56 protein-coding genes and 1 pseudogene (1 of these 57 only partly in view) are annotated in these 56,235 nt (G+C 70.9%); 31 read left to right on the forward strand and 26 right to left on the reverse strand.

The features are described from left to right. The 6 genes from IE248_RS34555 to IE248_RS38340 all read right to left on the reverse strand — a co-directional run. Window positions 1-460: fasciclin domain-containing protein (locus tag IE248_RS34555; protein ID WP_373301699.1), on the reverse strand; the 460-nt coding region annotated here is incomplete at its 3' end. Between the two features lie 87 nt (window positions 461-547). Continuing rightward, window positions 548-2,623, reverse strand: coding sequence for an MMPL family transporter (locus tag IE248_RS34560; RefSeq protein ID WP_190032791.1), 2,076 nt, complete (start codon window positions 2,621-2,623; stop codon window positions 548-550). A gap of 352 nt (window positions 2,624-2,975) precedes the next feature. Then, window positions 2,976-3,206, reverse strand: a complete 231-nt coding sequence (locus IE248_RS34565) for a chaplin (RefSeq protein WP_373301696.1) — start codon at window positions 3,204-3,206, stop codon at window positions 2,976-2,978. Window positions 3,207-4,440: 1,234 nt separating this feature from the next. Further along, window positions 4,441-4,758, reverse strand: a complete 318-nt coding sequence (locus IE248_RS34570) for a hypothetical protein (protein WP_190032793.1) — start codon at window positions 4,756-4,758, stop codon at window positions 4,441-4,443. Window positions 4,759-4,875: 117 nt separating this feature from the next. After that, window positions 4,876-5,583, reverse strand: a complete 708-nt coding sequence (locus IE248_RS34575; RefSeq protein ID WP_190032794.1) for a DUF1345 domain-containing protein — start codon at window positions 5,581-5,583, stop codon at window positions 4,876-4,878. A 19-nt stretch (window positions 5,584-5,602) separates the two neighbouring features. Next, window positions 5,603-5,728: a hypothetical protein gene (locus IE248_RS38340; RefSeq protein WP_268254118.1), complete on the reverse strand. Its 126-nt coding sequence runs from the start codon at window positions 5,726-5,728 to the stop codon at window positions 5,603-5,605. A gap of 187 nt (window positions 5,729-5,915) precedes the next feature. On the opposite strand from IE248_RS38340, the pseudogene IE248_RS37940 reads away from it, so the two are divergent. The 6 genes and pseudogenes from IE248_RS37940 to IE248_RS34605 form a co-directional block, all read left to right on the forward strand. Then, window positions 5,916-6,041, forward strand: a pseudogene (locus IE248_RS37940) (integrase core domain-containing protein); the annotation flags it as partial. A gap of 386 nt (window positions 6,042-6,427) precedes the next feature. Continuing rightward, window positions 6,428-7,597 carry an FAD-dependent oxidoreductase gene (locus tag IE248_RS34585; protein ID WP_190032796.1) on the forward strand — a complete coding sequence of 390 codons (1,170 nt, stop codon included), beginning with the start codon at window positions 6,428-6,430 and terminating at the stop codon, window positions 7,595-7,597. 359 nt (window positions 7,598-7,956) lie between these two features. Further along, entirely contained in the window at window positions 7,957-8,484 is a 528-nt protein-coding gene (locus tag IE248_RS34590) for a hypothetical protein (protein ID WP_229895741.1), read from the forward strand. Between the two features lie 158 nt (window positions 8,485-8,642). Continuing rightward, window positions 8,643-9,173: a hypothetical protein gene (locus IE248_RS34595; RefSeq protein WP_073799091.1), complete on the forward strand. Its 531-nt coding sequence runs from the start codon at window positions 8,643-8,645 to the stop codon at window positions 9,171-9,173. 2 nt (window positions 9,174-9,175) lie between these two features. After that, complete coding sequence (locus tag IE248_RS34600) at window positions 9,176-10,387, forward strand: histidine kinase (RefSeq protein ID WP_190032797.1); 1,212 nt, start codon at window positions 9,176-9,178, stop codon at window positions 10,385-10,387. Next, window positions 10,384-11,049: a response regulator gene (locus IE248_RS34605; RefSeq protein WP_190032798.1), complete on the forward strand. Its 666-nt coding sequence runs from the start codon at window positions 10,384-10,386 to the stop codon at window positions 11,047-11,049. The genes IE248_RS34600 and IE248_RS34605 overlap by 4 nt, the downstream gene beginning before the upstream one ends. Window positions 11,050-11,093: 44 nt before the next feature. Here the strand turns inward: IE248_RS34605 and IE248_RS34610 are convergent, their stop codons facing one another. Continuing rightward, window positions 11,094-11,417 (reverse strand): monooxygenase, encoded by a 324-nt coding sequence (locus tag IE248_RS34610; protein ID WP_073799094.1) that lies wholly within the window; start codon window positions 11,415-11,417, stop codon window positions 11,094-11,096. Between the two features lie 925 nt (window positions 11,418-12,342). After that, window positions 12,343-13,011: a TetR/AcrR family transcriptional regulator gene (locus tag IE248_RS34615; RefSeq protein ID WP_190032799.1), complete on the reverse strand. Its 669-nt coding sequence runs from the start codon at window positions 13,009-13,011 to the stop codon at window positions 12,343-12,345. A 57-nt stretch (window positions 13,012-13,068) separates the two neighbouring features. On the opposite strand from IE248_RS34615, the gene IE248_RS34620 reads away from it, so the two are divergent. The 4 genes from IE248_RS34620 (at window position 13,069) to IE248_RS34635 (ending at window position 16,899) form a co-directional block, all read left to right on the forward strand. Next, complete coding sequence (locus IE248_RS34620) at window positions 13,069-14,538, forward strand: MFS transporter (RefSeq protein WP_190032800.1); 1,470 nt, start codon at window positions 13,069-13,071, stop codon at window positions 14,536-14,538. Continuing rightward, window positions 14,535-14,930 carry a cupin domain-containing protein gene (locus IE248_RS34625; RefSeq protein WP_190032801.1) on the forward strand — a complete coding sequence of 132 codons (396 nt, stop codon included), beginning with the start codon at window positions 14,535-14,537 and terminating at the stop codon, window positions 14,928-14,930. The genes IE248_RS34620 and IE248_RS34625 overlap by 4 nt, the downstream gene beginning before the upstream one ends. 194 nt (window positions 14,931-15,124) lie before the next feature. Next, the gene (locus tag IE248_RS34630; protein ID WP_190032802.1) at window positions 15,125-15,940 is read left to right on the forward strand and encodes an MEDS domain-containing protein; all 816 of its coding nucleotides are present in this window, start codon (window positions 15,125-15,127) and stop codon (window positions 15,938-15,940) included. Then, the gene (locus IE248_RS34635; RefSeq protein WP_037790627.1) at window positions 15,937-16,899 is read left to right on the forward strand and encodes an anti-sigma factor RsbA family regulatory protein; all 963 of its coding nucleotides are present in this window, start codon (window positions 15,937-15,939) and stop codon (window positions 16,897-16,899) included. Before IE248_RS34630 ends, IE248_RS34635 begins: the two co-directional genes overlap by 4 nt. A 60-nt stretch (window positions 16,900-16,959) precedes the next feature. On the opposite strand, the gene IE248_RS34640 is transcribed toward IE248_RS34635, so the two are convergent. After that, on the reverse strand, window positions 16,960-17,796 hold the full coding sequence (locus IE248_RS34640; RefSeq protein WP_073779463.1) for a class II glutamine amidotransferase: 837 nt from the start codon (window positions 17,794-17,796) through the stop codon (window positions 16,960-16,962). A gap of 302 nt (window positions 17,797-18,098) precedes the next feature. Between IE248_RS34640 and IE248_RS34645 the strand changes: the two genes are divergently transcribed. Continuing rightward, a complete protein-coding gene (locus IE248_RS34645) occupies window positions 18,099-18,467 on the forward strand; it encodes a hypothetical protein (RefSeq protein ID WP_190032803.1) in 369 nt (122 codons plus the stop codon). Window positions 18,468-18,686: 219 nt separating this feature from the next. Here IE248_RS34645 and IE248_RS34650 read toward each other — a convergent pair whose 3' ends face one another. Next, on the reverse strand, window positions 18,687-19,946 hold the full coding sequence (locus IE248_RS34650; RefSeq protein ID WP_190032804.1) for a beta-ketoacyl-[acyl-carrier-protein] synthase family protein: 1,260 nt from the start codon (window positions 19,944-19,946) through the stop codon (window positions 18,687-18,689). A 66-nt stretch (window positions 19,947-20,012) separates the two neighbouring features. On the opposite strand from IE248_RS34650, the gene IE248_RS34655 reads away from it, so the two are divergent. Then, a complete protein-coding gene (locus IE248_RS34655; protein WP_190032805.1) occupies window positions 20,013-20,639 on the forward strand; it encodes a TetR/AcrR family transcriptional regulator C-terminal domain-containing protein in 627 nt (208 codons plus the stop codon). A gap of 95 nt (window positions 20,640-20,734) precedes the next feature. Next, a complete protein-coding gene (locus IE248_RS34660) occupies window positions 20,735-21,013 on the forward strand; it encodes a hypothetical protein (RefSeq protein WP_190032806.1) in 279 nt (92 codons plus the stop codon). A 112-nt stretch (window positions 21,014-21,125) separates the two neighbouring features. On the opposite strand, the gene IE248_RS34665 is transcribed toward IE248_RS34660, so the two are convergent. After that, entirely contained in the window at window positions 21,126-21,584 is a 459-nt protein-coding gene (locus tag IE248_RS34665) for a DUF6228 family protein (RefSeq protein ID WP_229895743.1), read from the reverse strand. Between the two features lie 214 nt (window positions 21,585-21,798). Here IE248_RS34665 and IE248_RS34670 point away from each other — a divergent pair, with 214 nt between their 5' ends. Both IE248_RS34670 and IE248_RS34675 read left to right on the forward strand, forming a co-directional pair. Beyond that, a complete protein-coding gene (locus IE248_RS34670; RefSeq protein WP_008736817.1) occupies window positions 21,799-22,239 on the forward strand; it encodes a hypothetical protein in 441 nt (146 codons plus the stop codon). 341 nt (window positions 22,240-22,580) lie between these two features. Beyond that, entirely contained in the window at window positions 22,581-23,768 is a 1,188-nt protein-coding gene (locus IE248_RS34675; RefSeq protein ID WP_229895744.1) for an MFS transporter, read from the forward strand. Window positions 23,769-23,900: 132 nt separating this feature from the next. On the opposite strand, the gene IE248_RS34680 is transcribed toward IE248_RS34675, so the two are convergent. Both IE248_RS34680 and IE248_RS34685 read right to left on the reverse strand, forming a co-directional pair. Then, window positions 23,901-24,734, reverse strand: a complete 834-nt coding sequence (locus tag IE248_RS34680; protein ID WP_190032808.1) for a PIG-L family deacetylase — start codon at window positions 24,732-24,734, stop codon at window positions 23,901-23,903. A gap of 232 nt (window positions 24,735-24,966) precedes the next feature. Next, entirely contained in the window at window positions 24,967-26,487 is a 1,521-nt protein-coding gene (locus IE248_RS34685) for an MFS transporter (protein ID WP_229895745.1), read from the reverse strand. 457 nt (window positions 26,488-26,944) lie between these two features. On the opposite strand from IE248_RS34685, the gene IE248_RS34690 reads away from it, so the two are divergent. Together IE248_RS34690 and IE248_RS34695 are read left to right on the forward strand one after the other, a co-directional pair. Next, the gene (locus IE248_RS34690) at window positions 26,945-28,075 is read left to right on the forward strand and encodes a hypothetical protein (protein ID WP_190032809.1); all 1,131 of its coding nucleotides are present in this window, start codon (window positions 26,945-26,947) and stop codon (window positions 28,073-28,075) included. A gap of 142 nt (window positions 28,076-28,217) precedes the next feature. Beyond that, window positions 28,218-29,327: a right-handed parallel beta-helix repeat-containing protein gene (locus IE248_RS34695; RefSeq protein WP_073799104.1), complete on the forward strand. Its 1,110-nt coding sequence runs from the start codon at window positions 28,218-28,220 to the stop codon at window positions 29,325-29,327. A 24-nt stretch (window positions 29,328-29,351) separates the two neighbouring features. Here IE248_RS34695 and IE248_RS34700 read toward each other — a convergent pair whose 3' ends face one another. Then, window positions 29,352-30,035 (reverse strand): CBS domain-containing protein, encoded by a 684-nt coding sequence (locus IE248_RS34700; protein ID WP_190032810.1) that lies wholly within the window; start codon window positions 30,033-30,035, stop codon window positions 29,352-29,354. Window positions 30,036-30,247: 212 nt separating this feature from the next. Next, window positions 30,248-31,666: an MBL fold metallo-hydrolase RNA specificity domain-containing protein gene (locus tag IE248_RS34705; protein ID WP_190032811.1), complete on the reverse strand. Its 1,419-nt coding sequence runs from the start codon at window positions 31,664-31,666 to the stop codon at window positions 30,248-30,250. Between the two features lie 175 nt (window positions 31,667-31,841). Here IE248_RS34705 and IE248_RS34710 point away from each other — a divergent pair, with 175 nt between their 5' ends. Both IE248_RS34710 and IE248_RS34715 read left to right on the forward strand, forming a co-directional pair. Beyond that, window positions 31,842-32,918 carry a zinc-dependent alcohol dehydrogenase family protein gene (locus IE248_RS34710; protein WP_100580629.1) on the forward strand — a complete coding sequence of 359 codons (1,077 nt, stop codon included), beginning with the start codon at window positions 31,842-31,844 and terminating at the stop codon, window positions 32,916-32,918. Window positions 32,919-32,923: 5 nt separating this feature from the next. Beyond that, a complete protein-coding gene (locus tag IE248_RS34715; protein ID WP_229895746.1) occupies window positions 32,924-33,610 on the forward strand; it encodes a helix-turn-helix domain-containing protein in 687 nt (228 codons plus the stop codon). A gap of 595 nt (window positions 33,611-34,205) precedes the next feature. Here the strand turns inward: IE248_RS34715 and IE248_RS34725 are convergent. The 3 genes from IE248_RS34725 to IE248_RS34730 are packed head-to-tail and all read right to left on the reverse strand — an operon-like array spanning window position 34,206 to window position 36,115. Continuing rightward, on the reverse strand, window positions 34,206-35,198 hold the full coding sequence (locus IE248_RS34725; protein WP_229895747.1) for an Acg family FMN-binding oxidoreductase: 993 nt from the start codon (window positions 35,196-35,198) through the stop codon (window positions 34,206-34,208). After that, a complete protein-coding gene (locus IE248_RS38670; protein ID WP_350876483.1) occupies window positions 35,195-35,380 on the reverse strand; it encodes a universal stress protein in 186 nt (61 codons plus the stop codon). Before IE248_RS38670 ends, IE248_RS34725 begins: the two co-directional genes overlap by 4 nt. 27 nt (window positions 35,381-35,407) lie before the next feature. Beyond that, window positions 35,408-36,115, reverse strand: coding sequence for a BON domain-containing protein (locus IE248_RS34730; protein WP_308438208.1), 708 nt, complete (start codon window positions 36,113-36,115; stop codon window positions 35,408-35,410). Between IE248_RS34730 and IE248_RS34735 the strand changes: the two genes are divergently transcribed. Both IE248_RS34735 and IE248_RS34740 read left to right on the forward strand, forming a co-directional pair. Continuing rightward, the gene (locus IE248_RS34735) at window positions 36,103-37,011 is read left to right on the forward strand and encodes a universal stress protein (protein WP_190032813.1); all 909 of its coding nucleotides are present in this window, start codon (window positions 36,103-36,105) and stop codon (window positions 37,009-37,011) included. The genes IE248_RS34730 and IE248_RS34735 overlap by 13 nt on opposite strands. A 231-nt stretch (window positions 37,012-37,242) precedes the next feature. After that, window positions 37,243-38,982: a sensor histidine kinase gene (locus IE248_RS34740; protein WP_190032814.1), complete on the forward strand. Its 1,740-nt coding sequence runs from the start codon at window positions 37,243-37,245 to the stop codon at window positions 38,980-38,982. Here IE248_RS34740 and IE248_RS34745 read toward each other — a convergent pair. The 3 genes from IE248_RS34745 to IE248_RS34755 all read right to left on the reverse strand — a co-directional run bounded on the left by IE248_RS34745 (window position 38,972) and on the right by IE248_RS34755 (window position 42,999). Continuing rightward, window positions 38,972-39,703, reverse strand: coding sequence for a response regulator (locus tag IE248_RS34745; RefSeq protein WP_100580620.1), 732 nt, complete (start codon window positions 39,701-39,703; stop codon window positions 38,972-38,974). The genes IE248_RS34740 and IE248_RS34745 overlap by 11 nt on opposite strands. A 75-nt stretch (window positions 39,704-39,778) precedes the next feature. Next, the gene (locus tag IE248_RS34750) at window positions 39,779-40,420 is read right to left on the reverse strand and encodes a CBS domain-containing protein (RefSeq protein ID WP_190032815.1); all 642 of its coding nucleotides are present in this window, start codon (window positions 40,418-40,420) and stop codon (window positions 39,779-39,781) included. Between the two features lie 149 nt (window positions 40,421-40,569). Further along, window positions 40,570-42,999: a phosphoketolase family protein gene (locus IE248_RS34755; protein WP_491591059.1), complete on the reverse strand. Its 2,430-nt coding sequence runs from the start codon at window positions 42,997-42,999 to the stop codon at window positions 40,570-40,572. Between the two features lie 189 nt (window positions 43,000-43,188). Between IE248_RS34755 and IE248_RS34760 the strand changes: the two genes are divergently transcribed. Further along, window positions 43,189-44,064, forward strand: coding sequence for a universal stress protein (locus IE248_RS34760; RefSeq protein ID WP_190032817.1), 876 nt, complete (start codon window positions 43,189-43,191; stop codon window positions 44,062-44,064). A gap of 94 nt (window positions 44,065-44,158) precedes the next feature. On the opposite strand, the gene IE248_RS34765 is transcribed toward IE248_RS34760, so the two are convergent. Next, the gene (locus tag IE248_RS34765; protein WP_100580616.1) at window positions 44,159-44,866 is read right to left on the reverse strand and encodes a response regulator; all 708 of its coding nucleotides are present in this window, start codon (window positions 44,864-44,866) and stop codon (window positions 44,159-44,161) included. 273 nt (window positions 44,867-45,139) lie between these two features. Here IE248_RS34765 and IE248_RS34770 point away from each other — a divergent pair, with 273 nt between their 5' ends. After that, window positions 45,140-45,466, forward strand: a complete 327-nt coding sequence (locus IE248_RS34770; RefSeq protein ID WP_073779421.1) for an STAS domain-containing protein — start codon at window positions 45,140-45,142, stop codon at window positions 45,464-45,466. 10 nt (window positions 45,467-45,476) lie between these two features. Beyond that, window positions 45,477-45,971 (forward strand): pyridoxamine 5'-phosphate oxidase family protein, encoded by a 495-nt coding sequence (locus IE248_RS34775; protein ID WP_229895749.1) that lies wholly within the window; start codon window positions 45,477-45,479, stop codon window positions 45,969-45,971. 17 nt (window positions 45,972-45,988) lie between these two features. On the opposite strand, the gene IE248_RS34780 is transcribed toward IE248_RS34775, so the two are convergent. Next, on the reverse strand, window positions 45,989-47,716 hold the full coding sequence (locus IE248_RS34780; protein ID WP_380961801.1) for a sensor histidine kinase: 1,728 nt from the start codon (window positions 47,714-47,716) through the stop codon (window positions 45,989-45,991). A 144-nt stretch (window positions 47,717-47,860) separates the two neighbouring features. Here IE248_RS34780 and ppk2 point away from each other — a divergent pair, with 144 nt between their 5' ends. Both ppk2 and IE248_RS34790 read left to right on the forward strand, forming a co-directional pair. Next, window positions 47,861-48,655 (forward strand): polyphosphate kinase 2, encoded by a 795-nt coding sequence (gene ppk2, locus IE248_RS34785; RefSeq protein WP_190032818.1) that lies wholly within the window; start codon window positions 47,861-47,863, stop codon window positions 48,653-48,655. Window positions 48,656-48,709: 54 nt separating this feature from the next. Beyond that, a complete protein-coding gene (locus tag IE248_RS34790) occupies window positions 48,710-50,407 on the forward strand; it encodes a SulP family inorganic anion transporter (protein ID WP_190032819.1) in 1,698 nt (565 codons plus the stop codon). 99 nt (window positions 50,408-50,506) lie between these two features. Here the strand turns inward: IE248_RS34790 and IE248_RS34795 are convergent, their stop codons facing one another. Both IE248_RS34795 and IE248_RS34800 read right to left on the reverse strand, forming a co-directional pair. Continuing rightward, a complete protein-coding gene (locus IE248_RS34795) occupies window positions 50,507-51,736 on the reverse strand; it encodes an APC family permease (RefSeq protein ID WP_229895750.1) in 1,230 nt (409 codons plus the stop codon). Between the two features lie 32 nt (window positions 51,737-51,768). Next, on the reverse strand, window positions 51,769-52,176 hold the full coding sequence (locus IE248_RS34800) for an arsenate reductase ArsC (protein WP_190032821.1): 408 nt from the start codon (window positions 52,174-52,176) through the stop codon (window positions 51,769-51,771). A gap of 93 nt (window positions 52,177-52,269) precedes the next feature. Between IE248_RS34800 and IE248_RS34805 the strand changes: the two genes are divergently transcribed. Both IE248_RS34805 and IE248_RS34810 read left to right on the forward strand, forming a co-directional pair. Then, a complete protein-coding gene (locus IE248_RS34805) occupies window positions 52,270-52,584 on the forward strand; it encodes an ArsR/SmtB family transcription factor (RefSeq protein ID WP_190032822.1) in 315 nt (104 codons plus the stop codon). A gap of 40 nt (window positions 52,585-52,624) precedes the next feature. Then, on the forward strand, window positions 52,625-53,416 hold the full coding sequence (locus IE248_RS34810) for an aquaporin (protein ID WP_190032823.1): 792 nt from the start codon (window positions 52,625-52,627) through the stop codon (window positions 53,414-53,416). Window positions 53,417-53,447: 31 nt separating this feature from the next. On the opposite strand, the gene IE248_RS34815 is transcribed toward IE248_RS34810, so the two are convergent. Continuing rightward, complete coding sequence (locus IE248_RS34815; protein ID WP_008736709.1) at window positions 53,448-53,810, reverse strand: ArsR/SmtB family transcription factor; 363 nt, start codon at window positions 53,808-53,810, stop codon at window positions 53,448-53,450. 111 nt (window positions 53,811-53,921) lie between these two features. Between IE248_RS34815 and IE248_RS34820 the strand changes: the two genes are divergently transcribed. The 3 genes from IE248_RS34820 to IE248_RS34830 all read left to right on the forward strand — a co-directional run. Continuing rightward, the gene (locus IE248_RS34820) at window positions 53,922-55,289 is read left to right on the forward strand and encodes an NAD(P)-binding domain-containing protein (protein WP_190032824.1); all 1,368 of its coding nucleotides are present in this window, start codon (window positions 53,922-53,924) and stop codon (window positions 55,287-55,289) included. A 200-nt stretch (window positions 55,290-55,489) separates the two neighbouring features. Then, window positions 55,490-56,023, forward strand: coding sequence for a hypothetical protein (locus tag IE248_RS34825; RefSeq protein ID WP_190032825.1), 534 nt, complete (start codon window positions 55,490-55,492; stop codon window positions 56,021-56,023). 27 nt (window positions 56,024-56,050) lie between these two features. Next, window positions 56,051-56,235, forward strand: the 5' portion of a protein-coding gene (locus IE248_RS34830) for a hypothetical protein (protein ID WP_190032826.1). The gene runs 127 nt beyond the window's last position; 185 of the gene's 312 nt are visible here — the first part of the coding sequence; it begins with the start codon at window positions 56,051-56,053; its stop codon lies off the right edge, out of view.

Below are 56,235 nucleotides of genomic sequence, written 5' to 3' on the forward strand. Positions count from 1 at the left end.
TGTCGTTGACCTTGTAGGCCTCACCGGAGCCCTTGGCGGTGACCATGCCCTTCTGCAGGGTTTCGAAGGAGCCGTTCTCCAGCTGCTTCGGGGTGAGCTTCTGGCCCACGACGTGGTAGGTGAGGATCTTGGTGAGCATCGCCTTGTCGGCGAGGACCTTGTCGAGGTCGGCCTTCGGGATCTTGGCGAAGGCGTCGTTGGTCGGGGCGAAGACGGTGATGTCCTTGGCGTTGTTCAGGGTGTCCACGAGGCCGGCCTTCTTCACGGCGGCGACCAGCGTCGACAGGGCGGGGTTGTTCGAGGCGGCGGTGGCGACCGGGTCCTTGGCCATCCCGTCGAAGGAGCCAGGGACGGAGGCGACAACCCTGTGCCAGCCGCTCGCTCCGTCGAGGACGGTCCGCGAGCGCACTGCGTCTCCGGCCGGCAGGTCGATGATGGCGAGCGCCGTGAACGCGGCCAGGAGTCCGGCCGTGGCGCCGAGTGCAGCGCGGAGAGGGCGCTGCAGAAGCTGCTCACACCCGCCATTCGGCGAGGCCCGACCGGCGGATTACGGCGCGGCCCTGGATGGGGAAGGACTGGCATGGCTGCCGACGGGCGGGGCGGGTACGAGTGTGCTGTCGGCGGTGAGCCGGTCGCCAGGTAGGCGCGCGGGCCACCAGGTGTGGTGTCCGAGGTCGAGGATGAGGGCGGGGACGAGGAAGAGCCGTACGAGGAGGGTGTCGATCAGGACGCCGATCGCGACGATGCAGCCGATCTGGGCCAGGTAGAGCAGGGGCATCACAGCCAGTGAGGCGAAAGTGGTGGCCAGGATGAGTCCGGCTGCGCTGATGACGCCGCTCGTGGTGGCCAGCCCCTGCCGTACCCCGGCCGTGGTGCCCCGTACGACAGCTTCGCCGCGGATCCGGTGGACGAGGAAGATGTTGTAGTCCACTCCGAGCGCGACGAGGAACACGAAGGAGAACAGCACCACGGCCGGCTCGGTGGCGGCGCTGCCGAACACCATGCGAAAGGTCACGGCAGCGGTACCGAAAGCGGTGAACAGGCTCACCCAGGCGGTCGCTACCAGTAGCAGCGGCAGAAGCAGGCAGCGGAGCAGGACGATCAGGACGGCCAGGACCACTGCCAGCACCAAAGGCATGATCAGCCTGTGGCTGCGCCGGGACGCCTCGTGAAGGTCGGCGAGCTGCGCGCTCTGGCCTCCGACCAGTGCACTGGTCCCGGCCAGCGAGGCGCGAAGCCGGGCGACGGTCTGCCGCGCCTGTGCGCTGTCTGGGGCGTCCGTCAGCGTCGCCAGGACCAGTGCTGTCCCGCCGGGCCGGGCCGGGGGCGCTGATACGGCGGCCACGCCCGCAGTTGCGGCGACCCGGCTGCGTGCCTCGGATGCCCGGGCGGTGGGGGCGACGATGACCAGAGGGCTTGCGGTGCCGGCCGGGAAGTGGCGGGCGAGGACGCGTTGCCCGACTGCGGAAGACGCCTTGGCCGGGAGGGCCTGGTGGAGCGGGATACCGGACTGCGTGAGCAGCGGCGCGGCCACCGCTCCGGCGGCGAGCAAGGTGAGGCAGGCGAGCCATACCCGTCGCGGTCGGTGCTCGACAGTACGCGTCGGCCGAGCCCACCCTCGGTGCGGTCCAGCACCAGCGTGGGGCCGCAGTGTGTGCCGGTGGCACAGCGTCAGAGCTGCCGGCAGGAAGGTCAGTGACACGGCGGCACAACAGACCATGGCGATCATCACGGCAGGGCCAAGCGCCCTCTCGGAGGGCAGGGCGCTGAATAGCAGCGTCAGCATGGCGCAGGCGATGGTAGCGGCGCTGGCCAGCACGGGCGGGGTCGTGGCCCGGACCGCCGGAGCCATCGCCCGGGCCGTGTCATGCTGTTCGCTGAGTTCTTCCCGGTATCGGGCAGCCAAAAGCAGCGCATAGTCAGTGCTGGCGCCGACGACCAGGACGAACACGATGCCCTGACTCTGGCCGTCGATCTGCAGAATGCCCGCGCGAACAAGGGCGTACAACGCGGCGCACGAGACGGCCAGGGCCACCAGCGCGCCCACCATCACCAACAGCGGCATCAACACGCTGCGGTAGACCAGCAACAGGATCAGTAGAACGCCGCCCAGAGCGAAGGCCAGCAGCGCGCCGTCGGTCGCAGCGAAGGCGCCATCGAGGTCGGCCTGCGCTGCCGCAGCACCTGCCAGGTACACGCTCGTACCGCCGACCGCGGCCGCCGCCTCACGAACGGCGGCGAGCTGGGCGGGCAACCCGGTAGGACCTGCGGCGATGACCGCGGTCAGGGCCCGGCCCTCCCGGGAGAGCACGGGAACCCCGCTGGCGCCCACCCCGGAGAAGCCGGCGCTGACCTGCCGCGCCGTCTCGAACTGGCGGCTCGTGATCTGCTCGCCCTCCGTGCGGGAGAGCCAGATCACGGCCAGAGGCAGCGGCTGGTCCGCGCCGGTGGGATTGAGGAGTCGGTCCACCCGGGCGGACTCCGCCTCACCCGGCAGTTGCAGGTTCGAGCTTGCATGGGCGGCCTCACCCAGGCGGACCGTGAAGGGGCTGGTGACCAGAGCCAGCAGCAGCCACAGCGCGAGCAGGGGGACCGACCATGCCCGGTTGAAGTTCTTCACCACGAGGTGCCTCTCATGCCGCCGGTGGTGCCCGGGCTGATCTTCAGGTGCGATTCGCTGACCTCACCGGCGATCGGGACCACCGGCAAGTCCGTTAGGGCGGCTACGAGCGGTGCACCTGAGCCAAGAGGGTGGGCAAGCAGGTATCGCGCTCCTCGCCTGGTGTGAGCGCAGAGGGCTGGAGGGTACTGCGGGTGGCTGTGTCGCCAGCCACCCGCAGCTGACCCGACCGGCGGTTCTTCCGGGGGCACGAAGGGTCCCGAGAGCCCTGTCGTGTGCCCTCCGCCGGGCGGGTCACCGGTCCGCGCCACCCCGTCGTGTCGGCGCGGACCGGAGTTCTCACCGTGGTGCCGGATCAGGTGTTGACGCAGGTGTTGCCGAAGGACGGGTTCAGTAGTCCGATGACGCTGACGGTGTTGCCGCACGCGTTGACGGGGATGTGGATGGGCACCTGGATCAGGTTGCCCGAGCCCACCCCCGGCGAGCCCGCGGCCACCCCCTGGGGCCCGGCGTCGGCCGCTGCCATCGACGCGCCGCCCACTACGACCGCACCGGCCGCCAGCGCTACCGTGAGACCTCGTCGCACACGAACCATCTGAAATACCTCCCATGGTGATGCCTGTGTCGGGCGAAGGTTCCGCCCAACCGGTGAGGAAGCCACGTAACCCTTGCGGCTCCCTCACCCGTGCCTTCGCCACCGCTGACCCGCAGGTTGGGCCGGCATCTCCGGATTCCCTCGAACGGGGTAACTGCCGGGCTACGGGTGACGAAGCGTCCTGCCATCCCATCCGCACGCCCCTCCGCTACGAAGAACTGCTGACACAACCACCTGCGCCGGCGGTGATCAGGACATCTGCACCAGCAGAACAACCAGGGTGACGATCTGATCGATGGAGGACGTCAACGACCACCCAAAAGCCGATCTTTGCCTACTTTTCGATCCCAAGCTCCTACTCCTGGGGACAGCTCAGCGTGGTGCTCGGCCTATCGCTGACCGAGGCCTCGGCTGTCGAGGCAGTCGAGCAGCGCAGCCTCCGTCCGGTGCAACCGGTCGCGGTCATCGGCGGGTAGCGATGCGAGTGCGTCGACCAGGACCCGCTCGCGAGGAACGTAGACCGTGTTGCTTGAGCAGATCCGGCATCCCGAGCACCAGGCCAAACCGATGCAGCGCTCGAAGCCGGAGGACTTGGGCGGATGGCAGTGGTACTGGTAGGAGCGGACAGGCTCGTGGCAGACAACGCAGATCCAGCGGTCACCATCGAAGACGGACCAGCCGCTCCCTCTCTTGCGCCAGGACTTCCGGCCCCCGCCCGGTGCTCCTCAAGTCGTCATGGCGGTCATTCTGACTCAGGGGACGCTCGATTGCCTCTGGCTGTCCTCGTGTTTCGAAAGGATGAACGCACGGTCGAGGTCCAGGGTCTCTGCGTTCCTTGACGGTGTGCTCTTCGCCCTGGGAGGCCTATCCCGCATCCTGCGAGCTGGCCGCTGCTTACTGGGCAAGGCCAGGTTCTGGCCAGGGGTTGGTCGGCGACCGCATGCATGAAGTGCCCGGCCAGTCGCAGTGTGATCGTCTGGCCGGTATGTCTGGTGATGATGCGGAAGACTTCGCCGTCGACCGTAGCCGTAGCAGTGCGGCGCCATCTGGGCAAGGACCGGCCGACGTGCTCCGCGCATGCTGAGCCGGCGCAGATTGTCCTTCCGCCAGCCGGGACTGGACGGTCCCCGGCAGGTGTCCGTCCAGCACGAGGGGGACGCTGCGTCGATCGGCCCGAGCCGCGAGGAGGTGGCCAACCAAGCGGCGGCATCCCGACACGGCCCCGTCATAGGTCGAGGCTGACCACCCAGTAGTCGTACTCCTCTGCGGTGACACCGCAGATACGGTCGCCGCGCGAAGAGCAGGCGATGAATTCGATGCGTCCCTGGTCATCGACGAGGCGGGATACGTCGGCCGTGTCGGTCAAGCGCACACGGACCCAGCCGACCGCAGAGCTGCCGGTCACGACCGCCGTGAGGAGGAACCTCCCGTCTCCGCCGACCACACCGGCCTGACGGGCATGGTCGAGCCACAGCTGGTGGACCCCTGAGAGCTCCCCCGTCAGGGGAAGGGACGCAATGGGCTCCACGTCGAAACCCGCCATCGCGCGCCAAGCGTGATCAGGCCGTCCTCGTTGACCAGCACGCCCCGATCATCGATGCCCAGGCCGTACCGAACCAACGGCCGTGGTGCTCTCGCTGTGCGGAGGATCGGCAGTTCGTCAGGCGAGGACGTTGACGGCTCGGGCGATGACCAGTCCCAGGATGACGAGCGAGACGATGGACTGGAGGGTCATGACGCTCTTGGCCCAGGGGGTGAGTGGCATGACGTCGGTAGGGCTGAAGGCCGTGGAATTGGTGAATCCGAGGTAGAGGTAGTCGATGTAGCGGGGACGCCAGTGCGAGGCGTTCAGTTCGGGGTTGAGGTGTTGGGGAAAGGCGAGTGCGGGAGCGGCGGGCATGTGGTGGGCCCGGGCGGCCGGCCCGCCGCTGTCCAGTTCGAAGTACAGCAGGGAGAACGTGATGACGGTGGAGGCCCAGACGCTGCCCCCGACCAGCAGGAGGGTCGTGGCCGAGTTGGTCTCGCTCCCGCCGTGGATGAGGTCGTCGATGAGCCGGACGGTTGACCAAATGGCGCCGCACGCCATCACGCTGACCAGGGCGATCGATACCCCGCGCAGGGCCGCCGAGCGCCGGCTGATCCGGATGGGGTCGCCCGAGATCAGCGCCACCAGGAGGAGACCTTCCGCGAGGGGGAGTGCCCACCGGGGTCCCAAGCGCAAGTCGTCGGGCAGGAGCAAGGTCAGAACCGCCGAGGCGACGACCGCTGCGGCCATCGGCCAGCGGGTCTCGGCGCGCACCGCGGGCTGTGGCTCCGGCTCGTGCGGATGGCTCGTACGGTTCGTAGCGGAGGAGTCGTGTCCGGTCACGGCCGTCTGCTGCCCGGGCTCAGACGGCGCAGTCCGTCACCCGACGTCCGGGGCTGTGCTCGACGGGCACCCGGTCCGCGGGGGTGTCGTGCAGCGGGAGACGCCCGGAGACCGCGGCGACGGTCGCCCTTGATGTCGCGTTCATCTGCGGCTCCTCGTAGGTGAAGGCGTGCGACCGTTCCCGCTCGCTGCGCAGGGATCTTGGACGCCAGGCTAGTCGGCGGGGAAAACGGCGGCGTGACCGACACGCTCCGCATCCGCATGCCTGGCGCCGACGTACCGCCGGCCCTGGGGAGGGAACGAGCGGCGCCGCGCACCATGCCCGCGGACGGGAGCCGCGGTCGCCCGCGCCGACCGGCAAGATCGAGCGCTTTCACAAGACGCTGCGCCGGGAGTTCTTGAACCGCGTCGCACCGTTCTCGTGCCACGAGGCAGCCCAGCAGACCGTCGACGAGTGGCCGCTGTCCTGCGGAGGACCGTCCAGCCCCGGCCGGCGGAGGAGAACCTGCGCTGGCCCAGCCCTGCCGGCGGTCTCGGCCAGCGGGGCTACCTCCACCGCTGGGGCTGCTGGATGATCTTCTGGAGCAGTTGCTGGAACTTGGGGCGGTTGAACGGCACGTCCGCGAAGTTCTTTTGCGGGGCGGAAACCTCCGTATCCGCATCCACATGCCTGCTGATCCGCGCTTCCCTGATGGCCTTGCCCGGGGCGCCCAGGGCTTGTCCGGCCGATCGGGTCCGGAGCCGGCTGTGGGTTCCGTGTCGGTGGCTTGTCGGCGAGGTCCGGCAGCCTTCGAGAGACGGCCGGCCAGAGCCCACTGGACGGCCCCGATCCCGAGGAGCCACCATGCGCGTCCCCGTCACGATCATCGGCGCAGGACTCGGCGGACTCACGCTGGCCCGCGTCCTGCACGTCCACGACATCCCGGTCACGGTCTACGAGGCGGAGTCCTCCCCGACCGTACGCACGCAGGGCGGAATGCTCGACATCCACGACTACAACGGGCAGCTCGCCCTCAAGGCAGCCGGCCTGATGGACGAGTTCCACGCCATCGTCATGAAGGGCCGCGAAGCCCTGCGGATCCTCGACCGGGACGGGACCGTCCTGCTCGACAAGGCCGACGATGGCAGGGGCGGACGCCCCGAGGTGCAGCGCGGCGAACTGCGGCAGATCCTGCTCGACTCGCTCCCGGCGGGCACCGTCCGGTGGGGGCACAAGGCCGGAAGCGCCCGCGCCCTCGGCGAGGGCCGCCACGAGGTGACGTTCGCCGACGGCAGCACCGTCGTCACCAGCCTGCTGGTCGGCGCGGACGGCGCATGGTCGCGGATCCGGCCGCTGCTCAGCACCGCCACACCCGAGTACGCCGGCACGTCGTCCGTCGAGACGTACCTGTTCGACGCCGAGACCCGGCACCCCACTGCCGCGAGGACGGTCGGCGGCGGGATGCTGATGGCGCCCGCGCCGGGCAAGGAGATCTTCGCTCACCGGGAAAGCGGCGACACCCTGCACACGTACGTGATGCTGGCCAGGCCGCAGGACTGGTTCGCCGCCATCGACTTCACCGATCCCGCAGCGGCCGCCGCGCGCATCGCGCGGGAATTCGACGGCTGGGCGCCGGAACTCACCGCCCTGATCACCGAGGGCGACACCGCGCCGGTCCTGCGCCCCCAGTACGCCCTGCCCGCCGAGCACCGATGGGACCGCGTGCCGGGGGTGACCCTGATCGGTGACGCCGCCCACCTCTCGCCCCCGAACGGCGAGGGCGCCAACCTCGCCATGCTCGACGGAGCCGAACTCGGCCAGGCCCTCGCCGCGCACCCCGACGACATCGAGGCCGCGCTCACCGCGTACGAGCAGGCCATGTTCCCTCGCAGCGCCGAAGCCGCCACTTCTGAAGGTGGCGGGGCTGTGGGGATGGACACCGAACACAACACGGCCCAGGCCCTGACCGACATGATCACCCAGAAGACCGATGAAGCCGCGCGGGCTGAAAGTCCTTCCACCGTCACCCGGTGAGCGACGCCGTACGCCGTACGCCGGCGCCCCGGCTCGCTTGCCGGTTGACCGTTGACGGTTGACGGCACCGCGTCCACTGCGATGCACTACAGGCGGGGGAGAGGCGTGTGACACCGCCGCAGCGCCTTCGCCCGCGTACGGCCCCCCACTGGTGCGGGCGCCGCCCCTCTCGATGATGATGTACAAGGCCCGGACAGGCCATTCACCGCTGTCCACCGGTCGGTTGACAGCCGGGTCCGTCGGTCGGTTGTCCCGGTCCCCGCTCCCGCTCCCTAGCGTTGAGGGTGGAAGGTGCGGGAGGGCCGTAGAGCGCCTCCGTACTCATCGAGATGAGGGGTGACTCGCCCATGAGCCCGTTCTTGACCGCATTGATCGCCAGCGGGGTGATCCTGATCATCATCCTGTCCACCGACCTGGGGACCCGCAAGATCACCAACATGCGGTTGCTGCGCTCGATCATCGCCATCGTGATCGTGATCGCGCTCTTCGTCCACACGCTCCCCCTGGGCGGGAACGACCCCTGGCTCCAGCTGGTGGGCATCGGCACGGGAGCCGTGTGCGGCCTGCTCGCCGCGGCCCTGCTGCCCGCCCACCGGGGTACCGACGGCGACATCTACACCAAGGGCGGCATCGCCTATGCGATCGTCTGGACCTTGATGTCCGCCTCCCGCGTGCTCTTCGCCTACGGTTCCGAGCACTGGTTCACCGAGGACGTCATCATGTTCAGCATCAACAACAAGCTGAGCGGCCAAGACGTCTACTCGAACGCCTTCGTCTTCATGGCCCTGGCCGCGGTCCTCGCGCGCACGGCTGTCCTGCTCGTCAAGCGCCGCCGGCTGAGCGGAGCCCAGACTCCGGCGGCTGACACCCTCGTGAGCTCCTCATGACGTCCTCGGCCGTCGTCGGGACGCGCGGACTCTGACACCGGACGCGCTCAGGTGCTGCGGCGACCCTGCCCCCTGAGCGCTCCGGCCGGCCGATCTCCACCCCCGTCTCCACCCTGGGGTCCAGGTGCCGCGAGCCGCGCCGCAGCAGTCTGGAGGGCATGACAGCAACCGAGTGGATCACCGACATCGCCCTCATCCTGATCGTCTTCCGGCAGCTGCGGGAAGGCCGGCTCGACCGCAAGACCTTCCTGCTCCCGCTGGGGATCGTGGCCTTCGTGGCGTACACATACCTGGACTCCGTCCCCACCGACGGCAACGACCTCGTCCTGATCGCGGCCCTGACCGCCGTGGGCGCCGCACTCGGCGTCGCCGGGGGCGTGTACACCCGCATCCGCGCCCTCGACGGCAACCTCCTGATCAAGGCGGGAGCCGTATCGGCGGTCCTGTGGATCGTGGGCATGGGGGCGCGCATGGGCTTCCAGACGTGGGTCGAGCACGGTGGCGGCGCCGAGCCCGTCGCCCGGTTCAGCCTCGCGCACCACATCACCAGCCAGCAGGCCTGGGTCGCGGCCTTCGTGCTGATGGCCCTCACCGAAGTCGTCACCCGGGTGGCCACGATCTACGTCCGGAGCCGCGGCCACAGGCTCGCCGTGGCCCGCCCTGCCGCCGCCCTCGGCCGTACGGCCTGACCGTGCCGTATCTTCGGCCCGTGCCCGCAGACCAGAGCGCCCCGCACCCCGGGGCGGACACCGGAGAGGCGACGGGGGAGCGTCCCGTCCCCGAGCAGGACCCGCGCGTGCAGTGGGCGGCGACGCTCGCGGTCATCGTCGCGGGAGCCCTGACGATCCGGCCCATGGGCCTCAGCGGCCAGGGTCTGGCCGTGGCCGTGCTCTTCGTGGTCAACGCCGCCTCCCTCCTGGCCCGGCGCCTGCCCGAGCACAGGGTCCCGCCGCGCCTCGCCCTCGTCTGGCTCACACTCGGCGTCTTCGCGGCGGCCGCCCTGATCGGCGTCAGCAGCAGCGGGACGAGCTACCTCTTCGCCTTCTTCCTCGCCGGCCACATCGGGTACCGGCTGGAGACCCGGCCGGCCCTGGTCCTCGCCGGGCTGTGCAGCCTGCTCTGCGGTGCCGTCCTCTACCTGAGCCTCGGGCCGGAGCAGGACCCGCTTGCGTGGACGTTCGGGCTCGCCACCGGCATCCCGGTCCTGATCGGCATCGTCAACCGGACGCAGCGCCGGGCCGTGCGGGCGGCGATCGAGGCGGCGGGGTCGGCCGAACGCGCCGCCCGCGCCGAGGCCCGTACAGCCGTACTGACCGAGCGCGGCCGGATCGCCCGGGACGTGCACGACGTACTGGCGCACTCGCTCGCCGGGATCAACATGCAGCTGGAACTGGCGGACGCGCTGATCGACACCGGCGACTTGAACAAGGTGCGAGAGGCGCACGAGAAGGCCCACGACCTGGTCAAGGAGAGTCTGAGGCAGGCGCAGTGGACCGTGCACGCGCTGCGCGAGGACACCTTGCCGCTGCCGCAGAGCCTGGCGGCGATGCTCGCGTCCTCGGGCCACCGGGACGCGCTCACCGTCACCGGGACCGAACGCCGCCTCCCGGCGAAGGTGGTCCAGAACCTGCTGCGGATCGCTCAGGAGGCCTTGACCAACGCGGCCCGGCACGCGCCCGGGGGAGCCGTCGACGTGGAGCTGACGTTCGTCGCGGCATCGACCACACTGAGGATCAGGAACCGTCCCGCCACCGGTGAGGTGCGCGCGGGCGCAGGCAGCGGGATGGGGTTGATCGGTATGCGCGAGCGCGTCGCCCTGCTGGGCGGAACGCTCACCGCGGGTCCGGTAGCCGAGGGCCCGCACCAGGGGGACTGGCAAGTGGAGGCAGTGATTCCGCAATGACCGAACCGGCAGCAGAGCAAAAGCGGTTGAGGGTGGTCGTCGCGGACGACCAGGCCGCCGTCCGCGAGCCCCTCGCCGCGGTGCTCGCCCTGGCCGAGGACCTCGACGTCGTCGCGGCCGCCGCCAACGGCACCGAGGTGCTGGCCGCCGTCGCGGCCGGTCCGGTGGACGTGGTGCTGATGGACCTGAGGATGACGGTGATGGACGGCACCGAGACGACGCGCCGACTGGCCGAGGAGCACCCAGAGGTGGCGGTGGTCGTCCTGACCACCTTCGCCGACGACGAATCCATCCTGGGCGCCCTGGGCGCGGGAGCCCGCGGCTACCTGACCAAGAACGCGGGACGCCAGGACATCGCCCGAGCGATCCGGGCCGCGGCCGCCGGCCAGTCCGTCCTCGACCGCGAGGTCCAAGACCGCCTGCTCGCCACCGTCAGGACCACGGCGCCCGCGCCCGCCCGGCCCCTGCCCGAGGACCTCACGCCCCGCGAACGCGAGGTCCTCGCACTGATCGGCCAGGGCCTGCCCAACCGGGCCATCGCGCAACGGCTCTTCGTCAGCGAGGCCACGGTCAAGACGCACATCAACAACCTGTTCGCCAAGGCGGGGATCCGCGACCGCGCGGACGCCGTCCGCCGCGCCATCGCAGCGGGCCTAGCCTGACCCGCGCCCCGCAGCCGACCCGGATGCCGCTGCCGCGTCGGCGATCAGGCGGTGGTGGGAGCGAGCGGAGCCCTGTTGATCGCCGACAGCGGACCGTTCACCGCAAAGACCCGGCCACGGATATCGGTGATGCCCCAGGACTGCAGCCGTTCGGTGTGCATGGTCAGGTACTTCTGCGCAGTGGCCTCGGATTCGAAGAGGTAGACGCCGCCCGCTTCGCCGGCCTCGCTGTTCTCGGTCCAGATCTTCCAGATCATCCCCGGCTCGTGGTTGATGCTCTCGGCCAGCTGCTGGTACTCGGTCGCCATCTGTTCCCCGAAGGGTCCGTTGCTCGGGAAGTCGACCTGGAGGAGGTACGTCGTAGCCATGTCTGTTCCTTCGTGCTGTGTCGTGCTCGTGTTCGTCAGTTCGGAACGCCGACGCAGTGCGAACAACCGCGTCGCTGCGGACGAAATTCCCACGTCACCCGCGTGCAACTGACCCATCAGGGCGCCACTTTCACGGAGATGGTCGACGTACCGGCAGACGGGGGAGCACCCCCTCGGACCTGGCACCCCCGCTGTCACCAGCCCTGGGCCGCGAACCGTGCGAGTGGGGCTTTCCGTGTTCCCGTACCGCTCGGCGTCCGGATGCGGGATGCTGCCTGGATGGAGGAGAGGCCTTGTCAGCCGTGCGGTGGTCTTCGGGTCACTGAGCACACGGAGCACGCCGTCGAGACGGATGAGAGCGGCAACCAGCGGCCCGTGATCCGCCAGTGGACGGGGCCGTGTGGCGCGTGCGGCGGGAGCGGTGTCACTTACCAGTAGGAGGAGAGCATGCGGACGGTCTTTGTCTGTCTGGGGTGTGCCGTGCAGTATCTGCCGCCGGAGTCGATGACGTATCCGGAGGCGGGTGTTGAGGCCAGTGAGGTGCACTGCTCACTGCCGGCCTGCCGGAGCAGCGCGCAGGAGTCGGTGCGGGTGATGGGCGTGCCCCAGGAGGTCGCCGCCCAGTGGGCCCGGCGCGCGGCGGGGCTGGACGGTCCGGTGCGGCGTCCTCGGCCTGGCCGCCGGGCGCGGGGAGGCCGGGCGGCATCGGCGCCCGCCGCAGCCCGCAACCGGCTCGGATAGGCCGGCTATTCCGTCATCAACATGACGGAATTTCGGCAGAGTTGAGACGTCCGCGCCTGGCAGTCGCCGGCCTCTTCGAGGACGGAGGCGTGCGTCACCAGGTTCGTACGGACGGGGGCGCGGGTCCCCGCGTCACCTGGCGCGGGGTCCGAAGGCCCCCGACGCCGGCGCCGGCGGTGGGCCGTCAGTGGGCGGCAAGGAGGCCGGTCACCAGCGCCCGGAGCCCGTCCAGGTAGGTGTCCTCGCCGGTCAGCGGCGTCCAACGGTCCGCCACTTGCGCCAATCGGGGGACTTCGGCCGGGTCGAGATTGCCGAAGACCTGCTCCCGGTAGGTCGTACGGTCGTCGTCCGCGCGCCGCCGGGCCGCTGTCGCCCGTACCACGATCTCTCCAGCGGTGTAGTACCAGATCGCGCGGTAACCGTGCACGGCCTGCTCGGGGGGCAGCCCGCATTCGACCAGGCCGTCGACGATCTGCTCGACGAACCACAGCGCGGACGCTGACATCAGGTCATCGGCGGTCAGCACCTCCACGATCCAGGGGCAGGCCGCGAGCGCTTCGTGGATCGCGGCGGCGGCGACGACGACCCGCTCGCGAGGATCGGCGGCCGGTTCGGGTCGGCGCAGCGCCCGCGCGGCGTAGTCGTCCAGCAGCAGGACGAGCAGTTCTTCCTTGTTGCGGACGTGGTGGTAGAGCGCCATCGGCGTGCTGCCGATCTCCGCGGCCAGCCGCCGCATCGTCAGCCGGTCCACACCCTCCTCGGTCACGATCCGGCGGGCCGTCCCGATGACCTCCTCGCGGGAGATGCGGGGAGGTCGGCCAGGGGACTTGCGCGGTGCGGACGGCTGGGGCATGGCCCCCATCATTCCCCAGGTATCGACATCGGTGATCCCTGGCGCTAGTTTCTATACATGTACAAAAACTTAGCCGGGCGGCCCGGAGTGGTGCTGGCGGCCGCTGCCGTCGCCCAGTTCGTCTTCGCCCTGGACATGTCGGTGGTCAACGTCGCACTGCCCGCGATCCGCACCGCGCTGGGATTCGCGCCGCTCGATCTGTCGTGGGTCGTACACATCTACGCGCTCACCTTCGGCGGACTCCTGCTGCTGGGCGGCCGCGCTTGCGACCTGTACGGTCACCGCCGCCTGCTCGTGGGCGGCCTGGCCGTCTTCGGGCTGTGCTCGCTGGCGGGCGGCCTCGTCCAGGCGCCCTGGCAACTGATCGCGGCCCGCGCCGGCCAGGGGCTGGGCGCGGCCGCGGCCGCCCCAGCCGCACTGGGGATGCTCACGACCGCCTTCCCCGAAGGCCCTCGGCGTGTCAGGGCGCTCGGGGTGTGGAGCGCGGTGAACGCCGCCGGAGGAGCACTGGGGGTGATGGCGGGCGGCCTGCTGACCGAGTACGTCGATTGGCGCTGGGTGATGCTCGTCAACCTGCCCATCGTGGCGGCGGCCCTCGCGCTGGTTCTGGCGGGCGTGCCGGCCGGAGGGCTGCCCGACCGGCGCGAGAGGCCGGACGTACTCGGCGCGGTCCTGGCGACCGGGGGAGTAGGGCTGCTGGTGTTGGGCGTCGTCCGCACCGACACCCGGGGCTGGGGATCCCCGGCCACGGTGGCGACCCTCGCCGCGGCGGTCGCGCTCCTGGCCGCCTTCGTCTACGCCGAATCCAGGGCCTCCGCGCCACTGCTGCGCCTCGGCCTGCTGCGCAGCCGCTGGGTGGCGGGCGCCAACGTGCTGGTGTTCCTGGCCGCGGCCGGGCAGTTCGCGGCGTTCTACTTCATGTCCCTGTACATGCAGCAGGTCCTGGGCATGGGCGCCGCGGCGACCGGTACCGCCTTCCTGCCGTTCTCCGTGAGTCTGGTCGCGGGTACCGTCATCGCGACCCGCGTCACCGCGACACGGACCCCCCGAGCGGCCCTGGTGCCCGGCGCTCTGCTGGCCGCCGCGGGCCTGGCCTGGTGTGCCTGCGTCAGCCCTCATGGCGGCTTCCTCACCGACGTGCTCGGCCCCTGCGCCGTCACCGGCGTCGGCGTCGGACTGGTCCTCGCCCCGGTCGCCGCCGCCGCGACCACCGGCGTCGCCTCCCGCGAGGCCGGAATGGCCTCCGGCCTCTTCAACAGCTCCCGCCAACTCGGCGGCTGCGTCGGCCTGGCCGCCCTGGCGACCATCGCCGCCCTGCGCACCGGACCGGCCACCGACCCCACCGCGCTCAACGCCGGCTATGCCCTGAGCCTCGCCGTCTCCGCCGGCCTCTTCGTCGTCGCGGCGGTGGTGGCGATCGTCGTACTGCCGCGCCATCGTGCTGCCGGCCCGCCTGCCCCGCGACCGGCCGCAACTGCCGTACCCGCCGTACCCGCAGAGAACCGACTGGAAGGAACACCGTCATGACGACGCCCGTCATCGACCTCTTCGCCTCCGCGCTGCAGTTCCGCCCCGACGGCGATGTCCGAGTCGCCGAACGACGGATGACGAGCAGCGACTCGGGCACCTGGCAGATCGCGACGTTCCACGTGGAGACCGACGCCGAGGTGCACGCCGACCACTGGGAGATGCACCCGGAGGCGGAAGAGGCGGTGTGCTGTCTCACGGGAGGCGTCCGCCTCTACTTCCGTCCCACCACGCCCGGCGGAGCCGAGGACATGGTGCAGCTGAGCGCGGGCACTGCCGTGATCGTCCCCCGCGGCCGCTGGCACCGCCTGGAGCTGAACGCCCCCAGTGACCTGATGTCGATCACCCTTCGCCACGGCACCCGCCTCGAAAGGCGCACCCGCACCCACTGAACGGAGGAGACCGGCGGCGGGGCTCGAACTGATCGGGCTCCCTCTGATTGGGCCCCCGCTGACCGGGCAATGGCACCCTGTCCCCTGCCCCGCGCTCCGGTCCGCCCCTCCGCCTCCACAGGCCCCGGCCCGAGTCCGCAGTGTGGTCGGGCGGGTAAGCTGGTCGAGGGGCCAGAAGGCCGGAAGGGGGCGAGGTGAGAGCCGCACGCGCGTTGGCGACACTGGACGAGGTCGAGCTCGGTGACCACGTCTGCTGGCGGATGGACCCGTCCGCGACCTTCTTCGCGGACGCGCGCGCGTACGTGGCCGACGGCGCCCTCTACGGGGACAAGCTCGTGTTCGTCGCCCCCGCCCGCAACGCCTCCGGCCTGCCCCGGACCGTGCCCGAGGGCCTGCCCCCTGCCTCGGTGGTTCTGGACCTGCCGGATTCCGCGAACACCGAATCGGTCCTGGCCGCCGTGCGCCGGGAAGCCCGTACGGCCGCCCGCCAGGGCTTCCGTTCGGTCCGCGTGCTCACCGAGCGGATCCCCGCGACCGCGCCCGGCGAGGCCGAGGAGCTGCTGGCCCAGGAACTGAAACTCGACGAGTTCGCCTCGGAGAGCGGCGCCATCGTGGTGTGCGCCTTCCGGCCGTCGTTGTGGGACGCGCCGACGCTTGAGCGGGCGGCATGTATGCATCCGCAGGAAACGGGCACGAGGGCACCACGTCCGGCCTTCCGGATGTTCAGCACCGGCACTGACAGGTGGAGCGTTGACGGAGTGATCGACTCGGAGTGCGCCTCGGCGTTCAACGCCGCTCTACGGGCTGCCATGGGCCACGCCGCCAAGGTGCGGCTGCGGTTCGACACCCTGGAGATGATCGACGCCGCCGGCATGCACGCGCTCGTCGACGCGGCCCGTCACCTGCCCGATCGTCGGATCCACGTCGAGGGAGCCAACGACACCGTCCGCCTGTGCTGGGAACTCGCGGGCTACGCGAACGACGGCGTACCGGTGGTGATGGCCGCATGACCGAGACCGTGCCCTCTAAGGCACCCGGCGGGCCCGAGAGCCCCTTCCGCCACGAGCTGTACCCCTACCGGGGCGACGCGCAGTTCCTGTCCGGGACGCTGGGCTTCATCCAGGAGGCCCTGGAGGGCGGTGAGGCGGTGGTCGTCGCCGTGCCCTCGGACAAGACCTCGCTGCTGCGCGCCGAACTCTCCGACGAGCCCGCGGTCGCCTTCGTCGACGTGACGACGGCCGGCCCGAACCCCGGCCGGCTCGTCGCCGCGTGGTCGGCCTGGATGAAGGAGCGGGGCGAGGGTGACCGGCCCGTACGCGGTATCGGCGAAACCGCGTGGCACCAGGCGCGCAGCGCCGCCCACCTCTCCGAACTGCGTTACCACGAATGGCTGTTGAACCGGGCCTTCGCCCACAGCCCCACCTGGTCGATGCTGTGTCCCTACGACGCGGCCGATGAGGACCAGGACGCTCTGCGGTCGCTGTCGCGCTGCCACCCCCTGATCCGCCGGGACGGGCAGTACGCGACCAACGAGGAGTACCTCGGCGGGAACGAGTACGCCTTCGACGTCCTGTCCGCGCCCTGTGACCCGTTCCAGGAATTGAGCTTCACGCAAGGCGACCTGGCCGCGATCCGCGCGAAGGTCTCCCAGTGCGCCTCCGACGCGGGCGTCTCCGAGACCAAGCTGGCGAGGCTGGCCGTCGCCGTCACGGAGATCGCGACGAACAGCATCCGGCACGCCGGGGGCCAAGGCACCCTGCGCACCTGGACCCAGGACACGACGTTCCTGTGCGAGTTCCGCGACTCGGGGTTCATCGCCGACGCGATGGCGGGCCGCAGCCGCCCCGACACCCACCAGATCGGTGGCCGGGGCCTCTGGCTCGCGCACCAGCTCTGCGACCTCGTCGAGATCCGCTCCACCCGTGACCAGGGCACGACGGTCCGCCTGCACATGGACGTCCCCCGCTAGCCAAAACCACACCGGGCGCGTGGTGTTCGCAGCTCGGCAGCCGCAGCCGTCACGGCCGCGTCATGCCGCTTCGGGGGTGAAGGGACACAAGGCGTCGGCCCCGACACGCACCACGCCGTAGCTGCTCTCGGGCACCTCGTGCCAGGCACCCGGCAGATCGCCGAGGGGTTCGGACACCACCAGGCGGGTCTCGTCGGACACCTCCTGGAGGAAGAGCATGTCGGGGTGGAGCTTGCGCAGCGAGTCCACCCGGCTGCTGTAGAAGAGCGACCGTGAGGTGCCCTGGCTGGAATACCGGAAGGCCCACAGGGTCGTCCCGTCGGTGACGGCGACCGTCATCTGCATCGGGTACTCCACACCGTGCTCGCGGCCGACGCGCTCCACCAGCCCCACCATCTTCGCGACGGCGGCCGGCGGGTCCTCCTCCAGGCCGAAGGTGAGCGCGAGGTAGAACATGACCTCCGAGTCCGTCGTCCCCTCGATCTCGGAGTACAGCGCGGGGTCCACGAGCATCGTGAGGTCCCGCCGCATGGCGTGGAAGCCGGCGATGGAGCCGTTGTGCATCCACATCCAGCGGCCGTGCCGGAACGGATGACAGTTCGTCTGCTGCACCGCCGTGCCCGTCGACGCCCGGATGTGGGCGAAGAACAGCGGAGAGGTCACGTGGTCCGCGAGCTCCCTCAGATTGCGGTTGTTCCAGGCCGGGCCGACGTCCCGCATGAGCGCGGGAGTGCCGTCACTGCCCTCCGGGTACCACCCGACACCGAACCCGTCGCCGTTCGTCGTCTCGACACCCAACTTGGAGTGCAGGCTCTGATCGATCAGCGAGTGGGCCGGTTTGTAGAGGATGGTGTCGAGCAGTATGGGCGTTCCCGAGTAAGCGAGCCATCGGCACATGAGCGATCACCTGTGTTCCTGCCTGCACCCGCAGGGATACCGCGAGCTCTCGTCCGGCCAGTCTCATTTTCACCGCCCTCGCCGCGCATCGCCATGCGGATCCCGCACCGTAGCGGCCCGTACCCGGATGGTCACGACGGGTTCGAGGTAATACCGAAACCTGCCACGACAGTGGGGGCGGGATGCCCGCGCTCACTCGCCAGGTCAGAGGCCGAGTGCCTCGCGGGCGGTGGCTACTACGCTCATGCCGAATACGAGCCGTTCAAGCGGGCCCGGCCCGCACCCCGTGCAAGGATGGCCCCATGGCTGCATCGACCGCGTTGTCTCTCCTCCGGAACCGCACCGACGGATCGTTCCTCTCGCTCTGGTCGAAGGATTCGGTCCTGTCCATCGGCTCGGTCGGCTCCGTGCTGTCCATCGGTTCCGTCGGGTCGGCCCTCTCCATCGGCTCGGTCGGCAGTGTCCTGTCGGCCGCCTCGATCGGGTCTTCCCTCTCGCTCGTCTCCGCCGGCTCCTGGCTGAGTACGGGCTCGGTGCTGTCCGCACAGTCCCGCTGGTCCGTACTCTCCTGGCGGTCTCGCGGCGGCTTCATGGCCGCCGGGGCCCTGACCGTGACGGCCGGCGCGGCAGCCGTCCTCGTACGCGGCCGCATCACCCACACGCGGCCTTAGCCGTCGGCCTGGGCCTCCAGGAGGTGCTCCAGCAACCGTGACGCCGACTGCAATCCTCTGCGCCACCGGAGCCCCGCCGAAGCGGTCCACCCCGCCACCCCCACCGCAGGTGCCAAGGGCCGCAAGGCCGACCGCTCAGAGGCACGTGAAACCTGTGGGGCTGACGACCGCCGCCGGAGGAGCCCCTCCGTAACCCAGCAGCGGGCCCTGCGGGCCCAACTACGCGGTCGACGCCGTACGGGAGGCGTGTTGCCGTGCGCCGGTGACGATGAGTGAGACGTTCTGCCCGCCGAAGCCGAAGGAGTTGCTGAGCACGGCTTCCTGGGGGACGTCGCGTCGCTCCGCGACGACATCGAGGTCGATGCCGGGATCGACGCCGGCCGCGGTGAGGTTGCGGGTCGGCGGGATGACGCCGTGCTTCACGCTGAGGACGGCGATGAGAGCCTCGATCGCGCCGGCGGCGCCAAAGAGATGGCCGAGCGCCGCCTTGGGGGCTGTCACGGTGGCGCGGCCGAAGACCTCTCCGATTGCGTGCGCCTCGGCGACGTCGCCGGCTTGGGTTCCGGTGGCGTGGGCGTTGATGTGGCTGATCTGCTCGGGAGTCAGACCGGCTTGTGCGAGGGCCTTCCGCATGGCCGAGATCTGACCGGAGCCGTCGGGAGCAGGGGCCGTGATGTGGTGAGCGTCGGCGGCGATGCCGGCGCCCGCGAGTACCGCGTGGACACGCGCGCCCCGGGCACTGGCGTGTTCGGCGCTTTCGAGCACTACGACGGCCGCGCCTTCACTGAGGACGAAACCGCTGCGGTCCGCGGCGAACGGCCGGGAGGCCGAGGCGGGTTCGGCGGTGTGTCGCGACAGTGCTTGCGCCTGGGCGAAGCCGGCGACGGTGATCGGGGTGATAGCGGCCTCGGTTCCACCCGCGATGACCACGTCCGCCTCGCCGGCACGGATGAGCCTGGCCCCCAGGGCGATCGCCTCGGCACCGGAAGAGCACGCCGAGACGGGCGTGTAGGCCCCGGCCCGCGCGCCGTATTCGATGCTGATCAGCGCTGCCGCCGCATTGGGCATGAGCATGGGGACCGTGCGTGGCGAGACGCGCCGTGTCCCGGCCGCCTCCAGCGCGTCGTCTTCCTTCAGCAGCGTCCGTATGCCCCCGATGCCCGTGCCGATCGCCGAGGCGAGCCGGTCCGGGTCCACCCGTGGGGCACCGGCATCGGCCCAGGCCTCGGCCGCCGCGGTGAAGGCAGCCTGCTGTGAGCGGTCGAGCCGCCTGGCCTGTACCGGCAGCAGCGACTCGGCGGGGTCGATCGCCATGGTCCCCGCGACGATGTCGGGAAGACCGGCGCCTACGTGGCCGGGCAGGACCCCGCCACGGATGCCGGACTTGCCGGCAAGCAGGGCGTCCCAGGTGGACTCGACGTCTCCACCGAGTGGGGTGATCGCGCCGAGTCCGGTCACGACGACTTCAGTCCGGTGCATGTCCTTGGGTCTTTCTTGTATGCGATACAAGTGAACGAGCCCTGTTGTATCACATACAATTCGGGCGTGGAGAAGAAGCGAACCGAAGCTGGATCAACGTCGCCCCGGTCGCGTGACCGCGGTCGCGCGACGAGGCGCCGGCTCATTGAGGAAACCGCCCGGCTCTGCAAGGAGCGGCCCGGAGCTGAGGTGAGCGTCGCGGAGATCGCGAACGCGGCAGGTGTCTTCCCCAATCAGGTCACCTACCACTTCGGCTCCAAGGACTCGCTGCTCGTGCACGCCGCCTTTCTCGGCTTGCTGCACGACGCCCGACGGATCGAGCGCATCGGTCGCCAGGCCCCCGATGCGGCGGCATTTCGACGCAACGTCGCCCGCGCCGTACTGGCCATGCCCTCGCTCCCCTCGGTCGCGCGAGCACTCGCCGCCGGGATCTCCAAGCCCGAACTCGCCCCCGTGGTCGACCGGCACCTCCAGTTGCTGTTCCGGCAATCCGAGCGCTTCGTGAGTCAGCTCACCGACAGGCGCGGCTGGAGGACCCGTCGGCCGCTCAGCGTGGAGACCCGGACGTTCTGGAGCACCGCGCTCGGCGCCGTGCTGCTCGTCCGCGCCGGGGCGCACGGCACTGTCGCCGACCTCGACCTCGCGGGAGCATTGACCATCCACGACGACTCCGCCGCAGGCCCGTCCGACTGAGCCGGCCGCGCACACCGCCGGGGACGGGGAATTTCTGAGACCGGCAGGACAGGCGACTCACGCTTCTCCACCACCTCGATCGCGGGAGGACCGCAGTGAGCGGCGACGAACCATCAGGCGACAGCCTGGCCTTCACCCGTGTGACCACTTTGTGGGCAGCTCATACGGGCGAGTCTTTCCCCGACGGGCTGCGTTGGGTCGACGCACCCAGCGGCGCCCCAGTTCCCGCCCTCGACTTCTACGCGGCCGGTTGCGTCAACGCCTACCTCGCCGGACAGGGCGTACTCGATCCGCAGCGCCATCGCATCCTGACCGAGTGCGCTACGGACCTCGAAGCCATCCTTCCTGGACTGACCGGCCACGACGCCACGTAGGTCGCCAGGCTGATCCGCATGGCTGAGCTGATCACCCACCCCCACCGTGCCCGGGGGCGATCTCGCTGAGCACGAACCGCTGGCTCGGCGCCCTCTGGTCATCTCCCCGGAGTCAGCTGGCCTGGCCTTCGAGGAAGTGACGGATTTCGGCGGCGAAGGATGCCATCTGTTCGCCGGCTTCCAGCTGCGTGGTCACCGAAGCACTCCAACCGCCCGCGGCCGTCCGCCAAGGGCGCAGTGTCCAGGTCAAATTGACGTAGCCACCGGGCCGGAAGACTGCGGACACGGCGAAGTCGTGGTCGTCGGTCTCCCAGCACTGCTCGCCGTCCCAGCCGGTGAAGTCCCCGGCGAGCTTCACCAGGAACGGCGCAAGATCGCTGCTGTTCCCGATCCAGGCCACGGCCTTGTCGAGGCGAGCGGTCATCCCGGGCGCCTGAACCTCGACCGAGTAGTGCACGCAGTAGTCGTCGGAGCTGTGGCGGTCACGGAAGCTGACTCCTACGGACACGTTGTCCTGGCAGCGGATGGTCACGCACGGCTGCTCATCGAAATCGTCGACTTGGGAGTTCACCAGAGAACCCTAAGCCAGCGCAGAACCCGCCCCGTCATGGGTGCGAGGCCGTCTCCTTCGGATCGCTTCGACGAAGATGGCGGCGAGGTGGACTGGTCGGCCGGCTGCGGATCGCCGCCCGGATCCCGCGCCGCCGCGGCGCTGTTGGCTGGCTGTGGAGACGTTGCCGGGGCCCTGGTGCGCGGGTGGTGGCCGGGCAGGCTAGTTTGCTGGGATGAGTCTCCTTGATGATGTGGCCGAGCGCGACGGCTGGCGGTGCTGGGTATGTGATGAACCGGTCGATCCCGACGAGTCGGTGAACGACCCGCGGGGGCCCAGCGTCGACAGCCGGACCGCCGACCGGAAAGCGAAGGTCGCCGAGCGGCTCGCGCACCGCGGGTGCAACACCCGCAAGGGCGCGGTCAAGGTGGTCATCGCCTGGCCGGAGCACCTGTACGTGGTCGAACCCGCGCCGCTGATCGCCGTTGCCGACAGGCTGGAGCGCAAGGGGGGCCGCGAGATGGTGGGCCGTTGTCCGACGAAGCGGGACGCCCAAGAGGCGGCGGATTGGCTGGTGGACCGGTTCTCCCGACTGGTGCCGGGGCTGCCGGTGACCGCCGACATCCAGGCGGGCGGAGGCCAGTTCCTTGTCCTCCTGGCCACAGGCCGCCGCTGATCGGGGGATACCCGCGCACGCTCGCGTCGAGACGGTGTCATCTGACGATCCAGCTGTTCCTTTTGGGCAGGTCAGCCGCCGTGGGCAAGCTCCTTCCGGAAAATGACACCTCTTCCCACGGAGTAGCCGGGGGAAGAGGTTCCCCTGTCGGTGCCGGCGGTGGCCGGCTGCGGTATGGCGACCGCGTCGCGCCGGTTCATTTCGCCAAGGACGCGGTCCTCTCAACCACCCACCGGTGACTGCCGAGTTGCTCTGCGACCGCTGTTAGCCTGCCGTCCATGATCAAAGACACTCCGACAGGCCGGATAGGCAGCATGGTGGGGGACAGCAGGCCGGAGCGCGTGCTGATCGCCGCCAGTTTCGTCAACCGGGTCGGCAACGGCCTGTTCAACGCGGCGTCGGCGCTCTATTTCACCTTGGTCGTGGGCCTGCCCGCAGCGCAGGTCGGTGCGGCGCTCACCATCGCCGGAGTGATCGGCTTATGCGCGGGGATCCCCGGCGGGCATCTCGCCGACCGGCGCGGGGCGCGCACGATCATGATGCTGGCCCTCGCGGTCCAGGCGATGTCGATGGCCGCCCTCGTCCTCGTCGAGAGCTGGACCGCGCTTACGGTCATCGCGACGGTCGACCAGATCGCCGCGGCGGCCGGTGGCGCGGCCTGGGGCGCCTTGGTGGTCCGGGTCGGGGGTGATCGCCCGGCCCGCTTCCGGGCGAAGTTGCGCACCTTCGTCAACCTGGGCGTCGTTCTCGGAACGGTGGGTGCCGGGCTGGCGCTGGCCGCGGACACCCGTGGTGCCTATGTCACGCTGATCCTCGGCAACGCCGCGAGCTTCGCCCTGTGCGCGGTGCTGTTGCTCCTGCTGCCCCGCTATCCGGTGCTGGCAGCGCCGCCGCAGCAGAGTCGCTGGGTCGCTTTCGCGGACCGCCCGTTCCTGACGTTCACCGCTCTCTACGGGGCCATGGGACTTCAGTACCAGGTGGTCTCCCTGCTCCTGCCGATCTGGATCTCCCAACACACCGAAGCGCCGCGCTGGACGGTAGCCGCGCTGTTCGCCGTCAATGCCGCCTTCTGCGTACTGCTGCAGACCAGGATCGGGTCCCGTATCGAAACCCCGCACGACGGCGGCAGGGCATTTCGTATCGCCGGGCTGCTCTTCCTCGTCAGCTGCCCGATGATGGCACTGGCGGCGTACACCCCGGTCTGGGCCGCAGTGGGACTGGTCCTGGCAGCGATCTTCGTCCACAGCCTGGCAGAGGTCTGGGAGTCCTCGGCGTGCTTCGCCCTGGGCTTCGGTCTGGCCCCCGACCACGCCCAGGGCCAGTACCAAGGTGTGCTCGGCCTCGGCTTCAGCACGGGCCAGGCCCTTGCCCCCGCGATCCTCACCACGGTGGTGTTCGGCCTCGGCACGGCGGGCTGGCTGCTCCTGGCGGGCTTCTTCGCGGCGCTGGGCGCTGCCGGGCCGCCTCTTGCCCGCTGGGGCATGCGGACCCGGCCCCAGCCGGGCATTGCCGCGGAAGTGACGGGATGAGCACGGCGGCGTAGGCGGGGGGTGGGGCCCGGTGCGCGAACGTCCCGGCACCGGGCCCCACTACGCCTCGTCACCGTCCCGCCCCCCATTCCGGAGAGCCACGGCAACCCGGGTACCCGTCGGACAAGCGGGTCAGCGCAGGCCGGCGAACAGATCGTTCTCGGGCACGGCCGCGCCGGTGGAGTCCTTGACACGTACGAAGGTCTCCATGCCCATCAACTCGCCGAACCTCTCCTTGCCCATCTTGAGGAAGAAGATGTTCTCGCCCTGACTGGCGTGCGCGGCCAGCGCATCGAACTTCTGACCGCTGAACGCGGTGGTGTCCACCCACGTGGTGATCTCATCGTCGGGGAGGCCGATCTCGGCCATCGCGGCGGCCTCGGCGGGATCCGGCTCGGGCATGTCCTCATGGAACTCGCGCAGGATCTCCCCGAACCGCTGCATCGCCGAACGGGGCATCGTCGTCCAGTACACCTTCGGCGTCAGCGCGGTCATCTCCAGCGCCGCCATCGTGATCCGGTGGGCCTGGATGTGGTCGGGGTGGCCGTAGAAGCCGTTCTCGTCATAGGTGACGACCACATCGGGCCTGTAGTGCCGCATGAGTTCGGCAAGCCGGGCGGCGCCTTCCTCCACGGAGGTCTGCCAGAAGGATCCGGGCGCGTCGTTGCTCGGCCAGCCCATCATCCCGGAGTCCGCGTAGTCCAGCGTTTCCAGATCGCTGATCTTGAGGACGTCACAGCTCGCTTCGAGTTCTTGACGGCGCATCGAGGCGACGGTCGCCGAATCGTGCCCGGGATCGCCCGGCTTGACACCCCCCGGTCCGTCACCGCAACGGCCGTCGGTACACGTCACGAGAACCGTGCGGATGCCTTCCGCCGCGTACCGAGCGAGGACCCCGCCCGTTCCGGTGGCCTCGTCGTCGGGGTGGGCGTGTACTGCCATGAGCGTCAAGCGACGGTCAGTCATGAAACAGTCCTCCTGCGGAAATACGTCTTGGTCCAAGTGTGCGGCGGGCGTACCGCGATCCTGGGGCCTGATCCTGGTGGTACGGACGACCTCGTGGCCTCCGCGTTCCCCACCTGTACGGCGCGGGTCCCCCAGTCGATGCAACCGCGCCGGCCCGATCAGCTGTTCCCGACACGGCCGATTGGCCTTCAGGAATTGATCAGGCGACGAGCGCCGTGACCAGCTGCTCAGGTCACGGCGTTTTGAGCTGCTGCCCCGAAGTACCGGCGGGCGACGAGCCGCCGCTTGCGTCCTGCGCCGCTGCTCTCGGTCGAATCCGGGAGGTCGGCCGCCATTGGGGCGCCGCCTGCGCTCGGGTGCCCTCCAGCGGCGACATCCCGAACCATTCCGCCCGGGCGCGCGCCGCCCGTTGCTCCTGGCCTCGCGCCGCGGCGAGCCACTCTTCTTTCGCTGCGGCTGGCGCACCCGCCGGAGACGTATTCCGGACCGCCTGACGGCCGGGGCCGCCAACAACGGGCGCGTAGGTGTCTCTTTCGTGCGGAGGGAGACTGACGTGGTGCTTCCGGTGCTGTCTCGTGCGCCGGTGGCGGCCGCGGGGGCTGGTGGTTCCAAGGTTGCGGCGGGCGAGGGTGAGGATGGTCAGCGCGGTGGCGGCGCCGGCGGCGGGGAGCGCGGCGAGCACGTAGAGGCGCGTGGCGAGGGCTGCGGCGAGCGCGGTCCCGGCGGCCTGGCCGGTGCCGACGGACAGGATCAGCCAGGCGTACGCCTCGGTGGTACGAGAAGGGGGAGCGAGGACGTCCACGGTGTGGAAGCCGTTGGTAATGATCAAGGTGAAGAACAGCCCCGGGATCGCCGTGAAGACGATGGCCGTACTGGGGTCGGGCTGGGTCAGCAGGGGCATCCAGCCCAGGAGGAACAGGGCGCTGGTCGTGATGAGCTGGGTGGCGGGCGTACCGGGCCGCGCTCGGCGGGCGTAGATCAGGCTGCCCAGGAGGCTGCCGGTGGAGAACGCGGCGGGGAGCACTCCGGAGAACATGGCCAGCCCGTGGGTGCCGGCCATGCCCGCAGCCCACACGTTCATCGCTCCGAACGCGAACCCCGTTCCCGCCAACGCGGTGAACAGCTGGATCAGGCCGGTGCTCATCAGCCGTCCACTCCCGGCCGCCCCCTCGGCGGCGGGGGAACGCCAGGCCTGCGACGGTGCGGAGGTCAGGACGACCGCCGTGCCCACGAGCCCGAGGGCAGCGGTCGTGGTCAAGGCGCTGTCGGGCCCGTGCGCGGTCGCAAGCCACGAGGCGAGCAGGGGGCCGACGATGTAGAGGAGCCCCTGTGAGCCGGTGTCGAGGGCCTGGACGACCCGGCGCCGCCCGAGGTCGGGCAGGACCGTCGGCCAGAGCGCTCGTAGCCCTGCTTCCAGCGGCGGTGTGAACAGACCCGCGAACCCCACCACGGCGGTCACCACCGTCGGCTGGCCGCCCGCCCCGATCAGGGGGAGCGAGGCCAGGCAACCGGCGTTGACCAGTACCGCCGGCGCCGACACGCGGGCCTGGCCATGGCGGTCCATCAGCCTTCCCTTGACCGGCTGGGAGAGCCCGGACGCCAGCCCGTACAGCGCTGCGAGCATTCCGGCGAAGGCGAGCGACCCGCCGCCGCCGGTGATCCACAGGACGAGTCCCACGGGAACCATGCTGTTGGGCAGGCGCCCGGTCAGGGTGCCGGCGAGCAGGCGGACGACGTGTCGGCTGCCCAGCACGGCGCCGTATGTGGCGGTCGGCGAGGCAGTGGCAGGCGGGTGATCGGCCAGGGTCAACAGGGCGGGGCTTTCCGTCAGTGGGCGTGCGAGGTGGGGTTGGGGCCGGGCCGGCCACGGGCACGGTGCCGACGGAGGAGGGGGGAGGCGTGGGCAGGCGGAGCGTAACCCGGAGCCGCCCGGCCATCGCAGAACTTGTGATCTTCCGACAAGACTGTGGGGGCGGTCGCCGCTGCGGACTCGACAGGGTGTCGCGAAGTGGCACGAATGGAACGCGGGATCAGAACTCCCGCTGCCGGTAGCGTGGTTGGACTGGCACGGCGACGGACCTGACTCGCACTCGGGCGGTTCGCAGGGCCGCGGGCGGAAGAGGTCCGCGTGATCGTCGGCCGGCCATGCGATTGACTGTGCCCGCACTGATCGAACGATGCGGCCGGCGAACGCCAGGGGAGCCAAGCAGTTGCAGAACGATGACACACCGCTGATACCGGACGCGGCGTCGCTGGAGGAAAGGCTGGATACGAGGCACTTGCGGGCCGAGGGCGGGATGGAACCGTTCGATGCCGACGAGGTCTATGGGGAACGCTGTCCCGACGACGACTCCCCGCCCACGGACCTCTGCTCCACCGTGGCCACGCGGCACGAGGGGCTGATCGCCGAGTCGGGCGGCGAAGCCCTGGGATCGACCGACGACGCCCGGCTTGTCGGGGTTGGGGCAGTGATCGAGGTCATGCAGCACGGCGCGTTCAGTGTGAACGGCGTCGGCTTGGAGTGCAGGCCGTTCCCGTTGAGCTTCAGCCTCCGCGAGGTCGAAGGGGTGTGGAAGGTGGCCGCGGGCGCGGCCCAAGCGTGCGAGGTGGCCGACCTGCTCGTGGCCGTGGCGAACGATGCGGTCGCGGTGGTGTCGCTGGAGAGCAACTCCTACCTGGACGAGGAGTGGCGGACGCAGCAGCCGTCGCTGATCGCTGCCGAGCTCGGCGTGCCGTGCAGGGTTCACCCCCTCGGATCCTGGGCGTCCGGCACCTACGGCCTCGGGGAGGAACTCGTGCTGATGGACCGCGACCAGCTGCCCCGTCTCCTCGACGACACCTTGTCACCGTACGAGCTGACGCTCATCGACCTGCCCTCCGACGCGACCCCGGAGCAGCTCGACGAACTCGCTCTCGTGCTGGGCACGACCGGTTTCGACGAGCCGCTCCTGAACCGACTGGAAGGCTCCGAGGTCTGGTTCTCGGGTCACGACGACTGCTACGTGCTGCTGGAAACCCGAGACCCCGCACTGCCCGCCGCAGTCCTGGCGCGGCTGCTGGCCCTGCTGGCGGGCTCCGCCCTCGGCGAACTCACGAAGGCCCCCACCTCCCGCGTTCCCGAGCCCGGGTCGTGGCTGGCCGAGCGGCTGATCGCCACGGCACCTCACTGGATCGGCGTCCTGGGCGGGGTCAGCGAGGAGTTGGTGACAATCGAGCTGGCCGCCCTGCCAGAGCCGTGGCGGCTGGGCGTCCCCTTCCCGAAGCGGGCCGACCTGACGGCGACTCTCGACGTACGCCATGGCACCTGGCGAATCGCTTCCGCTGGGTGGAGTAACCCCTAGCCGGCATCCGTCCTGCTGGAGGGGGACAGGCAGCCGGGGCCGGGCGTGGCCGCACACCGGGGCGTCGGCTCTCAAGGAAGGTGGGCGACTGCGCGTCCCGCGCCTCGATGCTCCCCACGCCCACGCCGGAAGGAAGACCCCGATGCCCAATCGAGCCGCCGTCACCCAGCAGGCCGCCTGTTGCCTCGGTGGAGCCGCCCTCGTTCTCTCCCTCGCCGGTCCGCACGCTTCCGCGGCCACGGCATCCGGCCCCCACGCCGGCGACGTACGAGTGCCGTGCAGTACGCCCTCCCTGATCTCCGCGATCCAGACCGCGAACGGCGGCAACGACAGCCGGCTGATCCTGGCCTCGCACTGCACCTATCACCTGACCAGCGCCTACGCCGGCCAGGACGGTCTGCCGGCCATCACCAAACGGATCACCGTCCTGGGCAACGGCGCCACCATCCAGCGTGACCCGTCGGCATCCGGCTCGTTCCGGATCCTCGACGTGGCCTCGGGCGGGAACCTGGAAGTGCACAAGCTGACCGTCAAGGGCGGGGCGATCACCGGGCAGCCCGAGTTCGGCGCGGGGATCCGAGTTCAACTCGGTGGCCGTCTGAAGCTGGAGAACAGCCGGGTGAGCCAGAACTCCTCCGAGCGGAACGGCGGCGGGGTGGCCGTGTTCGGTACCGCCACCATCAACAACTCCGAACTGGTCAACAACACGGCGACGTTCGGCGCCGGCCTGGTCCAGTTCGGCAGCACGGCCCAGACCACGATCACCAAGTCCTCGGTCCGGTTCAACGTGGCGAGCTTCGACGGCGGCGGCCTGGAGTTCGGCGAAGGCACCGCCACCGTCAGGGACAGCCACGTCGATGACAACACCGCGACGTTGGGTGACGGCGGCGGCGGTATCTACAGCGGCGCCGATCTGAAAGTCATCGGCTCTACCGTCGACCGCAACACCGCCGGCGTCACGTCGAACCAGCCGGGAGGCGGAGGCATCTTCAACTACGGTCCGCTCTTCCTCGGGGAGGCATCCGTCAGCAACAACACGGTCACCGGTGGTGCGGCCAAGGGCGGGGGCGTCTACAACCAGGGCGGGAACGTCACCCTGTCGAACGCGCGGATCACCGGAAACTCCGCCGCCGTCGCTCCGGGAGGTGTGTGGACCGACACGCAGTGGGACATCCGGCGTTCGCAGATCAGCAACAACACGCCGACCAACTGCCAGGGCAGTCCCGTCATTCCTACAGGCTGCGTGAACTGACCTGAAGGCGGAGCGCCGGGATCGTCAGCAGGGCGGAAGCGGTATCACGTCCGGCTGGTGTTCCCGGGACGCCTGGAGCCGGCAGTGCACATCGACGATTCCTTCGACCGACCGGGTGAGATGTTCGGCCATCGGGATCACGTCGCGGTCGCGGACCTGACCAGTCAGGGTGGCGATGCCCTGGGAGACGGTGACGCGCACGGTCTTGTGGGACAGGGGGAAGAGGCGCTCGACGACCTCGTGCCGGATCTCGGCCGTCAGTTCCTCGTCGGTGCGGAGGAAGACCTTGAGGAGATCGGCGCGGCTGACCATGCCCTGGAGCGTGCCGTCGGCGTCGACCACCGGGAGCCGCTTGACGTGACGGTCCGCCATGAGGCGAGCGGCCCGGGGCAGGGTGGCGTCCGGGCGGATCGTGACCGCGGGGGCCGTCATCAGCTCCTCGGCCCGCGTGGAGCCGGCCTTGGTGGTGTCGCCGAGGCGGCGCATCTGCTCGACCAGTCCGGGGCCGTGCTCGTGGAACTCCTCCTTGGGGAGGAGGTCGGCCTCGGAGACCACGCCGACGACGCGGCCCTCGCCCTCGATGACGGGGAGGGCGGTGACCTTCCACTGCTTCATTGCGGCGGCGATGTCCTTGAAGCCGGTCGAGGGGGTGACCGCGATGACTCTGCTGCTCATCACGTCTGCGACGGTGTACGGGGTGGAGGTCATGGCGAGTCCTCAGGGTGCGTGGAGGAGCGGGGATGCCGCTGTCGTAAGGGGCGAACAGGCCGAGGACCTCGACGGCCCTGCCCCGCCCTCGCCGCGAGGACGCCGTGCCTGCCGCTCATGGCGTGCCGCCGATCCCTCGTCCTCACCCTGCCTCGCCGGGTACGGCACCAGGAGGGCCGCGAGGGCCGGACCGAGGGGCCGTCCGGCCCCGGTCAGCGGACCAGGACGGCCTCGCCGGACCTGGGTACGACGGCCGTCCATCCCAGCTCGTGGTCGATGCGCTCCCGCAGGGTCTCGGCCGCGGTCTCCTCGCCGTGGACGAGGTAGGTGGTGTGCGGGGGCGGGGCTGCGCGCAGCCAGTCGATGATCTGGTCGGCATCCGCGTGTGCCGAGAAATGCGGTACGTCGGCCACCTCGGCGCGCACGGGGACGTACTCGCCGAACATCTTCAGCGTGCGGGCGCCGTCGACCAGGTCGCGGGCGCGGGTGCCCTCGGCGGCGAAACCAACGATCACAACGGCATTGCGGGGGTCGGGCAGGATCCGGTGGAGGTGGTGCAGGACGCGGCCTCCGGTGGCCATGCCCGCGGAGGACACGATGACGGCGGGCCCGGTGCTGTGGTTGATGTCGATCGACTCCTGGACGGTCCGCGCCGCCAGGAAGGGCTCCGGGCTGATCGCCGCCTCGCCTCCTGCCGCGATCTCGGGCCGTAGCTCCGGGGAGCGGCTGCGCAGGGCGTCGCGGTACACGTCCAGCGCGGCCAGAGCCATGGGGCTGTCGACGTAGACGGGAACGTGGCGGGGCAGCGTGCCGTCGCCGCGCAGGCCGGCGAGCTCGTGAAGGACCACCTCGGTGCGGTCGATCGCGAAGGCGGGGATGACGACGGTGCCGCCGCGGGACAGTGCCCGCGCGAGCACGGAGGCGAATGCGCGCCGCGCGCTCTCGTGGTCGTGCCGGCGGTTGCCGTACGTCGATTCCACCAGCAGGACATCGGCCCCGGAGAACGGTTCGGGTGGCAGCAGGAGCGGGTGTCCAGGGCGGCCGAGATCGCCGCTGACGGCGAGGGAGTGGCCGTCCTCCAGTGTGAGGCGGGCCCAGGCGGAACCGAGGATGTGGCCGCCGTGGTGGAGGGCGAGCCCGGTGCCGGCCATGATCTCGATCTCGCTGCCGACCGGTACGGGGTCGAAGAACTCGACGGTGCGGTCGACGTCGTCATCGTCGTAGAGCGGTCGGGCGGGCCGGTGCTTGGACCAGCCGTGGTGATTGGCGTGCTCGGCGGCTTCCATCTGCAGGCGGGCGCTGTCACGAAGGACGATCTCGGCGAGGCGGGCGGTGGCCGCGCTGGTCAGGATCGGGCCGCGGAAGCCGTGCCGTACCAAGCGGGGGAGGTACCCGCAGTGGTCCAGGTGGGCGTGCGTGACGACGACGGCGTGGATGTCGCGGGCGTCGCAGGGCAGCTTGTCCCAGTTGCGGCGGCGCAGGTCCGCGACACCCTGGAAGAGGCCGCAGTCGACGAGGATCCGGGCGTGGTCGCTCTCGATCAGGAACTTGCTGCCGGTGACCGTCCGGACACCGCCGAGGAACCTCAGCAACGCCGGGCGGGAGCCGGGAGGTGGGGCCGACCGGGACATGGCAGTGACCCTCCTTTCGCGGACGGGCGCCGGATTCCACCGTCGCCTGAACCACGACGCGACAGCGAGAGCCCACTGGTCCCCTCGCGGGGACCGACCGGCCCATGCGGGACGGGGGCCCGTGGGCACAGCCTGGCGGTGACACCTTCCCGCGCAGCACAGAGAGGCCGCAGTCATGAAGGCACTCGTCTTCGAAGGTCCCGGGCAGACCTCCTGGCAGGACGCCCCGGACCCCGCGATCAAGGACGCTGCCGACGCGATCATCCGGGTCGACGCCGTCACCATCTGTGGCACCGACCTGCACATCATCAAGGGCGACGTACCCGAAGTGACCCCCGGCCGGATCCTGGGCCACGAGGCCGTCGGAACCGTCGTCGAAACCGGCGGCGACGTGCGCAACGCGCGTCCCGGCGATCGCGTGCTGATCTCGTGCATCTCCTCCTGCGGCCGCTGCCGGTTCTGCCGCGAGGGCCACTACGGTCAGTGCCGCGGGGGCGGCGGCTGGGTCCTGGGCCACACCATCGACGGAACCCAGGCGGAATACGTACGCGTCCCGTTCGCCGACCTCTCCGTCCACCCGCTCCCCAGCGCCGTGAGCAGCCACGACGCCGTACTGCTCGCCGACATCTTCCCGACCTCCTACGAGGTGGGCGTGCTGAACGGAAACGTGCGCCCCGGGGACACGGTCGTCGTGGTCGGCGCCGGTCCCATCGGTCTGGCCGCCGTCGCCACCGCGGGGCTCTACAGCCCTGGGCGGATCATCGCCGTCGACCTGGCCGCGTCCCGGCTCACCGCCGCGCGGGACCTCGGCGCCGACGCCACCGCGAACGCGGACGAGGAGCCCGAGCGGCTGGTGGAGGACCTGACCGACGGGCTCGGTGCGGACGTGGTCATCGAGGCCGTGGGCGTGCCCGAGGCGTTCGAGATGTGCACGCGCATGGTCCGCCCCGGCGGACGCGTCGCCAACATAGGCGTCCACGGAAAGCCCGCCACCCTGCACCTGGAAGACCTCTGGATCAAGGACGTCACCATCACCACCGGTCTCGTCGACACCTACTCGACGCCCATGCTGCTGCGCATGATGGCCGCGGGCCGCCTCCCCGGGGCCGCGATGGTCACCCACCGCTTCGAGCTGGACCAGATGGAAGAGGCGTACGACGTCTTCTCCCACGCCGGCGAAACCGGCGCCCTCAAGGTCGTGCTCGGCGGCCCGCAGCACGACACGGTCGCCGTACAGCCCCAGGAGCGGTGAGTACGGTGAAGAGCACGTCGAGTGCCCACCCGCAGGACGCCGGCGAGACGGCCGGACGCACCGACCTCGGCCGCCGAATCGCGGCCCGCCGCACCGCCCTCGGTCTCAGCCGTGAAGAACTGGGCCGGAAGTGCGGAGCCGACGGCAACTACATCACCTACCTGGAGGAACACGCCGCCGCTCCCGCCATCGGCACCCTCGTCCGCATGGCCGACGTACTCGGTGTCACGGTCGACGATCTGACCGGCGCGAACGCCGACCGCGTCCGCGGCCGTTCCACCGCCCGCCGCGACACCGCGCTGGCGCCGCTGGAGGAGGCCGAGTGCCGAAGCCTGCTGGGCACGCACGGAGTGGGACGCATCGCCGTCTTCACTCCCGAAGGCCCGGCCGTCCTCCCGGTCAACTACCTGATCGCGGGCCCCGACATCGCGTTCCGCACCGCCGTGGAGGCCCTGGCGGCCAGAGCGGAGGGCACACAGGTCGCCTTTGAGATCGACAACATCGACGACGTCACCGCCGGAGGCTGGAGCGTCCTGGCCGTGGGCGAGCTGGAAGCCGTCACAGAGCCCGAGGAGATCCGGCACCTGACGGCCATGGCCCGCTCCCAGCCCTGGGCGGGCGGCCCCCGCACCCACTGGATGAAACTCACCCCTGTCCGGCTCACCGGCCGACGCGTGGCCCACGAGTCATGAACGAGGTGGACGCGGTCGTCTTCGACACCGATGGCGCGCTCCTCGCCACGGCGGTGTGCCACGCGGTCACGTGGCACACCGCCCTTGAAGACCGAGCGGCTGGTCGAGTCCCTGTGCACCCTCGGCAACGGTCGCTTCGCCACGCGGGGATCAGCTCCCGAGAGTGCCGCGGGCGACGGCCCTGCGCTACCGCTGCCTGCCCGACGACGCACCACCCGGCGACTGGCTCACCCCTGATCACCCGCCCCTGCGCCACTGTCGCGTCACGCTGGACCCGCAGGCGGGAACGCTCACCCGCCGCATGCTCTTCCACGACACCGAAGGCCGCCGCCTGGGCGTCACCCACGGGCACGGCCTCCGGCACCCGTCGGGAAGGTGTGTACGGCCACCGCGGTTCCGGCAGACGTTCGTCCTGCCGATCAGTCCCGCGGAGCCGGCGGTGGTCGTCAAGACCGCAGCCCTGTGCACCTCGCTCGACCGCCCTGGGGCGACCCCGCGAAGAGCAGCCTCGACACATCGACCCGGTGCCGCTTTCCGAGGCACCGGCCTCCGCGTCTCAGCAGGTCAGGAGAGGTGGTCCGCCTGTTCCGGCAGCCTACTGCTGGACCTCCAGAACGTCGGTGACGGGGCGGCGGGGCGTTTCGGGCCCGGGGGGCCCGTAGCCCAAGCGCAGGACCATCTGGACGTGGCCCATGTCCTCCAGCGGGTCGCGGGCCGTCCACCGCAGTTCCGGCCATTCGAGGGGCTGTGAGGTCATCGAGGTGGCCAGGCCGTCGGCGGTGGCCTGGAGGAGGACACGCTCCAGCGCTTGTCCGGCCCGCATCCAGTCGGCTGGCGTGTCCGCCGGGGTGCCGAGCAGAGCCAGCTGCGGCCGCCGCTCGAACACGGCCCAGCCGCGATCCGTCGCAGGACGGTCCCGCCCGAAGTCCCGTACGGGGGAGGGGCCCCGGGAACTGCGCGGACCGAACGCGGCGGTGGGAATGCCGTCACGGCGTGTTCCGGTCGAGGTACGTGTTTCGGCGGCCCAGGCGGAGGTCTCGGCCCGGACGAGCGGATCGATGTCCTCCCGCTGCTCCGCGTCGCGCACCAACCCGAGCACGGTCTCGACGTGCCAGTCGCCGGGGACGGTCAGCCGGCAACCCTCCAGGCGGGCGGCGCTCTTCAACCCGTCCATGAGGGCGTCCGGCACCGGCTCATCGGCGAACGGGAAGCGGCTGGTGTGCCGGCGCCGGAGAGCGGGGTGCAGGGCGGCGAGCTCGTGGTCCTCGTCGGAGAGTGCCTTGAGGGCTGCCGTCGCCAGCAGCCACGGCCGGGAGCCGTCGGGCAGCAACCGCACGCGAGCCTGGAATCCGTGGTGAACGGCCGACACTCGCAGGTTGAACAGGGCGGCCGCACAGCCGAGGTGCAGAGCCCGGTGACTGGGATCGGTCCGCGTCATGGCGCGGTCCGGATCGCCGTGCAGTTCGACGACGTTGGCCTCAGGCCTGAACACGAACCTCCACGGCTGCGCGTTGTGCATGGACGGGGCGGTGACGGCGTCGCCGACGAGCTCGGCGACGGTGCCGGGGGCAAGGGTCGTTGCGGTCACGGGACTGTTCCTGTCTGTGCGGCCTTAGTCGTGTGCGCGACGGCGACTGGTGAGCGGGCGTGATGGATCACCGCGTGGGTGATGGGGCCGACGCGGGCGCCGCCGAGAGCCGAGCGGCGTATGCGCCTGCCGGCCACGATGAGTGCCGCGCCGGCGGACGCTACCGTGATCCGGTGCGACATGGCGTTCCTCCTGTGGCTGATCGGCTCTTACAGGCTCCGCCGTTCGCCGTGCTCCGGGTAGGGCCCGAGCGGCCCTACCCGGGGACCGAACGGCCCACCCGGGCCAACCGGCCGGCCGTGTCGACGACCGGCAGCCGACGGAGCAGGTCGGCTTGTGTCGTCGGTACGGGCTCTGACATGCGATGCCACGGCGACGACTCCATCGAGTTGCCCGACGAGGCCGAGCAGCACGGGCAGTTGACTCCGGCGCTCGACGCGGCCGTTCAGCGTGACGCTGCCGTCCACCACGTGGACGTCGACGTCACCGGCCGGCACGCCGAGTACCTCCGTGAGGACCTCGTCGGTGACCCGCCGGCGTATCTCGGAGTCGGGGCGGACGAACAGGTGCAGTAGGTCCCTGCGCGTGACGATGCCGACCAGCCGGTCCTCCTCGTCCACGACGGGTAGCCGCACGATGCCCTTCCAGCTCCGCTGTGTCACGCGAGGCCGGTGCCTGAGCCGGGTGTGCCCCCACCATCCCGCCCCAGACCGTGGACGATCGAGGGCCGGACGGCCCCGCCCGGGGGACGTGGGGGCCGGGCGGGCCGGAGGAACGGGGACGGGGTGGCGTCGGGCGGTGGGGACCATCGGTTCCGGTCGTGGTCCCGTACGGCCCTCCACACCGGGCGCTGCCGGTGCCAGCGTGGGTGGTGTCCGCATCGGCTTCTCGGTTGGGAGGAACCGTGGAAAACACATTCCGCACCCCGGACACGAGCACGGTGGTCGTAGGCGTGGACGGCTCGGACACAGCCCGCGCCGCCGCCATGTGGGCAGCGGGGGAGGCCGTACGCCGCGACCAGCCCCTGCACATCGTCTACGGGGCCGACACCGACGGCAGGGCGCTGTACCTGTCGGCGAAGACCACCGAACGGATCCGCGCCAACGGCCGGCAACTCCTGGACGACACGGCGAAGGCTGCGACGGACGCGTACCCCGGTCTGCACGTGAGCACGGAGTTCAGCCGGGCGGACGCCGCCCACAGCCTGCACCAGGCCGGTGCCCTGCACGGCACGATCGTGGTGGGCAACCGCGGTCTGGGCGGCTTCAGTTCCCTGATGCTCGGCTCGGTGGGCATGGACGTCGCTGCTGCCGCCAAGTCCCCGGTCATCGTCGTCCGCGGCATCGACGGGGCGCAGGAGACCGGCACCGTGCTCGCCGCCGTCCGCGACGAGCACGACCTCGTGCACGCCCGGTACGCCGCGCGCGAGGCCCAACTGCGCAAGGCGTCCCTCAGGCTCCTGCACGTGTGGAACGTGCTGGAATCCGTCGGCGAGGTGGTCAGCATGCTCGACGGCGTCGACGAGATCGCAGGCGCGCACGCCGATGCCCTGAGGGCCGTCACGGATGTGGTCCGCGATGAGTTCCCCGGTCTTGACGTGCGGGCCGACGCCGAGAAGAGCATCTCCGTCGCCGGCGTCCTGGTCGAGGCTTCCCGCCACGCCGACCTGCTCGTCATGGGCGGCCGCCGTGTTCCCAGCGCCCTCGGCCTCGCCCGCAACCTGGGCAGGGCCACGCACAGCGTGCTGCACCACGCGCACTGCCCCGTCCTCCTCATCCCCCGGACCGGCAGCGATCTCGGCAGCCGGTCATGACCGGCCGAGGGCGTGACGCCGGCGTCGGAATCGATCCGGCCAGGTCCGACACCGGCCGCACCACCGGGTTCTTCCCTGGCCCCGACGCCCGCGTCCGTCACCTGCACGCCGGGTCGAACATGTCCCCCCGTATGCAGCAGTAGCACCCTCGGGTGAGGGAGTTCCGCTCCTGCCGGGACTACGGTGAAGGAGGTGGTGCGCGCCATGGTTCCTGTCGGCCGGAGGTGTGACATGTGCGCAGACGGCCGGCCCGCCCAGCGGGGCGTTCCACGGCTGCGGCTGGACGAGCTGCTCGACGAGCTCCAAGTACGCATGGAAGAGGTCCGGGGCACCCGCGACCGACTGAACGGCCTGCTGGAGGCCGTCATGTCGGTCGGCCGCGAGCTGGACCTGCCCCAAGTCCTGCGCGGCATCGTCGAGGCCGCGGTCGTCCTCGTGGATGCCGAGTACGGCGCCCTCGGCGTCATCGGCAACGACCGGAAGCTGGCGGAATTCCTGCCCGTGGGCATCACGGACGACCTCCGCGCACAGATCGGCGACCTGCCCTCCGGCCACGGCATCCTCGGCGAGCTGATCCGGCACCCGGAGGCCTTGCGGCTGTCCGAGCTGTCCGAGCACCCCGCCTCCTACGGATTCCCGGCCCATCACCCGCCGATGCACTCCTTTCTCGGCGTTCCCATCCGCGTACGCGACGACGTCTTCGGCAACCTCTACCTCACCGAGAAGCGCGGCGGCGTCGCCTTCGACGAGGAGGACGAGGCGGTCCTGTCCACCCTCGCCGTCGCCGCCGGCATCGCCATCGAGAACGCCCGCCTCTTCGAGGAAGTCCGCCTGCGCGAGCGCTGGCTGGCCGCCGGATCGGACATCACCAGCGCGCTCCTCTCCGGCGCCCCCCAGGACGACGTCCTCGAAGGCATGCTGGAGCGGGCCAGGGACATCACCAGGGCCGACCTGGGTGTCCTCTACCTGCTCGGACCGTCCGGAGAACTGCGCGGCTCCCTGGCTCTGGGGGACGGCGCCGAAGGACACCGGGGCATCGCCTTGCCGAGCACCGCCGGGACCCTCGCCGAGGCCGCCGTGGCGAACGACGGGCTGATCACGGTCGCGGACGTGGCGACCGACCCGCGCGTCACCGTCCGGCCGGAGCGGTGGACGGGATTCGGCCCGGCCGTCGCCGTCACCGTCGGCACCCGGGAAAAACTCAGCGGCATCCTGGTCCTTGCCCGGCGCCACGGTCGCGCGGGGTTCACCACCGCCGAGGTCGCCGCCCTGCCCGGATTCGCGAGCCAGGCGGCCCTCGCCCTCGAACTGGCGCAGCGGCGGCGCGACGCCGAGCAGATGAGCTTGCTCGAAGACCACGACCGCATCGCCCGCGACCTCCACGACCTGGCCATCCAGCGCCTCTTCGCCACCGGCATGACCCTCCAGAGTGCCCAGCGCTTCGTCGACCACCCCCAGGCATCAGAACGCCTCGCCCGCGCCATCGACGACCTGGACGCCACCATCAAGATCATCCGTTCGACCATCTTCGGGCTCCGCGATCACGAGGCACCCGGCGCGACACCCAAGCTGCGCTCCCGCACGGTCCAGGCCGTGGACGAGGCCGCCGCGGCCCTCGGATTCGCACCGGCGCTGCGGATGGAGGGGCTCATCGACACCGACGTACCGTCCGCGGTCGCCGACGAGGTCCTCGCCGTGCTCGGAGAGGCCCTGACGAATGTCGCCCGCCACGCCGAGGCCACCCGTGCGGACGTCTCGATCGTCGCGGCCGACGGGGTCCTCACCGTCACCGTGGCCGACAACGGCGTAGGCCTGCGCGAAGGCGGCCGACGCAGCGGCCTGAGCAATCTCGCGGAACGCGCCGACAAGTTCGGCGGCAGCATGAAGGTGAGCTCACGGGTGGCCGATGCGTCGGGCACCCGCCTTGAGTGGTGGGTGCCGCTCGCCTCGCCGGCGGTGCCTACGAGGTGATCCGCGGCTGGTGCCTCGGGGGAGGCGCTCCGTCACGCGTGTGTCCTTGATCGTGGACCTGGGCGGCGATGACGGCGGCCTGGACCCGCCGTTCGACCCCCAGTTTGCCCAGCAGCCGGGAGATGTGGTTCTTGACGGTCTTCTCCGACAGGTAGAGCCGTTTGGCGATCTGGCGGTTGGTGAGGCCGTCGCCGATCAGTTCGAGTACGGCACGCTCCCGCTCGGAGAGGGCGGCGAGGCGGGTGTCCTCGGGCGCCTTCGCGGCTTCGGGTTCGCGCAGGCGGTGCATCAAGCGAGCGGTCGTGGCCGGATCGAGCATCGACTGTCCCGTGGCGACCGTGCGAATGGCGGAGACCAGGTCGGACCCCTTGATCTGCTTCAGCACGTACCCCGCGGCCCCTGCCATGATCGCGTCCAGCAGGGCGTCCTCGTCGTCGAACGACGTCAGCATCAGGCAGGCCAGATCCGGCATCCGGGAGCGCAGCTCCCGGCAGACGGTGATTCCGTCGCCGTCGGGCAGCCGTACGTCGAGGACGGCGACGTCCGGGCGGAGCGCCGGCCCGCGGGCCAGGGCCTGGTCCGCGGTGCCCGCCTCGCCCACCACGGTGATGTCCGCCGGGGCATCGAGCAGGTCCCGCAGCCCGCGCCGGACCACCTCGTGATCGTCGAGGAGGAACACCCTGATGGGGGCCTCCGCAGAGGCGCCCGGTACGTCGGACATGTTCGTCACCTGATCCGGATGACACCGCGCTTGCTTCCACTCGGATTGTCTCAGGACGAGGGTCCTGCGCACCCGCTAAGCCGGTGCGACGGCCCCGTCGAGCTCCATCCGGACGTCGACGACGCCCTCGACGGCGCGGATCGCCCGGGCGAGGAGCGGGACGAGGGCCCGGTCCCGCACCGGTCCCCGCAGGACGACGACACCGTCCTGTACGGAGAAGTCCAAGGCCGTCCCCGGTGCCAGCTCGGCGAGCACGGCCTCGCGGATCTCCTGCCCCAGCTCCTCGTCGGGACGCAGGAACACCTTCAAGAGGTCGCCGCGGCTGACGACACCCTCCAGCAGGCCGACCTCGTTCACCACTGGAAGACGTTTGACGCCCTTGCGGGCCATGATGCGGGCGGCCTCGGTGACGGTGGCGCGGGGATGGACGGTCACGGCCGGGCTCGACATCAGGTCCTCGGCAAGCACACCGCCGGCCTTGGAGGCTTCGTCCAGCTGGTCCGGCATGACGGCCTCCTCGCGGCGGAACCCCTCCTTGAGCAGGAGGTCCGCTTCGGAAACGACCCCGACGACGCGACCCTCGCCCTCCAGGACGGGGACCGCGCTGACTTTCCATTCGTGCAACAGTTCGACGATCTCCTTGTAGGACGCCTCACGGCCAATGGCGATGGCGGTGTGCGTCATGACGTCACTGACGGTGGACTGAGAGACGGGCATGACCGGCTCCTTCGCCGTGGTCGATCGGTAGGGTCTCGACACGTCCAGCGTCGGCGTGTGGACATGTGCTTAGCCAGGGCCCCTGCGGGCCGAGACGGGGACCGACCGGCCCCGGCGCCGGGCCGGTCGGTCCCCGTCTCGGTGCGGGCTCAGTACGGCCAGGACCAGTCCGCCACCTCCGGCAGGTCGGTGCCGTGCTCGCGGATCCAGTCGTGGTGGCGGATGCGCTGGTCGGCCATGGCCTGGCGCAGTCCCTCGGCGCGGCTCGCGAGGCCGGTAACGCGGTCGATGACGTCCATGACGAGCCGGTAGCGGTCCATGTCGTTGCGCACGACCATGTCGAACGGGGTCGTCGTGGTGCCGGACTCCTTGTAGCCGCGGACGTGCAGCTGGGAGTGGCCGGTCCGGCGGTAGGCGAGGCGGTGGATGAGCCACGGGTAGCCGTGGTAGGCGAAAATGACCGGCCTGTCGGTGGTGAAGAGCGCGTCGTACTCGGCCTTCGTCATGCCGTGCGGGTGTTCGTCGTGGGGCATCAGCCGGGCGATGTCGACGACGTTGACGACGCGGACGGCCAGCGAGGGGAGGTGCTCGCGCAGCAGGGCCGCGGCGGCCAGCACCTCCATGGTGGGCACGTCGCCGGCGCAGGCGAGCACGACGTCCGGTTCGCGGGAGCCGTAGCCGTGGTCGGTGCCCGCCCACTCCCAGACTCCGGCGCCGCGCGCCACGTGGGTGCGGGCCTCCTCGATCGGCAGCCAGTCGAAGCAGGGCTGTTTGCCGGCGACGATCACATTGACCTGGTCGCGGCTGCGCAGGGCGTGATCGGCCACGGCGAGCAGGGTGTTGGCGTCCGGCGGCAGGTAGACCCGTACGACCTCGGGGCTCTTGTTGAGGACGTGGTCGACGAATCCGGGGTCCTGGTGGGAGAAGCCGTTGTTGTCCTGGCGCCAGACGTGCGAGGTGAGCAGGTAGTTGAGGGAGGCGATCGGCGCGCGCCAGGACAGCTCGCGCGAGGTCTTCAGCCACTTGATGTGCTGGCCGACCATGGAGTCGACGATGTGCGCGAAGGCCTCGTAGGTGGAGAAGAGACCGTGGCGGCCGGTGAGGAGATATCCCTCCAGCCAGCCCTGGCAGACGTGTTCGGACAGGATCTCCATGACCCGGCCGTCGCGCGCCAGATTGCGGTCCGTGGCCTCCGTGATGCCCTGCCAGGCCTTGCCGGTGGCCTGGTAGAGGTCGTCCAGCCGGTTGGAGGCGGTCTCGTCCGGTCCGACGACCCTGAAGTCCCGCCGTCCGGCCGTCTCCCGCATGACCTGGGTGAGGAACTGCCCGAGGACCCGGGTCGGTTCGTGGAGGGTGCGGCCGGGCTTGTCGACGGGGACGGCATGCGCGTCGAGCGCGGGCAGCGGCAGGGGCCTCAGCAGCCGCCCTCCGTTCGCGTACGGCACCGCGCCCAGCCGGCGCTCGCCTTCCGGGACGCAGGCCAGGACCCGCGCCGTCGGGCGGCCGCCGGCGTCGAAGAGCTCCTCCGGCCGGTACGAGCGCAGCCAGTCCTCCAGCTGCTTCAGGTGCGCGGGGTTCTCGCGCACCCCCGCGAGCGGGACCTGGTGGGCGCGCCACGTGCCCTCGACCGGGTCGCCGTCGACGGTCACCGGGCCGGTCCAGCCCTTGGGCGTGCGCAGAACGATCATCGGCCAGCGTGCGTATTCCCGTCCCGGGTCGGTGCCCGCCTTCCGTGCCTCCTGCTGGATCAGGGCGATCCGGTCCAGCGCGTGGTCCAGCGCGCGGGCCATGGCCGGATGGACCTGGGCCGGGTCGCTGCCGGTCACGTACAGCGGGTCGTGCCCGTAGCCGCGCAGCAGCGCGTCGAGTTCGGCCTCGGGGATCCGGGACAGCACCGTCGGGTTGGCGATCTTGTAGCCGTTCAGGTGCAGGATCGGCAGGACCGCGCCGTCGTGGACGGGGTCGAGGAACTTGTTCGAATGCCAGGAAGCGGCCAGCGGTCCGGTCTCCGCCTCGCCGTCGCCGATGACGCAGGCGACCAGCAGGCCGGGGTGGTCGAAGGCGGCTCCGTAGGCGTGGGAGAGGGCGTATCCCAGCTCCCCGCCTTCGTGGACGGAACCGGGGGTCTCCGGCGCCACGTGGCTCGGCACCCCGCCGGGGAAGGAGAACTGCCGGAACAGTTCGGCCATGCCGTCGGCGTCGCGGCTCACGTCCGGGTAGGTCTCGCTGTACGTGCCCTCCAGCCAGGAGTTGGCGAGGACGGCGGGGCCGCCGTGGCCCGGGCCCCAGATGCACAGGGTCTCCGGCGCGCGTTCCCTGATCACGCGGTTGAGGTGCGTGTACACCAGGTTCAGGCCGGGCGAGGTGCCCCAGTGGCCGAGCAGCCGCGGCTTGATGTGCTCCGGCCGAAGCGGCTCGGCGAGCAGGGGGTTGCCCATGAGGTAGATCTGGCCGACCGCCAGGTAGTTGGCGGCGCGCCAGTGGGCGTCCAGCTCCGGGATCGAATACGCGGTCAACGCGGTCATGTCCGCTCCTGCGTGCGAGGGTCCGGGACGTTCGTCGGCTGAGCCGATACCCACACCCTGCGCTCCGCCAGGGCGTGACCGGCAGGGGAGAACCGGCCCTCGGGGAGGGACGGTCGGCCCTTTCCCGCACCTGCCCGGCCCGGGGAAGGTGAATCCCGGTGGTGCCCGGCCCTCCCTCGGCCGGCGCCACCCATCCGCGCCGCCGACCCCGATGCCCCGCGCATCATTACGGAGGACAGACCTGTGAAGCGCACCCTCGTCGTCGGAGTGGACGGTTCCCCCGAGAGCCGGGCCGCTGCCGACTGGGCCGCGCGGGAAGCCGTGCGCCGCGACATGCACGTGCACGTGGTCCATGCCTGGCTGTGGCAGCCGCTCGCCGTCGCGGTCGTCCAGGACCGGGAGACCGAGGACCGCCGGGCCCGGGAGATCCTTCAGGAGACGGAGGCCGAGCTCGGCCACCGCCACCCGCAGCTCTCGCTCTCCGTGGAAGTGGTGGCGGACGTCCCCGTACCGGCCCTGCTGCGCGCCGCCAAGGACGCGGAGATGCTGGTGCTCGGCACCCGCGGGCACGGCGCGCTGGCAGGCTTCCTGCTGGGCTCGTACGGACAGCAGCTGATCGCCTCCGCCGAGTGCCCCGTCGTCTCCGTCCGGGCCCGGGGCGGCAAGCCGGTGCTCGGGGGCGCCGAGGGCGAGGTCGTCGTCGGGCAGCAGGGCGGTGTGGAGGAGTCCGCCCGGGTACTGGGCTTCGCCTTCGAGGCGGCCGCGGTGCGCGGGGTCCCGCTCCGGGCGGTCCGGGCCTGGAGCCTGCCCCCGGTCTACGGCTACAGCCCCGGCTCGATGTGGATCGCCGAGCAGTTCGGCGGGCTGGAGCCGTTCGAGAAGGCGGCGCTGGACCAGGCGCTGGAGCCATGGCGGCCGAGGTTCCCCGAGGTGGAGGTCGTCGCGCACGTGGAGCGGGGCAGCGCCGGCCACGTGCTGCTGTCGGAGGCGTCGGACGCCCAGCTGGTCGTCGTCGGCCGCCGGGTCGGTGAGTCGCCGGTGGGCACGCGGATCGGGTCGGTGGCCCATGCCGTGCTCCACCACTCGGCCTGCCCCGTCGCCGTCGTCCCGCACCACTGACGACCGAGCGAGCCGACGGCGGGCGGACGACGAAGCCGGGCACACCGTCGTACGGAGTGCTGCCCGGCCCTTCCGGCGGGCGGCTCCTATTCCCCTATTCCCCGGCCGGCGCCGGCCGCCGGCCGGGCGGCGTCAGCGCATGGCTGGCGATCACCGCGGCCTGGACGCGCCGCTCCACGCCGAGCTTGACGAAGAGCCGCGAGATGATGTTCTTGACGGTCTTCTCCGCGAGGTGCAGCCGCTTGCCGATCTCCCGGTTGGTGAGACCCTCACTGACCATGAGGAGGATCTCCTTCTCCCGGTCCGTGAAACCGGGAAGCCCCGAGGCCTGTTCCTCCTTGGGTACGTCGCCGCGCATACGGGCCATCAGCCGCGTGGTGGCGCCGGGATCGAGCATCGACTGGCCGGCGGCCACCGTCCGGACGGCGGTCACCAGGTCGGTGCCGGTGATCTGCTTCAGGACGTAGCCGGAGGCCCCGGCCATCACGGCGTCCAGCAGCGCCTCCTCGTCGTCGAACGACGTCAGCATCAGGCAGGCCAGCTCGGGCATCCGCGAGCGCAGCTCCCGGCAGACGCTCACCCCGTCGCCGTCCTGGAGCCGTACGTCCAGGATCGCGACCCGGGGGCGCAGCGCGGGGATGCGGATCAGCGCCTGTTCCGCCGTGCCCGCTTCACCGACCACGGTGAGGTCGGGCTCGGCGTCCAGCAGGTCGTGTACCCCGCGGCGCACGACTTCGTGGTCGTCGAGCAGGAAGACGCTGATGGGCTCCGTCGCGGGGGAGGGGGCACTGCTGCCGGTCATGACGCGACTCCTTGGCCTGGGTTCGTTCGGGGCGCACGGACACCGGCATCCTGCCTTCTCCACGGGCCGGACGGACAGGGCCGGTCGGCCCCCATCGGTGGGGCCGCCCGCGCGGCGGGCTCCGGCCAGGCTGGGCCGGGCTCCGGGAAAGGGACCTTCGGCCCTGTCCGGAGGGCCTGCCGGGCCTTTCCGAGCGCACCCGGAACCGGATGAACTGATGGCGCACGGGGAACGGCGCGACTCGACGGAGCCGCACGCAGCGCGGAGGACGTCATGAAGACCGCCTTGATCGACCTGAAGACCGTGGCCCGGGACGCCCGGGGCCTGAGAGTCTCCCTGGCCGGGGAGCTCGACCTCTACACGGCGGAGCAAGTGGGGCCGCGCCTGCGTGAACTCGCCCGATTCGGCCACCGGGACATCGTTTTGGACCTGTGCGGTCTCTCCTTCTGTGACAGCGCGGGCATCGATCTCTTCATCCGTCTGCACCGCCGTTGCCGTGCGGAGGGAACCCGGCTTCTGCTCTGCGATGTGCCGCCCCTGGTCGTCAAGTCCATGCGGGTGCTCGCCGCAGACCGCGACCTGCAGTTCGTCGTCTCGTGAGGTGCACACCATGGATCAGGAAGCCACGCGGCGACCCGCCGGCCGGTTCGGTGGGATGACGGCCGCCCGGCACATGCGGGATCTGGACAGGTCCGAGGCCCTGCGGCTGCTCTCGACGGTGTCCCTGGGGCGCATCGTCTTCACGCGGCACGCCCTGCCCGCCGTCCGTCCGGTGAACCATCTCGTCGTGGGCGAGGACGTCATCGTCCGGATCCATGAGGACGGGGCACTGGGCTCTCTGGTGGCGCCCGGCGACGTCCCCGGCGTGGTGGTGGCCTACGAAGCGGACGTCATCGATCCCGTCACGCACCTCGGCTGGAGCGTTGTCGTCACCGGTTACGCCAGGGTGGTGGCCGACACCGACGAGGTGGACCGGTACGCGTCCCTCCTGCGCCCCTGGGTGGCCCGCCCGATGACCAGCACGTTGCGGATCCGCCCCGATCTCGTCACCGGGTTCCGGCTGGAGGCGGAGCCGACGCGGCCCCTGCCGGCGGGCCGGAGCTGAGGCCCTTGCCCCGGTCCTCAGTTCCCGGTGGGGAGGGGCGCCCGCCAGACGAGCCGGGTGCCGCCCTCGTCGGGCCTCTCGTGGGTGAAGGACCCGCCCAGGCCCTGCGCCCGCTCGGCGAGGTTGCGCAGACCGCTTCTGCGCTCCTGTGCCCCCTGTGCCGGAATGCCCTTCCCGTCGTCCGAGACGGTCAGTACGACCTCGCCACGGCCGGCCTTGAGGGTCACTCCGACCCGGTTCGCCTGCGCGTGGCGGGCGGCGTTGCTGAGGAGTTCGCCCAGTACCGCCATCACGTGGTCGGCGATCTGCGGCGGTACGTCGGTGTCGAGCAGGCCCTCCATGCTCAGGCGCGGCGGATGGCCGAGGGTGGTGGCCGCGTCGCCGACGGCACGGGCGGCGCGTGCCCGCAGACCGGGTCCGCTCTCGCGGTCCTTGGTGCGCAGCCCGAAGATCGTCGACCGGATGATCTTGATCGTTTCGTCCAGGTCGTCGACCGCCCGCCCGACCCTTTCGGCGGCGCCTTCGTGCTCGACGAGCCGAGCGGCACTCTGCAAGGTCATGCCGGTGGCGAAGAGCCGCTGAATGGCCAGGTCGTGCAGGTCGCGGGCGATCCGGTCGCGCTCCTCCAGCAGTGCTATCTGCTCGGCGTCCCGGCGCCGCTCCGCCAGCTCCAGGGCGATGGTGGCCTGACCCGCGAAGGCGACGAGGGGCTCCAGCTCTCCCTCGCCGAACGCCGGCTCTCCCGCCGCGCGCGCGAGCAGCAGGACGCCCCTGCTCTCCCCGCCCGAGGTGCCCAGCGGGACGGCCACGGCTGGCCCCAGCCCGTCCTGTACCTGGGCCTCGGCCGGGTAGTGGTCGTCGGCCGAGGCCGGCACGGCCGTCACGGGCTTGCCGGCCCGGTGCGCGGCTCCGGAGAGCGTGCCGGAGAAGGGGACGACGAGGCCCTGCCGCGCGCGTGCCTCCGGACCGACCGAGAACTCCACGACCAGGCCGTCGACACCGGCCACGGGCATGGCGATGTCCGCGAGGCGTGCCGTGGTGATCTCTCGTGCGCGGCGGGCGATGAGCTCCAGCACCGCCGGGCGGGAGGCGCCGGACAGCAGGCTTTCGGTGATCTCCGCATTGGCCTTCAGCCATCGCTGCTGGCGCTGCGAGCCCTCGTAGAGCCGCGCGTTGTCGATCGCCACACCCGCCGCCACGGAGAGGGTGGAGATCACCGTCTCGTCCTCGGTGTCGAAGTCGATTCCGCCGCGCTTGTCGGTGAGGTAGAGGTTGCCGAACACTTCGTCGCGGACCCGGATCGGCACGCCGAGGAAGGTACGCATGGGCGGGTGATGGGCCGGAAAGCCGTGGGAGGAGGAGTGCGCGCCGAGGTCGGTCAGGCGCAGGGGTTCCGGGTGGCGGATGACCTCCCCGAGCAGGCCGTGGCCGGCCGGCAGGGGACCGATCTCGGTGATCTCCTCATCCGTCAGCCCCACGGTCAGGAACTGCGAGAGCGTGCGGCCGTCGGGACCGATCACCCCCAGCGCGCCGTACTCCGCGTCGACGAGCAGGGCGCCCGCCTCCACGATCCGCCGGAGCACCTGGGCGAGATCCAGCTCCCGCCCCACCGACACCACGGCCTCCAGCAGGCTGTGTACCCGGTCGCGGGTGCCGCGCACTTCGTCGATGCGCACCTGGAGTTCGTCCAGCAACTCGTCCAGCCGCATCCGCGGTACCCGGGTCAACGGATCCCCCACACCCACGCGCTTCCCCTCCGACGGCCCGCTCGGTTGCACTACCCACGGTCAGCGTATCGACACGCCCGGGCCCGATGTGTGTCGTTGCGCGCGGATGCCCGCCGTGACTGACTTGATCGAAGCACCGGACGACGACGGGGAGGATGCACCATGGCTCTGAAGAAGGCGGTCTACGAGGGCGAGCTGCTGCGGCTCCAGACGGAGCTGATCAAACTTCAGGAGTGGGTGCGCGTGGAGGGTGCCCGGCTCGTGGTCGTCTTCGAGGGCCGCGACGCCGCGGGCAAGGGCGGCACGATCAAGCGCGTCGCGGAGCACCTCAACCCACGTGTCGCACGCATCGCCGCCCTGCCCACGCCGACGGAACGGGAGCGCACCCAGTGGTACTTCCAGCGCTACGTCGAGCACCTGCCCGCCGCCGGCGAGATCGTCCTGTTCGACCGCAGCTGGTACAACCGCGCCGGTGTCGAGCACGTCATGGGCTTCTGCACACCGGCGGAACACCGGCTCTTCCTGCGCCAGTGCCCCGCCTTCGAGCGCATGCTCGTCGAGGACGGGATCCTGCTCCGCAAATACTGGTTCTCCGTCAGCGACGCGGTGCAGGAAGAGCGGTTCCGCGCCCGGGCGGAGGACCCCCTGCGGCGCTGGAAGCTCTCCCCGATGGACCTGGAGTCGCTCACGCGCTGGGAGGCGTACTCCCGGGCCAAGGACGAAATGCTCGTCCACACCGACACCGAGGACACCCCCTGGTACGTGGTCGAGAGCGACGACAAGCGCAGCGCGAGACTCAACATGATCGCCCACCTGCTGTCCTCGCTTCCCTACGAGGACGTCGCCCTGCCCTCGCTCACCCTGCCGCCCCGTCCTCCTTCCACGGGATACCAGCGACCTCCCAAGGACCTCCAGAACGCCGTCCCCGACCATGCGTCCACGCTCGGGAACCACTGAAGCGGGGCGGATGCCGACGAGGGGCCGCCGAGTGCACCGTCAGCGAGGAGCGCCATGTCCGCACCTGGAAGGCCGTCCCTGCTGCCTCCCGGCCTCCGGAGGTACCGCCGGTCGTGGCTCGGCGGTGACGCCTTGGCCGGAATCACCGTCGCCGCGTATCTGGTGCCGCAGGTCATGGCCTATGCGGGGGTGGCCGGGCTGCCTCCGGTCGTGGGGCTCTGGGCCGCGCTGCCGGCCATGGTGCTCTACGCCTTGACCGGTTCCTCACGGCTGCTGTCGGTGGGACCCGAGTCGACCACCGCGCTGATGACGGCAGTCGCCGTGGGGCCGCTCGCAGGAGGAGACCCGGGCCGGTACGCGGTGCTCGCGGCGGCCCTCGCCGTCGTCGTCGGCCTCGCGTCACTGGCGGCCTGGGCCGTACGCCTCGGGTTCCTCGCCGACCTGCTCTCGCGGCCCGTTCTCGTCGGCTACCTCGCGGGCGTCGCCCTGATCATGGTCGTCGACCAGCTGCCCCGGCTCACCGGGGTACGGTCCACCGGCTCCGGCTTCTTCTCACAGCTGTACGCCTTCGCCCTCAACGTCTCGCACGTTCACTGGCCGACCGTCGTCCTGGCCGCCGCCGTGCTCGTCCTGCTCCTGGTGGCACCGAAGTACTGGCGCCTGGTTCCGCGTCCGCTGCTCGCCCTCGTCGTCGCGACGGCCGCGGTGGCGGCATTCGGGTTGGACGAGCGGTACGGGGTCGCCGTGATCGGATCCGTACCCTCCGGGCTGCCAGTGCCCGCGCTGCCGTCCCCCGGTGACCTTCCGCAGCTGGTGATCCCGGCGCTGGGCGTGCTTCTCGTCGGCTACTCGGACGTGATCCTCACCGCCCGGGCCTTCGCCGACCGGGGTGATCCGCTCCCGCTGGACCCCAATCGCGAACTGCTCGCCCTGGGGGCGGCGAACCTGGGGGCGGGCTTCATGCACGGGTTCCCCGTCAGCAGCAGCGCCAGCCGCACCGCGTTGGCCCGGTCCGCGAAGGCACGGAGCCAGGGCTACTCCCTGTTCGCCGCCCTCGCGGTACTGATGGTGCTCCTCTTCCTGGGGCCGCTCCTGGCCCACACCCCGAGCGCCGTCCTCGGCGCCATCGTCGTCTACGCCGCCGTCCGGCTCGTCGAAGTCGGTGAGTTCCGGCGCCTCGCGGCCTTCCGCCGACGCGAACTGCTTCTGGCACTCGGATGCCTCCTGGGCGTTCTGACCCTCGGCATCCTGCGCGGCGTCCTCGTCGCCGTGGCCCTGTCCGTGGTCGAGCTGCTGGCCCGTGTGGCCCGCCCGCACGACGCCGTGGAAGGCATGGTGCCCGGGCTCGCCGGCATGCACGACGTGGACGACTACCCGACGGCGCGGACGGTTCCGGGGCTGGTGATCTACCGCTACGACTCGCCGCTGTTCTTCGCCAACGCGGAGGACTTCCGCCGCCGTGCCCTGGCAGCGGTCGACGAGCAGAGCCCTCCGACGCGATGGTTCGTCCTCAACACCGAGGCGAACGTGGAGGTGGACATCACGGCGCTGGACGCCGTGGAGGCACTGCGCCAGGAACTCGCGGACCGAGACATCGTCCTCGCACTGGCCAGGGTCAAGCAGGAACTCCGGGAGGACCTGGACGCGTACGGCCTGACCGCCTCGGTGGGAGCCGACCGCATCTACCCGACCCTGCCCACAGCCCTGGAGGCCTATCGGGCATGGAGCCGCGAGGCAGGTTTCGAGGCGTAATGAGCGGCGAAGCACGGGAGAAGAGGGGCCGCACAGCAACTGGAGCGGCGGTCCCGGTACGCGATCAGCGCTCCGGCCGGCCCGTCCGGCGCACGGACGTCACCTGCTGCCGCGCGCCCTGCGCAGTCCGTGGACGGCGGCGCCGACAGCGAGGACCACGGCCCCGCAGACCACGCTGCTCAGGGGCAGGGAGAAGCCGAGCAGCACGCAGCCGGCCAGACCCAGGACGGGGACGATCCGGTGGGGCCCGCCCTCGTCCCGGCCGAGGGTGAAGGCGCAGGCGTTGGCGATGGCGTAGTAGGCCAGCACCCCGAAGGAGGAGAAGCCGATCGCCCCGCGCAGGTCGGTGGTCGCGGCGAGCAGGGAGACGACGGCTCCGACGGCGAGCTCTGCGCGGTGCGGAACACCCGAGCGCGGGTGGACGGCCGACAGGCCGTGAGGCAGGTGCCGGTCCCGGGCCATCGCCAAGGTGGTGCGCGAGACCCCCAGGATCAGCGCGAGGAGCGAGCCGAGCGCGGCGACCGCGCCGCCGGCACGGACGACGGGCACCAGCCGTTCGGCGCCCGCGGCCCGGACCGCGTCCGACAACGGCGCAGCGGCGTGCGCGAGGCCGTCCGGGCCGAGCACCGTCAGGACGGCGATGGCGACGAGGGCATAGACGGCGAGCGTGATGCCGAGCGCGGTCGGGATGGCGCGCGGGATGGTGCGGGCGGGGTCGCGAACCTCCTCGCCGAGCGTGGCGATGCGGGCGTACCCGGCGAAGGCGAAGAACAGCAGCCCCGAGGCCTGGAGCACTCCGCCGACGGTGGCGTCCGAGCCGATGTCCAGCCGGGAGGCATCCGCACCGGCAGAGGTCAGGCAGGTGACCACCACCGCGGCGAGCACGGCCAGGACGACCGCGACGATGACCCGGGTCACGAACGCGGACTTCTGCACCCCGGCGTAGTTCACCGCGGTCAGTGCCACCACCGCGGCGACGGCCACCGCGTGGGCCTGTCCGGGCCACAGGTAGGAACCGACGGTGAGGGCCATCGCCGCGCAGGATGCGGTCTTGCCGACGACGAACGCCCACCCTGCCAGGTAGCCCCAGAACTCGCCCAGCCGCTCACGGCCGTAGACGTAGGTGCCCCCGGACCGCGGGTACAAGGCTGCCAGCCGTGCCGAGGACATCGCGTTGCAGTACGCCACGACCGCCGCCGAGGCCAGGGCGATCAGCAGCCCGGAACCGGCGGCGCCGGCCGCCGGGCCGAGCGCGGCGAAGATCCCCGCCCCGATCATGGAGCCCATGCCGATCACCACCGCGTCCGGCACGCCCAGACGCTGTTTCATCGGACCCCCACCCCCACCCCCGCCCATCGGAATCAGCCGGGGAGGAGTTCGCTGACGAGGCCGCGGACGCGGGTCTCGATCTCATCGCGGATCCGGCGTACGGCGTCGACGCCCTGGCCTGCGGGGTCTTCCAGCGTCCAGTCGAGGTAGCGCTTGCCGGGGAAGACGGGGCAGGTGTCACCGCAGCCCATGGTGATGCACACATCCGACGCCTGGACCGCCTCGACGGTCAGGATCTTCGGGGTCCGGGCGGACATGTCGATGCCGACCTCGCGCATCGCCTCGACCGCGGCCGGGTTGATGCTGCCCGCGGGTGCGGAGCCCGCGGAGCGGACCTCCACGCGGTCGCCCGCGAGGTGGCTGAGCCAGGCGGCGGCCATTTGGGAGCGGCCGGCGTTGTGGACGCAGACGAACAGCACGGACGGCTTGGCGTCAGACATGGGGTCTCTTCTCGGCGAACAGCAAGGCAACGGCGCGGCGTCGACATCAGCAGAAGCTGGTGTCAGTGGCTGCTGATGTGAAAGTATCAGCCCATGATGACGTCAGTCGACACTGATCTGATCCGGGTTCTGGCCGACCCGCTCCGGCTCCGGATCGTGACCCTCCTCGCCCGTGAGACGCTCTGCACCACCCACCTCGTGGAGGAGACCGGCGCCAAGCAGACCAACCTCTCCAACCACATGAAGGTGCTCAGGGAGGCGGGGGTCGTGGATACGGAGCCCTGCGGAAGGTACGTCTACTACCGGCTGCGCCCGGAGGTCCTCGAAGCCCTCGCCGGTCAGTTCACCGACCTCGCCCAGAGCGCGCGTGCCACGGCCGAAGCGAACCGCAAGCGGTCCTGCCCGTAGCCTGCCGAGCTCTGCCTCACCTGCCCGAGGAGAACCTGCCTTGACCGCCACAGAGCCCGCCGCGGGCGAGGTCGTAGCCGTTGCCACGGCGTCGCGGCCCGCGCCCGGCGCGACCCCGCCCCGCACCCCGCTGATCGCCCGCACGGCCGCCGAACTGGTCGGCACCGCCGCCCTGGTCGCGGTCGTGGTCGGCTCCGGCATCCAGGCCACCGCGCTCACCGACGACATCGCCCTGCAACTGCTGGCCAACTCCACCGCCACCGTCTTCGGCCTCGGCGTCCTGATCACGCTCCTCGGACCGGTCTCCGGCGCCCACTTCAACCCGGTCGTGACCCTGGCCGAGTGGTGGACCGGCCGCCGCGGAGGGCCCGGCGTCACCGCCCGAGAGCTCGCCGTCTACGTGCCCTCACAGATCGCCGGCGCCATATGCGGGGCGATCCTGGCCGACGCGATGTTCGGCCGGCCGCTGGTCAAGTGGTCGCAGCACGACCGCTCCGCCGGCCACCTCCTGCTCGGCGAGGCCGTCGCCACCGCGGGCCTGATCCTGCTGATCTTCGGCCTGGCCCGCACCGACCGCCTCCGCTTCGCCCCCGTCGCGGTCGCCTCCTACATCGGCGCCGCGTACTGGTTCACCTCCTCCACCTCCTTCGCCAACCCCGCGGTCACCATCGGCCGCGCGTTCACGGACACGTTCGCGGGCATCGCCCCGGCCTCCGTGCCCGGCTTCATCGCCGTGCAGCTCGTCGGCGCCGTGGTGGGCCTGGCGCTGGTGGCCGTCATCTTCATGGGGACCGGACCGGCCGCCGCCCCTGGAGACGCCGAGCTCAGCTGAGGCGGGGGTTGCGGCGCTCCAGCGCCCTCGGTCATGCGGTGGCCGCGCGGGTGAGGAGCCGGCCCATGGCGGCGAGCACGGACGGCTCGACCTTGTAGTACACCCAGGTGCCGCGCCGCTCCGAGGACAGCAGACCGGCCTCGCGGAGCTTCTTCAGGTGGTGGGAGACGGTGGGCTGGGAGACGCCGACGTCGGAGATGTCGCACACGCACGCCTCCCCGCCCTCGTGGGACGCGACCAGGGAGAACAGGCGCAGCCGCACCGGGTCACCGAGGGCCTTGAACATGACCGCGGTCCGCTCGGCCTCCTCGGCCGTCAGCGGTCGTTCCGACAGCGGTGGGCAGCACGGTGCCGCGCTCTCGGGCTCCAGCAGCGGCAATGCGTTCGTGGTCATGGCCCCATCATCCCCACAACTTTGATGAATGTCTATATTGACGAACCTCGATGTGAGGTGCACGCTGAAACCCAGGACATCGACAACTGTCGAATCAATGGGGGCCCCGTCGTGAACGCATCCACCACAGCCACAGCCACAGCCACAGCCGCGGTCCTTCCCGTTGTCGTGATCGGTGCCGGCCCCATCGGCCTGGCGGCCGCCGCCCGGCTCATCGAGCGGGACATCCAGCCCCTGGTGCTGGAGGCCGGACCCGCCGCGGCGACGGCGGTCCGCGCCTGGTCGCACGTGCGGCTGTTCTCCCCCTGGTCCGAGGTCGTCGACCCGGCCGCCGAGAAGCTCCTGGCCCCCAGCGGCTGGGTCCGGCCCAACGGCTCCGCCTACCCGTCCGGGGCCGACTGGGCCGGCCTCTATCTCCAGCCGCTGGCCGACGTCCTGGGTGAGAAGGTCCGCTACGACACCACCGTCACCGGCGTCTCCCGTGCCGGCCGCGACCGCATCGTCGACGCCGACCGCGACACCCAGCCCTTCGTCATCCACTACAGCGGCCCGGACGGCGCGGAGGGGCGGATCCACGCCCGCGCCGTGATCGACGCCTCCGGCACGTGGTCCACCCCCGGCCCGGCCGGCGGCAGCGGCCTGCCCGCAATCGGCGAGAAGGCCGCGGCCGACCGGATCTCCTACCGGATCCCGGACCTCAAGAACCCGGCCGTCCGCGCCCGGTACGCCGGGAAGCGCACCGCCGTCATCGGTTCCGGCGCCTCCGCCTTCACCGCGCTCGCCTGCCTGGCCGACCTCGCCACGTCCGACGACGGCGCCGGCACGCACGCGACGTGGATCCTGCGCCGGGGGATCTCCGGCTCGACCTTCGGCGGCGGCGAGGCCGACCAGCTGCCTGCCCGCGGCGCCCTCGGTCTTGCCGCGAAGGCCGCCGTCGAAGACGGCTACGCCGACGCGATCACCGGCTTCCGCACCGACGCCGTCGAACGCGACGGGGACGGCCGCCTGGTCCTGATCGGTGAGGACAACCGCCGCCTCGCTGCGGTCGACGAGGTCGTCGCCCTCACCGGCCTGCGCCCCGACCTCACCTTCCTCGAAGAGCTCCGTCTCGGCCTCGACGAGCGCCTCCAGGCGCCCATCGCGCTCGCGCCGCTGATCGACCCCAACCAGCACTCGTGCGGCACCGTCTACCCGCACGGCGCGGGCGAGCTGTCCCACCCCGAGAGGGGCCTCTACCTCGTCGGCATGAAGTCGTACGGCCGCGCCCCGACCTTCCTCGCGATGACCGGCTACGAGCAGGTCCGCTCCATCGCCGCCCACCTCGCCGGCGACCACGAGGCCGCCGAACGCGTCGAGCTCACGCTCCCGGAGACCGGTGTCTGCGGCGGCGCGGGCCTCTTCGACCAGCCTGCCGCCGAGGAGGCCAGCGCGGGAGGCTGCTGCGCTGCCCCGGCCACGCTGACGCCCGGAGGCTGCTGACCGCGGTTGCGCATCGCCGGGCCACACGGGCCGAATCCGGACCAGGGACCCGGACACGGCACGCATCAACCTGGCCATGACAGCCACCGTCCTTCTTGCGCCGCCTGCCCGAGGCACCCGTGTCCGGTCCTTAGCCCGAGGCCATGAGGCTTTGGTGTGCGGCGTCGATGTGGAACCGTTCTTGTGTCAGGCTGCGGAGCATGGGGTGGACATTCAAAGTGCACGGCGGTATCGCGACCGTGCTGGGGATCGCGCTGCTGGCGCTGACAGCGCTCACCTGGTTGCCTGGGACCTTGCCGCTGACAGGGTCGAGCTGGCTGCTGGCGGCGATTGTCGTGTTGCTCTTCCCGGTCTTCATATCTGCCCTGGTGCGTGTGTTCCTGACGCGCGCGGACCGGCGCTCGGTTTGGCTGGCTTTCCGGTGCCTTCCTCGAAAGGCCCGGATGGGGCTTGCGGCCTTGGTCCTGTGGGGCGTTGTGATGATGGTCTTGAGTACGGCGGGCCAAGGGAACCTCCAGTCCGCGGAGCTGAGGGAAGGTCGGTACTTCGCTTTCGACACCACGCCGCCCGCGCGTGGCACGGTCGAGGTCTCCCAGAGTCAGTACCAGGCTGTTCTGGAGAGCGATGAGCGCAGCGTGTTCGCGATCCCGGGGTTGCTGTTCGTCGGCGCCGCATACGTCGTCTTGGCGGCCGGGGAGCTGCGCCGAGCAGATCGAGTCCGTGTGCCGTCGTGACCCGTTCCTGGCTGGCATCCTGGAGCGATGGAACGTGGAACCGGCGCCACCGAGAACGGCCTGCGGCATCTGCTCAACGAGTGGGATCCGATCGGCGTCGCTGACGTTGTGAAGGACGAGTACGACTGCATGCTCGCGCCTCTGCTGCAGCGGCTCCGTGGTGGCGCCGGTCAGTCGGATATCGGTGATTTCCTAAGGCATGAGCTGGAGGA

Source organism: Streptomyces goshikiensis, assembly GCF_014650555.1.
Taxonomy (GTDB): Bacteria; Actinomycetota; Actinomycetes; order Streptomycetales; family Streptomycetaceae; genus Streptomyces; species Streptomyces goshikiensis.

Coding starts and splice junctions, on each gene's coding strand:
- IE248_RS34570 (WP_190032793.1), bottom strand. CDS start 4,758: ATGGCGGGTTTCGACGTGGAGCCCATTGCGTCCCTTCCCCTGACGGGG.
- IE248_RS38340 (WP_268254118.1), bottom strand. CDS start 5,728: ATGAACGCGACATCAAGGGCGACCGTCGCCGCGGTCTCCGGGCGTCTC.
- IE248_RS34585 (WP_190032796.1), top strand. CDS start 6,428: ATGCGCGTCCCCGTCACGATCATCGGCGCAGGACTCGGCGGACTCACG.
- IE248_RS34595 (WP_073799091.1), top strand. CDS start 8,643: ATGACAGCAACCGAGTGGATCACCGACATCGCCCTCATCCTGATCGTC.
- IE248_RS34605 (WP_190032798.1), top strand. CDS start 10,384: ATGACCGAACCGGCAGCAGAGCAAAAGCGGTTGAGGGTGGTCGTCGCG.
- IE248_RS34610 (WP_073799094.1), bottom strand. CDS start 11,417: ATGGCTACGACGTACCTCCTCCAGGTCGACTTCCCGAGCAACGGACCC.
- IE248_RS34615 (WP_190032799.1), bottom strand. CDS start 13,011: ATGCCCCAGCCGTCCGCACCGCGCAAGTCCCCTGGCCGACCTCCCCGC.
- IE248_RS34620 (WP_190032800.1), top strand. CDS start 13,069: ATGTACAAAAACTTAGCCGGGCGGCCCGGAGTGGTGCTGGCGGCCGCT.
- IE248_RS34625 (WP_190032801.1), top strand. CDS start 14,535: ATGACGACGCCCGTCATCGACCTCTTCGCCTCCGCGCTGCAGTTCCGC.
- IE248_RS34635 (WP_037790627.1), top strand. CDS start 15,937: ATGACCGAGACCGTGCCCTCTAAGGCACCCGGCGGGCCCGAGAGCCCC.
- IE248_RS34640 (WP_073779463.1), bottom strand. CDS start 17,796: ATGTGCCGATGGCTCGCTTACTCGGGAACGCCCATACTGCTCGACACC.
- IE248_RS34645 (WP_190032803.1), top strand. CDS start 18,099: ATGGCTGCATCGACCGCGTTGTCTCTCCTCCGGAACCGCACCGACGGA.
- IE248_RS34650 (WP_190032804.1), bottom strand. CDS start 19,946: ATGCACCGGACTGAAGTCGTCGTGACCGGACTCGGCGCGATCACCCCA.
- IE248_RS34670 (WP_008736817.1), top strand. CDS start 21,799: ATGAGTCTCCTTGATGATGTGGCCGAGCGCGACGGCTGGCGGTGCTGG.
- IE248_RS34680 (WP_190032808.1), bottom strand. CDS start 24,734: ATGACTGACCGTCGCTTGACGCTCATGGCAGTACACGCCCACCCCGAC.
- IE248_RS34695 (WP_073799104.1), top strand. CDS start 28,218: ATGCCCAATCGAGCCGCCGTCACCCAGCAGGCCGCCTGTTGCCTCGGT.
- IE248_RS34700 (WP_190032810.1), bottom strand. CDS start 30,035: ATGACCTCCACCCCGTACACCGTCGCAGACGTGATGAGCAGCAGAGTC.
- IE248_RS34705 (WP_190032811.1), bottom strand. CDS start 31,666: ATGTCCCGGTCGGCCCCACCTCCCGGCTCCCGCCCGGCGTTGCTGAGG.
- IE248_RS34710 (WP_100580629.1), top strand. CDS start 31,842: ATGAAGGCACTCGTCTTCGAAGGTCCCGGGCAGACCTCCTGGCAGGAC.
- IE248_RS38670 (WP_350876483.1), bottom strand. CDS start 35,380: ATGTCGCACCGGATCACGGTAGCGTCCGCCGGCGCGGCACTCATCGTG.
- IE248_RS34730 (WP_308438208.1), bottom strand. CDS start 36,115: ATGTGTTTTCCACGGTTCCTCCCAACCGAGAAGCCGATGCGGACACCA.
- IE248_RS34740 (WP_190032814.1), top strand. CDS start 37,243: ATGTGCGCAGACGGCCGGCCCGCCCAGCGGGGCGTTCCACGGCTGCGG.
- IE248_RS34745 (WP_100580620.1), bottom strand. CDS start 39,703: ATGTCCGACGTACCGGGCGCCTCTGCGGAGGCCCCCATCAGGGTGTTC.
- IE248_RS34750 (WP_190032815.1), bottom strand. CDS start 40,420: ATGCCCGTCTCTCAGTCCACCGTCAGTGACGTCATGACGCACACCGCC.
- IE248_RS34765 (WP_100580616.1), bottom strand. CDS start 44,866: ATGACCGGCAGCAGTGCCCCCTCCCCCGCGACGGAGCCCATCAGCGTC.
- IE248_RS34770 (WP_073779421.1), top strand. CDS start 45,140: ATGAAGACCGCCTTGATCGACCTGAAGACCGTGGCCCGGGACGCCCGG.
- IE248_RS34775 (WP_229895749.1), top strand. CDS start 45,477: ATGGATCAGGAAGCCACGCGGCGACCCGCCGGCCGGTTCGGTGGGATG.
- ppk2 (WP_190032818.1), top strand. CDS start 47,861: ATGGCTCTGAAGAAGGCGGTCTACGAGGGCGAGCTGCTGCGGCTCCAG.
- IE248_RS34790 (WP_190032819.1), top strand. CDS start 48,710: ATGTCCGCACCTGGAAGGCCGTCCCTGCTGCCTCCCGGCCTCCGGAGG.
- IE248_RS34795 (WP_229895750.1), bottom strand. CDS start 51,736: ATGAAACAGCGTCTGGGCGTGCCGGACGCGGTGGTGATCGGCATGGGC.
- IE248_RS34800 (WP_190032821.1), bottom strand. CDS start 52,176: ATGTCTGACGCCAAGCCGTCCGTGCTGTTCGTCTGCGTCCACAACGCC.
- IE248_RS34805 (WP_190032822.1), top strand. CDS start 52,270: ATGATGACGTCAGTCGACACTGATCTGATCCGGGTTCTGGCCGACCCG.
- IE248_RS34815 (WP_008736709.1), bottom strand. CDS start 53,810: ATGACCACGAACGCATTGCCGCTGCTGGAGCCCGAGAGCGCGGCACCG.
- IE248_RS34825 (WP_190032825.1), top strand. CDS start 55,490: ATGGGGTGGACATTCAAAGTGCACGGCGGTATCGCGACCGTGCTGGGG.